Here is a 48,396-nt window from a genome sequence, read left to right as displayed (position 1 = left end):
CAGGATCCCCCAGGGTACCTCGCGGCTGACCCCAAAGGTATGCTCGTGCCCGACGTACAGGGAATGGATGCCCGCTCCCACCCCGACCAGGGTCAACAGGCCGCACAGACCGATCGCCGCTGCGTATTTCCCCGATACGTTCGCCTCTAAACCGCCTTCCTGGGGGAGTACCCCCGCCAACATTCTGTTCATTCTCTGTTACTCCTCGTGCTGTGGGCGTGCCGATATCAGGTTGCAACCACTACGGTATCTGATGCTGCGGGATGCTGCTGCAATGAAAGTCTGCATGAGGGGAAAGTTGTGTTTGCACATTGGCCTGAATATAGGTCCAAACACGACTTAAACACAACCAAAAAAGCCACTTATAAAGAGAAAAAACTCCGCCGGGATATCCATCTAAGAACTGATTTATACGACAAATGTCTACCTCCAGGGCCCAAAACAGACAGTATTTAATTAATTTCTTTAATTGAACCTTTTTACAATCTGCAAGGTTCACTGTCAAGCTGAATCAATAGGCTGGGTCGGAGCAGAAAAAATTTCAAATTTATAGGTGTCAATTCAGTATAATATAGCAGATAACCAACGCCTGGAGATTGGCCTTGGGCTTGAGTGCGATATTTGCCTGCCGATGCCGGATCGATTGCTCAATCAGACTTTTTCAATGGTAAATCTCGCTCTTGACGCTATGCTAGTGAGGCAGAAGTGATACCGAAACGCCATCATTTGCCGGCGCAATGCTGTAAGCTCATACAACTAAAATCTATCTCAACCAGAGCATCATGACCTTGCAACCTGCTATCTCCCGAGGCGATAAACTGGCCTTCCACGCCGTACAAGGCTATTTCGCCTGCAGTCACAGCATGCCGCTCTCCATGTGGCTCGGCCTCGGCAGGGGCCTGGGCACCTTGCTCTATCACCTCGCCGGAAAACACCGGCAAATCGCCCGGGCCAACCTCCGTTTCGCTTTCGGCACCTCAATGACAGAGGACCGGATCGACCGGACAATTCGCGATAACTTCAAACAGTTCGGGATGATCGGGCACGAATTCGTCCAATTCCTGGCTGACCCCCTTAAGACCGCTGCCACCCTCGACCGGCTGGTTCGGGTCGAAGGAGAAGAACATCTGCTTGCCGCCCGGGCTAAAAGCAGCGCGGTGATCCTCCTCGGCGCCCACTTCGGCAACTGGGAGATTGGACATCGTTACTATGCCCGACATTACAACAAATTGAACTTCATCGTCCGCCGCATCGACAACCCTCTGCTCGAACAGGCCCGATACCAGCGCAATACCGCCCTTGGCGTCAACATCCTCTACAAGGAAAACGGCCTGCGCGAGGCGATCCAGCGCCTCAGGAAGGGTGAAGACCTGGTGATTTTCACCGACCAGAATGCCAACCGCAAGGAGGGGATCATGGCTGAATTCTTCGGCCACCCCACCACCTCTCTCTATATCGCGCCCAGCCTGGCCCAGAAATACCAGGTGCCGCTGGTGCCGATGTTTACCGTCCGGGACAGGGATCCCCGTTGCCACCGTCTCGTCTTCCTGCCGGAAATTCCCATCGGATACGGTGAAGCGAAGGAGGATATCGAGGTACTGACACGACGGCAGAATGAGGGGCTGGAACAGATCATCACCAGATATCCCGACCACTGGCTATGGTTTCACCGCAAATGGAAGGCCGATTATCCCGAGATCTACCGCTGACGCCCGGGCCGGCGTGCCGCTGGCCCAGCCCCGGCATAGATCCACTATTCATTGGACACCCCGCAGGCCCTGTGTTAAACAGCCCCGTAAACGCCATCGATGACAGGTGGCGGACATCGGCTCCGGCCGGCAGCATCCTAAGAGTATCCACAGACCAACGGTAACCGTTCAAGTTCAAGGAAAAAGACAGATGAAGGTGATTGTAAGCGGCTCTCTGGCCTATGACAGAATCATGAATTTCCCTGAATACTTTTCAGACCATATACTGCCGGACAAGATCCACGTGCTCAACGTCTGCTTTCAGGTCGAGGGGGTCAAGGAAAATCTCGGCGGGACCGCCGGCAATATCGCCTATGCCCTGCGACTGCTGGGCGGGACGCCCTTTATTTCGGCAACAATCGGCAGCGACAACCACCGATATTTCGAATGGTTCGCCGCAAACGGCATCTCCATCGACGGCATCAAGGTGATCTACACGGAATTGACTGCCGGCGCCTACATCACCACCGACAAGGGCGACAACCAGATCACCGGCTTCAATCCCGGGGCGATGAAGTATTCATCGGAACTGGATTTCGCCGGCCTCGACCCGGTGGACACGCTGGTCCTCGTCTCACCCGGCAATCTCGATGACATGGTCGCTTATCCGCGGCGATGCCGGGAAGCCGGGATCCCCTACATCTTCGATCCCGGCCAGTCCCTGCCGGTGCTGCAGGCCGATGCCCTCCTGTCGGCCATAACCGGGGCGAAGATCCTGATCGTCAACGACTACGAATTCGATCTCATCCTCGACAAGACCGAAATAACGAAGGATCGGCTCCTCGACCTCGCCGAAAGCACGATCATCACCCTTGGCGAGGCTGGTTCAACGGTCCATCACCAGGGGCAAAGGATACAGATCCCCGCCTATCCGGCCAGACAGGTCGTCGATCCAACCGGTGCCGGCGATGCCTACCGGGGCGGCCTGATCAGCGGACTGACAAGAAGACTGAGCCTCGAGGAGAGCGCCCGGCTCGGCAGCGCCTGCGCGTCCTTTGCCGTCGAACACTACGGGACCCAGGTCTATCGCTTTACTGCCGAAGAGTTTGCAGCGCGGCTCGACTCAAGCCGATAAAGCAAAAGGGCTGTCCGACTGGAACAGCCCTTTGCCATCCATCCGCTGGTCAGCATTACCATACAAACAACAACCGGATCAGGACATGGTTTATGAACGATCGGTTATCCCATCGTTTTCAAGGCGATAGGATTCGGCGCCATCCGCACGTATCCCTTTGCCTGGGCAACGAGGTCGAGCGGCAGGCTCGCCATGTCGGCCAGATCCAGGGTCATCTCGTCGAGGATGGAACTCTCCACGATCTTGACATAGCTATGGCACGCATCGCAGGTCGCCAACCGAAATCCAGATTCATCCTCGGCCATGATGGTGTTGAGCTGCGAAACATCCGTCGACCCGCAGTTGGGACAGCCGATGAACTGGTAGGTGCCGGAAGTCCCGCAGAATGAACAGTGCAGGTGGCGCTGCGGTCCTTCGACTATGGTCGCCAGCGCCGGTCGCGCCGAGCACAGGGGACAACGGCCATCCTCCCACTGGCTTCCGTCCAGCGGAAAGGTCTGCCGCAGCGCCAGAAAATACGGCCTGCTCACCAGAAACAGGATTTTTGACAACTCATCTTCAGTGGCAGGAAGGGCGGAAACGACCGGCACTTCGCCGAGCGGCAGCCGCATGAAATCGATTTCGCCGCTCTCCAAGGCCTGGCCCAGCGGCGCGAGTTCCTCTCCCGGAAGATCAAAGATCGAGACGAACAGGCGAAAAATCGGGCCGGCACAGTCACGCGGGTAGGTCCTGGAATCCTCGGCCGACATCGCCGATCTCTCTTTCGGCAGCAATTCCCCCGCCTCCTGGTGAAAGCGCTGCCATCTGGCATACATTTCAAGTGGGTCCTTGAGGTGCGGACGTTTTGCAATCAAGGCCTGAATATCAATGGTCATGGTACTCCTTAAGGAATTTTTGGGTAGGTGAAGGCCTTCGGCGCTCCGGTCAACCCGTGTTCGAGGAAAACCTTGAGCTGTCGTTTCTCCTCGGCCGTGAGTTGCAGGGGCTTCAGCACGGTATTGCCTTTTCCGCCACCCATGTCAAAGAATTCGATCGTCTCATCGAGGGTAGCATAGATACCGTTGTGCATATAGGGAGCAGTGGCGGCGACCTCCCTCAGCGTCGGAGTTCTGAAGGCTTTCCAGTCTTTCTGTTCCTTGGTGATGAGGAAGCGTCCGGGATCCTCGGCCAGGGTCCGAAAGTCCTCGAAATGATAGACCTTGGCGACAAACCGGCGGGTCGCCGCGATCCGGGGGTCCTTGAGGTGTTCCGGATTCTCCGGGACATTGAGGGCGTGAAACCGGTCATCGGCCAGATTGACGCCAAAATGACACTCGGTGCATTTGCCTTTGCCGGTGAACACTTCATAGCCTTTCAACGCATCCGGCGACAGGGCATCCTTGTCACCGCGCAGAAACCTGTCGAGCGGGGCATCACCGGAAACAATGGTCCGCTCGAAGGCGGCGATGGCCATCGCCACGCGCTCCCGGGTAATATCATCATCACCGAAAACTTTTGTGAATTCGGAAACATATTCTGGAACCGAACGGATCTCCTCCTCCATGAAATCGAGATTCTGGTTCATCTCGTAGGCCGACATCATCGGAAACAATGCCTGGTCCTCAAGGCTCGCCGCCCGCCCGTCATGGAACAGAAACTTCTGGAAACCGACATTGATCAGCGTCGGTGAGTTGCGCCAGTTCCGGGTCGTCGGATAGTTGAGAGAAAGCTCGAGTCCGTCGCTGTATCCCTGCTCCGGATCGTGACAGGTCCCGCAGTTGGTGGTCCCGTCGCCGGACAGGCGCCGATCGAAGAACAGTTTCCTGCCGAGTTCCACTTTCTCCGGAGTCTGGGGGTTCGATTTCGGAATCGGTACCTCCTTGAACGGCTCGAGGGATCCCCCAAAACCGCAAGCCGGCAGGCAGATAACCGAGATTACGATCCATAACAGCCTTCTCATCCGCTCACCTCCCTGCCTGGTTCAATTCCTCGTCGATGATCTTCTTGAAATAGTCGAATGGGCGCTCTCCGACAACCTGCCGGCCGTTGATGTAAAACGTCGGTGTATTGTAGAGGTCAATCGATTCGGCCAGTTGCACATCGGCTTCGACGTCCTTGGCATGTCGGCCGCTGTCGATGGCCTCGGTGAATTTGGCGACGTCAAGCCCCAGTTCACCGGCATAGGCAATCAGGCTGGCCCGGTCCAGTTTGGGGGAGCGGGCAATCAGGATGTCGTGCATCTCCCAATATTTGCCCTGTTCGCGTGCCGCGAGGGAGGCCTCGGCCGAGATCTTCGAAAAATCACGGTATTTATAGGGATAGTTCTTCACCACCAGGCGGATCTTGTCGGGGTAGGTCTGCAGCAACTGTTTGACGGTCGGACCGGCCGCCACACAGTGGGGTCACTGAAAATCAATGAATTCGATGACCGTCACCGGCGCGTCGGCCGGGCCCAGGGATGGTGAGTCGCCGATGGGGACTTCGACCCTCTGCTGTTCCGCGTGTGCAATCCCGACCATAAGGAGCACAAAAATACAAATAATTATTTTTCTCATTATTTTCACCAAAAAGAGGGGATAGCATCTATCCCCTCTTTCCTTGAATTTGACTATTGATCAGACAATACTATTACATTTTCCCAATCGCTTTCATCCACTTGGGATATCTCTTTTTGGCGAGCTCAAGCGGCACCATGCCGGTTGTCATGATCTGCAGCGTTCCAGGGTTGGCCAGGGTGCTGAGATAAATGTGAACAGGGACCATGATGCAGAAGAAAACGAAAGAAACATTATGTACCAGGTGTGACAGGAGCATAATCGTCGCATTGTCCTTCATCAGCCAGATGCCGAGACCGGAAAGGGCAATGGCGATCCCGAAAATTACAATACCCAGATAATAAAGTTTCTGCCCGGGATTATGCTTGCCCATCGGCGGCACTTTGACCTTGTGGGACAGATACCCTCCCGCCACCTTGAACCATTGGGCGTCATCGGCGTCGTATTTCAGTGAGTCCCCTAAATACTGGAACATGGTGAACACCAGGGACACGCCAAAGACGACGCCGACCCAGTTGTGCACCGTCTTCATGGTCTCGTAACCGCCGAAGACGGCGCCGACGCCGTCCAGATGGAAAAGGAAGGCGAATCCGGTGACGATCAGCAGGATGCAGCTTATAGCCAGCATCCAGTGGTTTAAAATTGCACCACCACTTTCTTTTCTTACCATCTCAGCCATAATCACACCTCCTCTTCGTTATCCTTGTGGGGGCCAATGGCCAGATAGTGGATCGCCGCGGCGGCGACCACGCCGCCCAGACCAATGACGGAGAGCGGTTTCAGATACGTATGCCAGAAATTGACACTGCTCGGGATCGCAGGGTTTTCGACCATGCCGTAGAGTTTCGGCTCCTCCTTGAAGGCGTAGACCGAACCCAGGCCGCCCAGGTCCTGTTCGCCGTAGAGGGTGGCGAAACCATCCTTCCTGGCGGTGCTGATAAGCTCCTCCCGGTCGCCGTATTTCAACGCCCCGGTCGGACAGGTTTTGACGCAGGCCGGACTCATGCCGGCGCCGATACGGTCGAAGCAGAGATGGCATTTGGTGACCTTGCCATCGGCATCGTAGCGGGGGACGTCGAAGGGACAGGCGGTGACGCAGAGCTTGCAGCCGATGCACTTGTCGCGGTCGAAGGCCACGGCGCCTTCGTCGGTTTTGTACAATGCCCCGGACGGACAGATCTTCATGCAGCCTGCATCATCGCAGTGCATGCACCGCCGGCTGACGAAGAGCCAGCGAACAGGGTTGTCCTGCGACGGGACCTCATTGTAGCGGATGATGTTGTAGGCGGCGCTGGCCAGGTCCGGTGGATTCTGGTAACTGCCGTTGTTCTTGGTTTTGATTCCCGGCAGCTGGTTCCAGGACTTGCAGGCAACCTGGCATGCCCTGCAACCGATGCACAGCTCCGGGGTGACGAGGATCGCTTTACGGTTTTTCGAGTTTTCGTTGGCCATGATTCACCCCCTATGCCTTCCGGACGTTGACCATGAAGGCCTTCGACTCGGGTATCATTGTATTCGCGTCGCCCACGTTTGGCGTGAGCAGATTCGCGCTGTCATAGCCGCTGCCGTCCTCAGGGAACTGCCAGCCGAAATGCCAGGGAACACCGACCTGATGCACCGTCGAGTTCTCGATCTTGAAGGGTTTGAACCGCTCGGAAACCAGCACGACCGCCTTGACCTCGCCGCGGCCGGAGGCGACGACAACCGTCTCGCCGTTCGTCATTCCCAGTTCCTTGGCCAGTTCAACGCTCATTTCGACGAAGTTCTGCGGCTGCATCTCCAGCAGCCATGAGCAGTGCCGCGTCATACAGCCGGTCTGCCAGTGCTCCGAGACCCGGTAGGTGGAACAGACGAATGGGTACCGGGCATCGCAGGAGAAGGCGGCATCCATCTCGTCGCCGAAAATCTTGATCGTCGGATTGACCCGCTGTTTGGACATCGAGTTCTCTTCGAGCGGACACTCCAGGGCCTCGTAATGCTCAGGGAACGGACCTTCCGCGAGACCGGGACCGAAGATCGAAGCGATCCCGTCGGGCTTCATGATGAACGGCAATTTGCCGGTGGGCGATCCTGCCGGCCCGCCGCCGCCGTCGACGACATCACCCTCCCAGACACCGGGCGTGCCGGTGGGACTCAGCTTCGTCGCATTGAATTTGAGCAGCGGCCGTTTCGGATCCCACGGCTGACCGTTGAGATCGACCGAGGCCCGGTTGTAGATGACCCTCCGGTTGACCGGCCATGACCAGGTCCAACCCGAAAAGAGACCGAGGCCCGTCGGGTCGTCCTTGCCCCGCCGCGCCATCATGTTGACCTCTTTGCCGTCCTTCAGGATATAGGAGTTGCAGTAGAGCCAGTTGCCGCTCGAGGTGGAGCCGTCTGCCTGCAGCGACGGGAAACTGGTGACCAGATCCCCTTTTTTGCCGATGAGCTTGGGCGGATCGACCTTCGTGTCATAGACATCCTGAAGGAAGTAGCCGTTGATCTCCTTGGCGACGGCATGAATGTCGACGTGCTTGATCTTGCCGGCCGCATCGCGTTCCCCGTAGTCCCAGCTCAGATTGACGATCGGGTCGGGATAGGCGCCGCCTTCCTTCTTGTACAGCTCCTTGACCTTGAAATACAGCTCGTTCATGATCTCGGCATCGGGCAGGGACTGGCCGACCGGCTCAACGGCCTTGTAACGCCACTGCGCCCAACGTCCGGAGTTGGAGATACTCCCCTCTTTTTCCACCGACGAGGCGCACGGCAGCATGAAGACTTCGGTCTGAATGTCCTTGGGGTTCATGCCGGGGCCGCGCCAGAAGGACCCGGTCTCGTTGTCGTAGAGGTTGACATTGACCATCCATTTGAGCTTGGTCAGGGCCTGGCGGGTTTTGTTGGAGTTGGCGCCCGAACATGCCGGGTTCTGACCCCAGGCGAAGAAGCCGTCGAACTCTCCCTTCAGCATTTTATCGAAGATCATCAGCCATGAAGCATTCTGACCCACATCCAGTTTCGGCAACCAGGAGTAGCCGAAATCATTTTCCCTGGTCGCGGCGTCGCCATAGACGGCCTTGAGATAGCTGACGACGTACTTGGGCCGGTTGGACCACCAGTTGACGCTTTGCGGTTCCTTCGTCGTCGGGGTGTTCTTCTCGTTGTACGTGGCCAGGTCGACCAGGGACGCGTTCGGCGTGGGGTTGTAGCCGGGGAGGATGTGGAACAGCAGACCGTAGTCGGTGGAGCCCTGAACATTGGCTTCACCGCGCAGCGCGTTGATGCCGCCGCCGGCCATGCCCATATTGCCGAGCAACTGCTGGATGATGGTCATCGCCCTGATGTTCTGGGTGCCGACGGTATGCTGAGTCCAGCCCATGGCGTAGCACTCGGTCCCGACCCGGTCCGGTGTGCCGGTGGAGGCGTAGAGTTTGTAGACCTCGAGCAGTTTATCGAGGGGGGTGCCGGTGATACCGGAGACTTTCTCCGGGGTGTACCGGGCATAATGTTTCTTCAGGAGCTGAAAGACGCAGTTCGGATCCTGGAGGGTCGGATCCTTCAAGGCGATGCCGTTCTCATCCTTCTGGAACGACCAGGTCGTCTTGTCGTAGTTGCGTTTCTGCTCGTTGTAGCCGGAGAACAGGCCGTCCAGTTCCGCCGGGCCCTTGAATTCCGGATTCACCAGGAACGAGGCGTTGGTGTAGTTGACGACGTATTCCTTGAAGTAGAGCTCGTTGTCGAGGATGTAATTGATCATGCCGCCGAGGAAGGCGATATCCGTTCCTGAACGGAGGGGGGCATAGAGATCCGCTTTTGCGGCGGTCTGCGAAAAGCGGGGGTCAACACAGATCAGTTTCGCGCCCTTTTCGCGGGCCCGCATGATCCACTTCATGGAGATAGGATGATTGGAGGCTGGATTCCCGCCCATCGCCAGGATGACATCGGCGTTTTTCAGGTCGATCCAGTGATTGGTCATTGCACCGCGTCCGAACGACTCTGCCAGAGCCGCAACAGTTGCGCTGTGTCAGATACGCGCCTGGTGTTCTATGTACACCAGGCCCCAGGACCTCACCAGTTTCTGCAGCAGATAGCATTCCTCGTTGTCAAGGGCGGCGCTGCCGATATGGGCGATGGCGTCCGTCCGGTTGACCACGAACTCCTTCTCGACCTCGATCTCGGTGCCGTCGGGCTGTTTCTCCTTGACCTTGGCCTTGGAGACCGTCTTGAAGCTCTTGTCCCGAGCGTCTTTGACCAGGCGGGCGATACGGTCCAGGGCCCAGTCCCACTCGACTTCCTTCCACGCCGTTCCACCGGGCTCACGGTACATCGGTTTGGTGAGGCGGGTGTCGTTGTTCGCCATCTGCACCAGCGAAGAGCCCTTGGAACAGAGCGTCCCTTCATTGATCGGATGTTCAGGATCGCCCTCGACCTGAATGACCTTGCCGTTCTCGGCGTACACGAGTATGCCGCACCCTACCGAACAGTAGGGGCAGACCGTCGTTGTCACTTTGGCGTTCTTGATCCTCAGATCCTTGGCATAGGCCTTTGCAGGGTCGAGGTTGACGCCAAGCGATGCAACCAGAACGGTGCCGCCTGACAGCTTGAGAAAATCCCGTCTTGATACTCCCATTGAAGCCTCCTTCTGGTTTTGAGGATTAGGTTCCCGGGTTTTATTGTTGCTCCGGTTGTCGATCATGACTCTCCTTTCTTGTTCAGCACAAGTGAGCTAAGTAATGTGAAGCCCGGCACATCCTGCCCGGACCGGATCCCGTATACTGCCGCGCCCACCGGCCCCTCCCCCTCCCGACACGAGGCAACCGGATCAGGTGCATTCATCATGGATGCGAGACAACCTCGACATTCATAACGAGAAAGCCGGAGTACCCGTCGACGCAAAACAGCGGACGTAACTCTCCAACTATCAATGCTCACTATAGAAAGATGACGATGAGAAGAAAATCAGGCAATTGCCTTTTTTTATGTAAGGATATTGCCGAAGCAGGCGTAAGGAAGGACCCCAGGAAACGGTAGGGATTATCCTGAGTGGAGCGTAAGGATATTGCTGAAAATCATGTAGGGATATTACCTACATAACCCCCTGAAAGGCTTGAACAACCTCTTTCAGATCGAAAAATACGGGATTATTTCCGGCTGTCAACCCTGAAAACAAAAACAAACCAATTCTGACAAAAACGGCTAGAAAAGCAAGACCGAAAGAGAGTGTGCAGCATAGGTAATCATCGTCACGGCCGGAAGTGCGACCCGGATCAGGCCAGGCCGTTACCCTGCCGTCATGTTTTCCGATGACCTGCAGACCATAAGACCCGATATGCACAAAATCAACGAGGAAAACGATGAACCGATCACTACCCCCATTGCCGACGGCCCTGTCGCGCCGTCGTCTTGATATTTCGCCAGCCATACCTATCTGTATTCCTAAGTACGACCGGAATGGCCTGCATTCCAGACGGATATGCACCCCGGACGAGAGGAAGTCTTCTACCCAGAGGAGGATCCGCCATGAAGGAATTAGTATGTCATATACAAGCTGAATATGCCGGCAAACCAGTCACGACGATGACCTTGGAGATGCCGACGGAATTGCTCGAGCAGATCAACAGAACCGCAGCGCTCGAGGATACCGACGCCGCCTCGATCATCAACTGCTTCGTTCATCAAGGGTTGATGAACAATAAAGCGGCGGTGAAAAGGCTCGAATTTGCCGAACACGCCAGAAAGGTTATGAAAGGTCAGGGAATCAATCAGGATACTATCGACGAGATCTTCATCAAACTGGGATCTTGAGTCATAAGTTGCCGGTCATGGACGACACCGCAGTCGATTGTCCTCCGGAACGACGGCATAGCCCTGATATCGAGGTCGTTTCCCGGGCATTCCCAGTATTCCAGGGCCCCGTGCTCCTTCCGGATGGTGCCGGATGTCTGGTCTGAAGGATTTCGGCCGGAGTGAGACGATCGAAGGATTTCGCATGATCGGGGTCGGCACCGCGAAGTCGTTGCGAAAACGGTCGGTCGGTCCGACAGTGTCCGGAATTTGTATTCGCGAACCGGGTGCGACGACGCGGTTACCCCCGGCGGGCGTTGTAGACGGTCCGGCCACTGGCGCCGAACCAGCGGAAAAGGTCTATCGCCTCCCGGCGCAGGACCCCTTCCGTTACGACTATGCCCCGCCTCGCCAGCTCCGCCCGCCATTGCCGCGGCAGCGGCCCCTCGTCGAAGCCGGTCAGGTTCTCGAGCTGCGGCCCGCTACCGGCGATGGTCAGGCGCCGGACCCCGGACCACAGCACCGCCCCGAAACACATGGCGCAGGGCCGCCAATTGACCACCAGCTCGAACGTCGGCTGCCCTGGCCCTCCCAGGTCGTAGACCTGGAGGCGCTGCTGTGCCAGTGACAGGGCCATGACCTCGGCGTGGGCGCTGGAGCAATTGGCCGGCATGACCCGATTGACCCCGACGGCGACCAGCCGGCCGTTGCCATGTTCGAATACCGCGGCGGCAAAGGGGCCGCCGCTGTTCTCCAGGGCGTTGCGCCTGGCCAACGCGAGGACCAGGCGCATCCGCTGCTCTGCTGTTGCAACAAATTCCGGCAAGGCGGCGAATCCCGCCACCGCCCATTCGGGAAGCGACAGGGTAAAGGCGAAGGGAAGTTCAGTCATGGCGGACTCGTCACCGATGGTTGAAAAAAGTTTTTCGGCCACTGACCCTGCTCCGGCCGCGATGGAGCGGCACAGATCGACAACCGCCCAGGATCTTGACGGCCGCCCTCAATCGGCGCCCCGGACGATGGCGGCGGCCCAGTTGCCCACGGTGGGGGGAGCCAGCACGGTGGCGGCCCCCCCGTCGAGCGGCCGGCTCGGCCCCCACTCCCCGGAGGCGATATCGATCCAGTAGACGGTCCAAGGCCCACGGCCTGCGGACAGATCGAGCCGCACTTCGCCGCCGGCGGGAAAATACAGGGCATAGGCGAAGCCGGCGGCGGCAGCGAGATAGGCCTCGTTCGGTTCCCGGTCGGCGAGCAGGTCGGTGGCCGGGGTTAGCGACCACAGCCGGATCTTCGATTCGAGCTTACGGGCGGCGCGAATGGCCGCGACCGCCTTGTCGCCCAATCCCAGCCCGGCTTCGGGACGATGGAAGCGCAGCGAAGCGGCGCCGGCGAGGAGGTGGCGCCAGAAGCGCTCGATGCCGTCCTGTTCGGTGGAACCGGCCCTGGTGCCGGCTCCGTAGATCTTGGTGGTGTTCATCGGCCGCGGCCTCTCCGCCAGATAGCGGCGGACGTAAAGGAACCCATCCCAATGCTTCTGACCGCGGTTGTGGTTGTTCTGCGAGACATCGACAAAGCCGTACAACTCCGGGTGGTCGAACGTCCGCTTGTGCCGGGCGGCGCTCAGATTCCAGTCATCCCACATCTCGGTCACATAGATCGTCCGGCCCGCCTTCACCGCCCTGGCCTTGACGAACTGGGCCCAGTATCGCCCCCACTCCTCTTCGCCGCTGGTCTCGTTGTCGATGCAGTACAGCACATGATCGTAGCGCAGGCTATGGTCGAGCATCCGGTCGACGAAACGCTGCTGGAAACCCAGGATCGTCCGGTTATGACGCTGATTCGGCGTGGTGAAAAAAAACGGCTGCCGGTTGGCGGCGGGATGGTCGGGATAGCGCGGGGCGAATCCCGACTCCTCATAGCCGTAATTGACGTTGTTCTTCGGATTATAGGGGTGGATCTGCCAGCGGTTTTTGCCGCCCTGATCGGTGAAATCGAACCGGTCCCAGATCTCGATCTGGACGAAGATCCGCCGCCTGGAAGTCTCCCGGAGCAGGCGCTCGAACCGCGCCCAGTACTCCTCGTCCCATTCATTGAGGTCGTAGCGGCCGTCGGCGCGGCGTTTGAAGGGATAAACCTCGAAGCCCTTGTCCTTGCGGTCGCTCATCGTGTTGCGGATGACATTGCCGCCGGCGGCGTCCAGGCGCTCCAGTTGGGCGAGAAGATCCTTCTCCGGCCACTGGAAGAGGCTATCGTCATCGCTGCCTCCCAGCAGCAGCACCGGTTCACCGCGATAGCTCCAGTACCAGGGATTTTCGGACCAGGGTTGCAGTCCGGCCGCGGCAGCAACGGCAGCCGGTCCGGTGACAGCCAGAGCGACCAGCATGAAAAACAGAGCAACAAGATAACGCATATCCTCAATCCTTGATGTTGTGTGGTTCCGGCGCCAGGCCAAAGGCACCGCGTACTACGTGCGGTCCCGGCCGGGACTGGTTGCGGATCGACCGATTGCGGGGAGATGCGGCCTTGCCGGTCCGGGTATTTCCGAACCGATACCCTACGGGCTCACCCGTTTTCCCAGGATGGACAGGCTGAATTCCCGGCCGTCCATCTCCGCCACATCGGGCAGTCTGCCCCACTCGGCGAAACCGAACGATTTGAAGAGGCGGAGGCTGGGTTCATTGTGGGAAAAGATAAACCCCATCACCGTCTTGATGCCCAGTTGTCGAGCCAGGCCCAGGGCCTCGGCCAGCAGGGTCCGACCCAGGCCCTGCCCCCTGCAGGCGGGAGCGATGTAGATGCTGATTTCGGCGGTGTTCTCATAGGCAGGTCGGCCGTAAAACGACTGAAAACTGACCCAGGCGACGACCCTGTCGTCCTGCTCGTGGACCATCAGCGGCCGTCTGTCGGGAAGATGCTGCTCGAACCAGTCCCGCCTTGATTCGATCGTCACCGGGGCTGTGTCGGCGGTCGACAACCTGGTCGGAACGGTCGAATTGTATATGGAGACGATCGCCGCCAGATCGCCCTCGTTGGCAATACGCATCTTTTTCCCGATTGTCCTGTTGTTGCGCCCTGGGGACCTGAAGCAGCCACATTGCCGATGGCCGGCAACCGTCGCTGGCGACGCTGTGCCCCAAATCGGTAAGCCGGAATTGTCGCCGCGGTCGATCGTCATCGCTACGACCGGCACACGGGATTGTGGTGACGCATCCGGCGACGTTCCCGGAACCATACGGCTGGAAACCGGGTTCTCCATCGACGCCTCTCCAGATTCTATGCGTTCAGCAGCCAAATGCCAATTGATTTGTCGCATACCACTCCACACCGCTTCTTCCGCACACGGAGGCAACGCATCCCTCTCCATGTTGACATCGCCACCCACCACATCGCACTCGAATCACTGCCCACCGGCGCCAACCACCACGAACAACCAGGGCGAGTGATTCTCGGGGTCAGCGTTGCCCGGCCTTCAAGCCAGGGCCTTGTCACAGGCCAACGCCTCCGACGCATCTCACTATCGTCGCCAACCGCGATCCCCTCCACAACCCCAAATCCCGGATATGATATATTTGATATCCATTTCATCCCCCATATTCACCCATTGTCATTTTTCACGCAAAAGGTCATTGATACATTTCGATCGAACTCATCTGACGTCGTGTAAAATCCTTCAGGCAGGGAATCCTGAATCGGCTTCGCCAGTTTCACCGTCCTTGACGCGACGTCTTCACACCCCGGTACAGCAAGCGGGAGAACCATGGCACAATTCAACTCACCCCCCAAAAACCGGCAGGGCAGTTTCGGGCTCATGGAAGCGATTGCGTCCTTGAAAGACAAATCGTTGCTGGTGGTCGATGATGAACCGATCATCCGCAACAGTCTCGCCAGGGATCTGGCCATCGCCGGCCTCACAGCGACCACAGCTGCCGATGGCGAGGAGGCGGTTGCACTGATCGATGCCAATGCCTATGACATCGTGATCACCGACCTGGTGATGCCCCGGCTCAATGGCCTGCAGGTGCTGGAGGCTGCCAAACAGCGGCGTCCGATGGCCATTGTGATTATCCTCACAGGCAACGGGGTCATGGAGTCGGCAATCGATGCCCTGCGCCTGGGGGCGGACGATTTTCTGCAGAAGCCATGTGATACCGATGAACTGCTGTACCGGATGTCGACCTGTCTCGTGAAACAGGCTATGCAGCGAAAAATCGCGTTGTATGAGGAATTTCTGCCGATGTGCTGTTACTGCAAGAAAATTCGTGACGATCAGCAAGGTAAACAAGGAGAAGGCCGCTGGTACAGTCTGGAAGAATATTTCAACAGAACCAAAGGGGTGCGCATTTCCCACGGTTGCTGCCCCGATTGTTACGCTGAACAGATCAAAAACCTTCACTCCGACCGGGACGAACCATCCTCTTCGTGACATCACCGGAGGACCCCGCCGAAGTCGACGGCACAATCTTTTTCAGATTGCGTCGGCCTCTGGTTATCCCCGGCCGGAACCCGTCCGTCCTGCATCCGCTTTCGGGCAAACGCGACGATATCAACCCGGAGACGCCGCCGCACTCCTCTTCGGTGACAAACCGACCCGACATGCACCCGACATGCGCCCGACATACACCCGACATGAGGTCATTCCGGACCCTATGCCCCCTGATGTCCGCTTTCAATCTCCAGCAATCGGACGTAAAAGTTGAATCAGGGCACGGTATCCCTCAAGGCGGTCGCGACAATTCACCGGGACATGACAAGCGGCGCCACCTCCGATCCCAACCCTTTTTCAATTCAACATTTCGACGCGATACCCGATCGAAACAGCGCCGACACAACTATCAGGATGGATCGGAGGCATGGGGCCGCGACAGGGGATGCAGATCGAATTAGGGAATGTACCGTGGAATTTTTTGTACAATCTGGAACGGAGCGATGAAAATGAAAAAGAAAATTGCACTACTGGCGATGGTTTTGTGCGTTGCAGGCACGACGACGGCGTTTGCCCGGGGCGGCCACCATTATTACGACCGTGGGTACAGTCACAGCTACTATGGAGGGAGACATCACCACAATGGTGTCGGCATCGCCTTCGGCGTCATGGGAGGACTTCTCCTTGGTTCGGCACTGATTCATGCGGCAACACCACCGCCGACAGTTGGATACGGATATCCGACCGCGGCATATCCACCGGCTGTCGTCGTCCGCCAGCCCCAGATCTGCGTCGAAGACCGGGTTGTCAGCGGCGAGTGGCAGATCAGCCAGTATGACGGCCGTCGGGTCTGGGTTTCATACCCCTACCCTCTCACCCAGAGGATACAGATTCCCTGCTATTGACAGCGTCGGCAGGATCCTTTTCACACCCGTATGCCGACAAACACCGTTACCAGGCGGCCAGGAACGTTGCTGCAGGAGCTACGACGATCCGTCGTTGTCGAGCTCAGGCGACCCTGTAGCAGCAAAGGGCACCTTGAAAGGAGGAAACAATGAAAAAAATCATAATGGGACTTGTTCTCGTGCTGTCGCTGGTCTCCCTTGCAGGCTGTCATCATTGGGTCGGATATCACGGCGGCTACTACCGCGACGGCATCCAGTACCGGGATGGCGGCCGCCACCGGGACGGCGGTTACTACATGGGCGACAGGTACCACCGGAGCCGCGATTATTACCGCGGCGACCGATACAGGGACCGAGACAGGTATCGGCAGTAGGCCCTTGCCCTCATGACGACCGGCGGCGGCCACGACCGGTCGCCCCAGCGCCGTCGTCGGCATCGAGGGCGGGAAGGCGGCAAAAGAGCCTTCCCGCCGCCAGGTTCCCGTTACCCGGGGAAAAGGCTGCTACCAAAGACGGGTTGATCCCCCTAAAACGTCACCTTTTCCGCCCCCTCCACCAGTCGCGCGAATTCACTCATCCAGTCAGGTCCGCCGATGGCCTCGGCCAGGACCACCGTCATGTGCTGCGGGGTGATCCCCATCTCCCGGTTGCGCCCGAGGCCGGAAAGGCAGGACGGGCAATTGGTGGCGATGATCGTCGCCTCGCTGCCGGCCCCGGCCCTGGCCAGGGACTCGCGTTTGCGCTCGAGCATCGCATGGGAGATATCCGGTCTCGAGACGGCCAGGGTCCCCGCTTCGGAGCAGCAGTTGGGAACACTCCGCACATCCTTGTACAACTGCCCCAGAAGCCTCGGTCCGTCCCCATCGAAGGAGTCATGGCAGGGAGTGTGGTACAGCACCGTTGCCTGGCGGCGGGAGCCGAACTGACCATTGGAGTTTTCCATGACGAATTGCGAGATGTCGGTCATCGGGCAGTCGAATATCTCGCTGACCCCCATTTCGTGCAGGGACTCGCGGCAGGTGCCGCAGCTGACGAGAAAGGCGTCGAACACAAGATGGCCGAGCATGTCCCGGATCTGGGTCAGGATGATGGTGTCGCGCAGGCTGATGATCGATGCCATCTTCTTCCTGGCATTGGCCTTGGCCGGAAAACCGCAGCATTGCGACAGCGGCGGGATGATGACCCGGATATTGTTCTTGGCCAGCAGATAGATGGCGGCGGTGGCGATGTCGGCGTACAATCGTTCCGAACCGCAGCCGGGAAAATAAAACACGGTCTTCCCGACCGGTCCCTCCGGGTTGATCATCAGCGCTTCCCGCTCCGAATAGTGCGGCAGCCGGGCGCCGAGGCTGGTGGCCGAAGCCGGCATCATCGGCGACTTGAACATGTTGAGAAAGCGCCAGCGCTGGTCGGTGATCGCCGGCGGCGCCTTCCTGTAGGCCTGGGCCGCCCAGCGCTGCAGGTCGCCGCCCCATTGCAGCACCCCCTTGCGGAAGACCTTGTTGAAGCTGCGGTTCCTGTTCTTCAGGTAATACAGCGACATCAGGGTCGCCGGAGCGGTGTGCTTGTAGCCGAGATCGCTGAGGATCTCCCGCTCGAGCAGCGACACCTCGGCAGTGTCGATATCGACCGGGCAGGGGGCCAGGCACTTGCGGCACAGGGTGCAGTGGTCGGCGATCTCCTCGAGGTTTTTCAGCTGATTGAAGCGCGGCAGGTGGGTGCGCTGCATGTCGTAGAGCAGGGCCTCGATGAGCGAACCGATGACCATGTTCTTGTTGCGGGGATGGAAAAAGATATTGCTTCCCGGGTGGTAGACGCAGCACACCGGCATGCACTTGCCGCAGCGGATGCACTTGGAGATCATCGACGACAGCTTGGCCAACGACCCATACTGGAGGATCTTCGCCTCCAGTTCGAGCAGGTTGAACGACGGGGTGTAAACCTTGTCGATGATTTCCGGATCGTTGAGCATCCCTGGATTCATGATCCCCTGGGGATCGACGTCCTGCCGGTAGCGGCGCAGCTCCTCCAGCCGGGAATGTTCCAGAAATTTCATCTTGGTGATGCCGATCCCGTGCTCGCCGCTCACCACTCCGCCCAGTTCGACCGCTTTGGCCATGACATCTTCGGCGGTCTTCTCGGCCCGCTTCATCATCGCCCGGTCGTTGGAGAAGACCGGGATGTTGACATGGATATTGCCGTCGCCGGCGTGCATGTGGGTGGCGATGATGATCCGCCTCGACCGCACCTCGCTGTAGATGCTCTCGATACCACCGCTGACCTTGCTGTAGCCGCTCAGCAGCTCCAGCAGATCGGCCAGCAGTTTTCTGATATCGATCGCGTCCCGCATCGACTCCCGACTGCGGAGCTGCAGCTTCTCCAGGGTCTCCCGGCACAGGTCGTTGGCCTTGGGGATCTTCGCCTCGAGCCAGTCCGGGTCCTCGATGGGTTCGGCGGTCTGCAGGTACTCGACGATCCGCTCGATGAACTGGGTCTTGTTATGGATATCCTCGTCGATGTTGTAGGCGTCGACGAACCGGGCGAATTCGGCCAGTGCCGGCAGGGGGAGGACGATATCCTCGTTGAGTTTGAAGGCATTGGTGCGGGCGGCGATGGCCCCGAGCCGCTTGCGGTCGCGCCAGAAACGGGCGGCCTCGTCGGCATCCTGGGCGATGAACAGCTCGGTGTTGCTGTACGGCAGCAGGAGTTGTTTCAACCGCTCCTTGCCGCGCAGCACCTGGGCGGTGGTGTGGCCGACCATGTCGATCAGCAGCACCGCCTTCGGATGTTCGCTCCGGGCCGCCTTGAATTTGTACTTGATGGCGCGGATATACTCCTCGTCAAAGTGCTCGAGGGCCATCAGCGCCTCTTCGCCGTGGTTGACGAACTCCTCGGAGATCTCGACGATGACCCGGCTGGCCTCATCCATGTCGTCGCCGAAAAATTCCAGGCAGTAGGTCATCTTCTTCTCGTAGGCCTGGTGGAGCACGAACTCGCCGGAGGTGATGATCCCGTCAGTGCCCTCTTTCTGGAAGCCCGGCAGCCCTTTCAGGGCCTTGTTGGTGATATCCTTCCACAGCCCCTTCTTGCGGATATCGGTCCCGGTCAGATGGACGTCGCGGAGCAGCCGCCCGTTGTGATCGAGGACCTGGAAATGGACCGCATCGTCGGGCAGAATCTTGCGCATCGGATGGTTGACCCGGCGCACGGTGACCAGCCCGTTGCCGGGCATGGCGATGGTGTAGGCCAGGATGTTGTCGATCGCCGTGCCCCACAGCACCGCAGTCTTACCGCCGGCATTTTCGGCGATGTTGCCGCCAATGGTCGAAGCCCAGGCGCTGGTCGGGTCGGTGGCGAAGACCAGGTTGTCCCCTGCGGCGTGGGCCATGGCGTCGGAGGTGACGACTCCGGCCTCGACCTTCAGCGTCGGAATCCGTACATCCGGACCGAGATGAGGCATATCCCAGTAAACGATGTCATGAATTTTCGTCAGCTTCTCGGTGTTGATGATGACGCAGTCGCTGGTCACCGGGACGCTGCCGCCGGTCAGGCCGGTGCCGCCGCCGCGGGGGATGATTTTCAATCCCAGTTCGGCCACCGCCTGCATCAGCGGCGGCACCTGCTCCTCGACCGAGGGCCGCAGCACCGCCAGCGGCAGAAAGAGGCGCCAGTCGGTGGCGTCGGTGGCGTGGCTGATGAGGGTGAAGGGATCGAAGCGGACGTTTTCAACGCCGATGATCGCTCCCAGCTTTTTCTGCATCTGCACGCGCAGCGCCGGGGCGTCGTGAATTTCCTGCTTGATCTCGGCGAAGCGCCGGCGACAGGTCGCCACCAACCTGAACACCTTGGAACTGCGCTCCGAACCGACCCGCCCGATACGCGCCGCCTCCTCGATGATCGCCAGATCCTCTTCGGCGGTGTCGAAAAACCGTTGCCGCCGGTCAGGCGAATCGATCAGCTCCTGAAACAGGAACGGGTTGCGCCGCAGGATGAACAGGTCGCCCATGAAACGCATTACCAGCCGCGACGAGCGCCCGGTGATCCTCTGGCTGCGCAGTTCTTCCAGATCCTCCCACACCTCCGCCCCAAAGAGAAGATTGATGATCAGTTTGTCGTCGGCTGAGGTGAAGTTATAGGGTATTTCGCGATAGTTTTTCTTGGTCATGTTCAAGGTCCTGAATGGCGAAAAAAAAGCCCCTCACGCTGTTATTCGCAGCCAGAAGGCTGTTGGCGCCGGCAGTGGCGTTGAGCGACCGGGGGGGTGGTTGAGTTTTGACAGCAGCACATCGACCGGTGCAGGAAATCCTGCCCGGCGAACGTCGGGTTGCAGCGAACGGTCGCCCAAGAGGCGAATTCGTCTATTCCTGGGAAGACGACGAAGGGTAGAATGATATACAGAAGGATAGTTTCAGACACAACATTAAACCGGACTCTTCGGATGGTTGATGTATTTTCATACACAATTCTCCGAAGATCGGCAAGAGCCGGAAGACGGTTTCCGGAAAGCCGTCGTCAAACAATAACTGTTACGCAGAAATACCTTTCCGGCATAAGGGGCCGTAACGAAATGGTGAAAAATGTAACGGTTATTTCGTAACGGCCCCTAAGCGCCGGTCACCTCTCCGTCCCGGGAAGGCCCGGCCGCAAGTGACGGCGCCGGCATTTCAGACAATCCGGCGAAAGGACGAGGCCTTGATCGCGGCGACGACCTCGCCCCCCGCCGCGAGTCCCATCTCGCACACCGATTCCTGAACAATCTGGGCCACCAGGCGGTTGCCGCGGCAATCGAGTTCGACCCCGACCCGGTTGTTGACCCCGAAGAGGCCGACCACCCGGCAGGTCAGAAGATTGCGGGCACTGATGGCGGCAAGCCGGCCCTTGAGCAGAATGATGTCCCTGGCCTCGAGCTCGAAAAATTTGTCGCCGGCGCCGCCGCCTTCGGTCAGGACCAGTTCGGTCTCTCCCCAGGGATAACACCACAGATCGCCGACCTGGCGCGGGGGGCCGAGATGCAGCATGTTGACATAGCCACCGCCGGCCGTGGCCATGTCGCTGCGGGCCAGGCTCTCGGTCGACACCTGCGCCTGCAGGGCGCCATCATGAAAGACCAGGACCTCGTCGGTCATCAACCGCATCTCGCGCAGCGAATGGCTGATGAAGAGCAGCGGGATGGCGAATTGATCGAGGACTCTCTGCAGATAGGGGATGATCTGGTATTTCAGTTCCTCGTCGAGGCCGGTCAGCGGCTCGTCCATCAGGATCAGCCGGGGACAGGCCAGCACGGTGCGGCCGAGGGCCACCCGCTGCCGCTCGCCGCCGGACAGCCGGGTGACGCCGCGATGAAGGAGGTGACCGAGATTGAGGACCTTTATCAAGGCCTCCGGTTCGATCCGGCGATCGCCGGGATCGGTCCGTCGCCAGCCGTACAGCAGGTTCCGCCGCACGTTCATGTGGGGGAACAGGCGGGCATGCTGAAACACCACCCCGATCCGCCGCTGTTCCGGCGGGAGGTTGATCCCTGCCTCGGCATCATACAGCGTGTGCCCGGCGAGGCGGATCCTGCCCCGATCCGGAACGACCAGCCCGGCCAGCAGGTTCATCAAGGTCGATTTGCCGCTGCCGGAAGGCCCGAACACCCCGCAGCGCAGCGAATGCACGGTGAAGGCGGCGGCGCAGCAAAACGCCCCGAGCCGTTTTTCGATATCGACCTCGAGTTCCATCCCCTCACCTCCTCTTCAGACTGCGGCCGAGCGCCTCGCTCAGCAGCAGGATGGCAAACGACAGGGCGATCGACACCAGGCAGAGGTTGAGGGCGGCCCGATCGCCGCCGGGGGTGTTGGTGTACTCGTAGATCGCCAGAGGAATGGTCTGGGTCACGCCGGGGATGTTGCCGGCGAGGATGATCGTCGCCCCGAATTCGCCGAGGCTGCGGGCGAACATCAGGGTCATGCCGGCCAGGACCGCCCGCCCCGACAGGGGCAGGGTGATGGTGACCAGGGCATCCCACCGACCGGCCCCCAGGGTCCGCGCCGCCATCAGGCAATTGTCGTCGATCGCCTCCATGCCGATGCGGATCGCCCGGACCATCAGGGGAAAGCCGACCACCGCCGAGGCGAGGATCGCCCCGCTCAGGGTGAAGATGATGCGGATATCGACCGACCGCAGCAGCGGCCCGAGTAATCCAGCCTGGCCGCAGACCAGGAGCAGCAGATAACCGACGACGACCGGCGGCAGCACGAGCGGCAGGTTGATCAGTCCCTCGATCAGCGACTTTGCCGGCATCTTGGAAAAGACCAGAAAATGGGCGGTGGCGAAACCCAGAGGGGTGGCGATCAGGGTGGCGCCGCAGGCCACCTTGATGGACAGCCAGACGGCAGCGGTATCCTGGGCCGTAAGGGTCAGAAATGTATCCATGTATCGCAAGATAAATAACCCGGCTTGAGCTGGGAAAAAACGCCGGTGATAAGGCTGCACTGCCGGTGACGGCGTCATCCCTGACGGTTGGAGGCGACGCCGTACGGCCGGTTACGGCGCGGAGGACCTATTGAACTGTCACAAACCCGAATTTTTTCAATATTTCAAGGGCTTCCGGACCGGCAAGATAGCTGTAGAACGCCCTGACCTCGGCCTTGGCTGCACCGGCGGTGGTCATGACCATCGGATAGGCCACACGATCGTAGAGATCATCCGGGACCTCGAACAGGATCGTCGCCTCTTTGGCCAGCAGGGCATCGGTCCGGTAGACGAATGCCCCATCGACCTCGCCACGATCGGCATAGAGCAGCGCCTGGCGGACATCCTGGGCCATCACCAGTTTATGTGCCCTGTGCAGATCTTCGTAGACTCCGGCCGTGCGCATCGCCTGTTCGGCATACTGGCCGGCCGGAACACTGGCCGGGGTGCCGAGGGCGATCCGCTGCAGGCCATTGAGGTCGGTCAGTGATGTGACCGCAACACCTTTTCTGCCGACAAAGACCAGCCTGTTCGAAGCCAACACGCCCCTGCTCTTGCCCTCCGCCTTGCCTTCCTTGACCACATGGTCCAACCATTTGGCGTTGGCGGAGAGAAAGATATCCGTCGGCGCCCCCTGCACCGTCTGTTTGGCCAGGGCTCCGGAGGCCCCGAAATTGGTCCGGATCCTGGCGTCCGGCTGCACCCTTCCGAACCCCCTGATGATCTCCATCATCGCATCCTTGGTGCTGGCCGCAGCCGACAGATTGATCTCACCGGCACGGGCGAGACCGGTTGCCAGAAAACAGACGGCCACGATTACAGCAAACAGCATGGTTCTTCTCTTCATTGTCCTATCCCTTTCACGTAGTGATTGCGAGCCGCACGTTTTCCCGACTCCGTCAGACGACCGCCAGCAGGACGCTCGAGGCCTTGAAGATCGCCGCGACCTCCACTCCCGGCTGCAATCCGAGCCGGCGGACGCTCTCGCAGGTATTGATCGCGGTCACCGTGTTACCGCCGGGCAGATCGATGATCACCTCATCATTGACGACTCCCGGGACAATCCGTGCCACCTTGCCCGGCAGAACGTTGCGGGCCGAGAGCTGTTCCCGCCGGACATCACGGCCGAGCAGGACCGAGGGAGCCTTGACCATCGCCAGCACCTCCATCCCCGGTGCCAGACCGAGACGATGGACGCTGTTGTCGGTGATGACCGCCACCACCGTATCGCCTCCCTTCAAGGCCACGGTGATGACGCTGTTGACCGCACCCTGCTCGATCGCGGCCACCGTTCCGGCCCAGACATTTCTCGCGCTGACCTTCATTTCGAACCTCCGCAACATTTTCAGGGCGTTCAGGGCCTCGTCCGGCCGCTCGCCCAGAAAACCGACGAAGGCGGCGAATTCCCGCCGCAGGATCGCCACCTTGCGCAACAGTCCCCGGCCCTCTTCGGTCAGCACCGTTCCCCCGCCACCACTGCCGCCCACCTGCCGGATGACCAGCGGTGTAGTGGAGAGATTGTTCAAGGTCTCGATTTTTTCCCAGGCCGCCTTGTAACTGAGACCGACATGCCTTGCCGCCCGGTTGATCGAACCGCAGGCGTCGATGCTCTCCAGCAGGCGAATCGAGGTGTCATTTTCTCCCACCCACCCGAGCATATGCCGTAATGTTGTTGAAATCGGCACGTTAATCCCACCTTCGTTAATTGGAGGACCTGACCGCCCCATCCGTTATTCGATTTATGAATAACGGATGGGGCGGTCAGGTGCAATCATTTTTTGGCCTTGCCCCGATTGAGATTGGTCTGCTGCCAGCGGACCAAACGAAGACAACCGCTATTGGGCCGGTGTCCATGATGGACCAACCAGACCGATCAAGCCCGTTTTTCGTGTCATTCCCGGTTAATGATGGTCATTTCCAGATCATGTGATGAAAATATTCGCTTTCAAGGCTAGGCTTTGCTGATCAACAGATCCGTGTCGGCCGAAAAGTACCGATTCCACTCACTTGAACAACCGCAACAGGGAGAAGATCGATGACCAGTCCTGCGACAATCGTGATTAACGGCAAGGAAGTCCAATTTACCGGAGGCCAGACCATCCTCGAGGTCTGTCGAGGGGCGGGGGTACCGATTCCGACCCTGTGCCATGACAATCGGCTGAAGCCCTACGGCGGCTGCCGGCTGTGCATCGTCGAGATCAAGGGAGTGCCGCGGCCCCTGGCCTCCTGCACCACCCCGGCCGAGGCCGGGATGGAGGTCACGACCGAAAGCCCGCGGCTGACCCGCCTGCGCAAGACCGTCCTTGAACTCCTGCTGTCCAATCACCCCAATGACTGCATGTGCTGCGAGGCCGCCGGCAACTGCGGCCTCCAGACCCTGGCCTATCGCTTCGGCGCCAGGCTCGACCGGTTCCCGGGCGAACAGTGGCAGTTGCCGATCCGCCAGGACAACCCGTTCATCACCTACGAGCCGAACAAGTGCATCGTCTGCGGCCGCTGCACCCGGATCTGCAACGAGGTCGTGATGGCCGGGACGATCTCGCTCGTCAATCGCGGCTTCGAGGTCATGCCGGATACCGCCTTCGCCAAGCCGCGCAGCCTCGACAACTGCGAATTCTGCGGCCAGTGCGTCTCCGCCTGCCCCACCGGCGCCCTCACCGACACCAAGGGTCGCGGTCTCGGCCGCGCCGGCGATGTCACCAAGGTCAAGACCACCTGCACCTACTGCGGCACCGGCTGCAACTTCTTCCTCAACGTCAGAAACGACCGGGTGATCCGGGTCACCTCCGATCTCAACGCCCCGGTCAACCACGGCAACCTCTGCATCAAGGGCCGCTACGGCTACGATTTCATCCATCACCCGGACCGCATCCGCACCCCGCTGATCAAGGAGGGCGACGGTTTCCGCGAGGCCAGCTGGGATGAGGCTTTGACCCTGGTCGCCTCCCGCTTCAAGGCCCTGATCGACGAATTCGGACCGGAAAAGGTCGGCGGCTTTTCCTCCTCCCGCTGCACCAACGAGGAAAACTATCTGATGTCGAAATGGGTGCGAACGGCGGTCGGCTCCAACAATGTCGATAACTGTGCCCGGGTCTGACACGCCCCCACCGTGGCCGGTCTGGCCACCAGTCTGGGCGCAGGAGCAGCAACGAACTCCCTGGCGCAGATGCCCGACATCGACACCCTGTTCCTCTTCGGCTCCAACCCGAACGAGGGCCACCCCATCATCTCCCTGTACCTCAAGGAGGCCATCGCCAACGGCGCCAGGCTGATCGTCGGCGACCCCCGCAAGACCTGGATGGCCAAACGGGCCGATGTCTGGCTCAACCTCAAGCCGGGCAGCAACATCGCCATGCTCAACGGCATCATCAACGTCATCCTGGAAAACGGCTGGGAAAACAAGGCGTTCATCGCCTCGCGAACCGAAGGCTTCGACGAACTCAGGGCCAAGGTCAAGGAGTACGATCTCGACCGGGTCGAACGATTGACCGGCGTCGGCCGCGACCGGATCATCGAGGCCGCCCGCCTCTATTCCCAGGCCGACAAGGCGATGATCGTCTACGGCCTCGGCGTCACCGAGCACCGGACCGGCACCGAGAACGCGATGGCGATTGCCAATCTGGCCCTGGTCTGCGGCCAGATCGGCCGACCGGCCACCGGCATCATGGCCCTGCGCGGCCAGAACAACGTCCAGGGGGCATCCGATCTCGGCCCGCTGCCGGCGACTTTGCCCGGCTACCAGTCGGTCGCCGACGCCGCCCTGCGCGGCAAGTTCGAGAAGGCCTGGGGGGTGAAGATCCAGGACAAACCCGGACTCAAGTCGGTCGAGATGCTCGACGAGTGCCGGCGCGGCAACTTCAAGGGGATCTTCATCCTCGGCGAGGACCCGGCCCACACCGACGCCGATGCCAAGCACGTGCAGGAGGCCCTGGCCGCCGTTGATTTTCTCGTCGTCCAGGATCTGTTCCACACCGAGACCACCCGCTTTGCCGACGTCATCCTGCCCGGCGCCAGTTTCGCTGAAAAAGACGGGACCTTCACCAACGGCGAACGCCGGATCCAGCGGGTGCGGCGGGCGGTGACGCCGGTGCCCGGCATGGCCGAGTGGGAGGTCATCTGCCGGATTTCGACCCTGATGGGCTACCCGATGGCCTACAACCATCCCTCCGAGATCATGGACGAAATCGCCGGTCTGGTGCCGATCTACGGCGGCATCAGTTACGACCGCCTGGAGGAGAAGGGGATCCAGTGGCCCTGCCCGACCAAGGATCATCCCGGCACCACGACCCTGTACACCGACCTCTTTTCCCGTCCGGGAGGTCTGGCGACCTTTATGCCGCTCGATCACCAGGGTTCGGGCGAGGTCCCGGACGAGCAGTACCCCTATGTCCTGATCACCGGCAGGATCCGCGAGCATTACAACAACGGTTCGATGACCAGGAGATCGGCCGGGATCGCCGAGGTCGTGCCGGAGGAACTGGCCGAGATCAATCCCGCCGATGCCGCGGCGCTGCAGATCAACGACGGCGACTGGATGCGAGTGTCTTCACGCCGGGGCGAGCTCAAGGTGCGGGCCAAGGTCAGCGACCGCTCCCAGGCCGGCAATGTCTTCATGACCTTTCACCACCAGGACACCCTGACCAATATCCTGACCTCAGGGTTCCGCGATCCGATAACCGGCACCCCGGAATACAAGTCCTGCGCGGTCAGGATCGAAGCCCTGGGCTAGATCGCCGGTGGCTGAAACAGGGCGGAGGCGGTGATCTTCACCGCCTCCGCCTGACAGGAAGGGGCGACTGCCGCGTTCATCACTACCGGATGACGGCATCGCCCCTTTTCTTCACTGCATCATCTTTTGCTATCCGGCGGCACAGCGTCCCTTCTCACCGACTCGTAGCACCCCAGCGCCTCCCGGCTCAATCGGCGGTGGCGAAGGTATTCCACTCGCACTCGGCCATCGGCTGGAACCCCTTGTCCTGGACCAGCATATCGAAGTGGGCAAGACTGAGGGCGATCAGATCGGCATTGGTCCGGCGGAGATTCCCCGACTGGTCGGTCGTCACCAGATAGCGTTCACATCGCTCGCAGGTGAAGGCCATCTCCTCCTTTTTGCCCTCGACGAACAGATAGCTCGTGCCCGCCGGTTCCTCATGTTCACAGTATGGACAGGTCATGCGGGGAAAGGACCACTCATGGCTGCACTGTGGACACTGCAGCCAGCGCTGCCCCTTGTCCCGGATGATGGCCAGATGCGGGAAACTGCCGCAGATAGGACAATAGCCTTTTGTCCATGTGAGCGAGGCCAGCTCCGTGGCTATTTCCTGCGCTTTGATACTCAGCATCAACCGTCCGAGGCAGCGGAGGAAGACGGCCAGCGACAGCTCCTGAATGCCGGTCTCCCTGGCCTTCCGCCCCAATTCCTCCGGTTTGAGCTCAATCGCCGAGCGGTAGAGGGTGCAACAATCCAGCCCTCCCCGGATTCTGTTCGTCAGGTAATCCATGTCCCCGGCAAGCTCACAAAAACCGTAACCGATCGCCCCGGCGACGGCCAGTCCCGCATCGTGCCAGCGGTCATCATAAAGCAGATCCGGGCATTGCTGCATCACCGTCATCCCGCTGGAATACCGAAGCGGATCGACGGTAATGGTCGTTTCTCCCTCCCGTTTGTTCTGCCCCCAGCGTTGCCGCAACAGCAACATCGGACCGAAGGAGGTGAACAGGTTGTCAAGATACGGTCTCTCCTGCTTCAGCCGGGCGATCTCCGCGGCCAGTTCTTCTTCCCTGCTTGTGGTATGACTCATGATTCAGCTGCCCTCGTATTTCATTCCCGCCCCCGTTGCAAGGGGCGGGGATACAGAAGAAGGAGCGGAGCCTCATGAGGCCCCGGTCCTCACGAAAAGATCACATGCACACCGGCGAAAAGATCATCGACCGGCCTATTACCTTCACTCTTCCAAAATCGATGCAGCAGCCCTGGACGGCGGCAATCGTTTCCTTCAACCCGCGAGGAGATCCGCGGCCTGTTGCCGTCAGGATACCAACTCTCGACCGCTAGCAGGGCCGAACGTCGATAACGGGACGGTAGCGCCGACACAGATCCTCGATCCTGCTGATCGTCCCCTCGGCCCCCTGCGCGAGTTCCAGCCATATCTCGGCAACCAGCTGGTTCTTGACCACTGCCTGTTCCAGTGCGAGGAAATTGATCCGAATTCCCACCTGACTGTGGATCGCCGCCAGCGCCTTCTTATCAACCCGCAACTGCCCGCCGTGCGCAGCCCGCATGCTGACAACCCCATCCTCGATTTCAGGCATCAGGATGCCGCTGCCGGCGGCGGCCACGGCGATCCTCAGTCCCGCGTCATCATTGCCGGCAAGGCCGTCATCGAAACTCAAGACGCAGACGTGCCCGGTGCCGGCGTTGATAATGCACCCCCCGCCTTTGACGTCGACGCAGTTCGAAATCGGAATGTGGTCACAGTCGTGAACGGGACTGGCTCCCGTCACGTTCTGTACCCGAATGATGTCTATCACCGCCCAACCTCCGCCTGTCGAAGAGCGCCCGATCCGGCGTCAACATGAGAGATTGTTGGCCGGTGACACCCCGTGATGATCGAAGGTTATAGAGTCATTTCCGTTATCGGCAACGAAATTTCTTAAACCGACAAACAACAACTAAAAACGATAAATATTTTGTAGTACTCAGATTTTTGTAAGCAGATACCTTACAGGAGCCCAAAGGAATTCCCTACCGGAACGGCTGCGAAAGGTCTGATCACAACCAGAAAAAGTCATTTCCGGTCAAATTGACGGATAAATCGGCGCGGCAGAGATACGATGTGATAAAAATAAAAAAAAGACGACGCCACATTTCCGGCGCCTCGGAACCGACCGATTCAAATCGGTATGCGGGGCGGAGTGGGGAGGGCAAGGCGGGAGAATACCCGCCCGCCTCGCCGATTATATACTCGATCTCACAACGGTATGGCGGCGTGCTGATGCTGTCCCAATGTACAGGTTGGTACCTGGGACGGACGCTCGCAACCGGTTCTAAAGATTCTTTTTTTCACAAAATATGAACAGACCTACGCTCGCAATAATAAAAACGGGAATAACCACCCAGTGATTGACGTGCAGCACGCCCGGCAACGTGATCTTGCCGAGATTGCCCCAACTCAGCAGAGTCTGCTGCATCAAGGGATAGGCCTCGGCGTACAAAGCCCCGCCGGCCAGCATTCCGAGCACGCCCCAAACACCGTCCCAACGCCCCTCTCCGATTGCACCGATGGCGGTCCCCGGACAGTACCCCAACAAGCCCCAACCGATACCGAAAAGCAGCCCCCCGCCAATTGTGGCCCCCAGAATAGTGGACTTCACCGAAAGCTTTGCGAGGCCCAGATCATGAAGAAGATAGATGCCAACTGTGCCAACCAGAATAGCGGAGAGCATGAATTTCACAATCGTCATGTCCAAAAGGCGTAATGCACCGATTTGTTTGTCATATCGCAAAACTTGCCCCCGCTGCAAAAAAAATCCGAAGAGAATGCCGGTGACAATTCCATACACAAGCTGGCTCATCGTTTTTTACCTCCCAGATACAAAAGATTGGCACTGATCATCCCGCCGATAAAAAAACAGAACAGCGCGACGAAACCACTGACCGCCAGCTGAGCCAGACCGCTCAGACCGTGGCCGGAAGGTCAGCCATCGGCGAGACGGGCGCCGAACATTGCCACCGTACCGCCGAGAAAGGCGATGGTACCTCTGAAGACGACATTCGAGCCGAATTTGTCCCGCCACATGTCCGGAACGGCCTGCGTCTTGTATGTCCCCGACGTTTTCGCCGCCACGAAAGAACCAAGCAGAACACCGGCAACGAACATCCACTGCCAATCGATTTTGGGCGTGGTCTTGACGAAATAATCTATCTGAGCAACGCGTTCGGCACTGAAAATCTGCTCAATCAATCCAACAGATCGTACAAATGACGTGGATGCCCCGAAGTAATTACCGGAAATCAGGACCGACAACACCAGCACAAGGCCGGCGCATGCTCCTGCGAAGTAGGGACTCCAATAGTTTCTGTCTCTCAGTTCTCCCATAATCGATCCTCCTTGATCAGTTGGTGTAATTCCGTTGCCTGTCTTTCATTGCTGCACGGATCAGTGCATTCCTTACATTTGTGCCATTACAACGATTACACCTGTTTGCATTTGAGACGGCCAGGTTCATCGATCAACCTGAACGTCGCTTCACCGAAGTATCCTGACCTCCTCTGCCGAAAAACCTTTCTCCAGAGTGGTTGTGATTGACTGAGGAGACATCATTTCCCTGCGATCCTGGCACTGTCGACTGAAAATGTCCGACAAAGGTGTCTTCCAGGAAAAGGTTACACTCTTCAGGGATATGCTGTCCATAGCCAGCGACGGCAAGAGATATCGTGGCGAGCAACAGCGAGGATCCATTCCTTGCCGATGGGAATGACTGACAAAGGCATTGAACGGTTAACGTTGACGTGCAACGAACGCCTTCATTTTCCCTTTTATTTTGGCCGCTCAGCCGGATTTGCACATCGTTGTTGAACAGGATGGTGTCTGCTCGCCGATGAACACCGCATTGCAGTGGCAATGTACCACAGGACTGGACTTTCAGGAATGGTTGTTGCCAGATCGAAGGAAATGCAGATACCGATCTCGAAGCTGTGACTTGAGATATTTTATTGAATTTATATGATTTTTAAGGCAACGGCCGCGCTGTCAGCCGTTGCCTTTATACTGTCTCCTGCTGAACACATCTGAACGGCACGGGAGAGAGCTTCGGATTTTACTTCCCCTTTTTCACCACTGACACTTCAAAACCGTATTTTTGCAGAATCGTTTGTCCCTCAGGTGACAGAATATACATGGCCAGCCGCCATGCCTCCGGAGAGGCTCCGTTCCTCACGACAAGCCCGTAATCCGCCCCCACGGCAAGATTCTCCGGGATACTGACGATCTTGAGCGATTGCACTTCTTTTTGAGCCGATACGGCATTGGTACAATAGGTGAGGAAAACGTCGGCTTTTTTCTCATCCATGACCCAACCGTATTGGTTGCGCTTTTCAGGGGCCTTGTCGCTGTCCGGTCCGCCGGTGAGTTGAAGTGCCTTGCCGGAGAGCGTGGCATAGCTTCCCTTCTGTATCGCCTCCGCTTTGCTGAAGAGTTCCCAGGCATAGTCACCGCTCGGATCGGCTTTCGGGGTCGAAGTTCCCAGGCGGACAGTGTTGTCCAGCAGAGTAGACAGAAGATTATCTGAGGTTGCCGAGACATCTTTCTGCGCCAGGGCGCAAAGCTGATTGCGGGCGAACAGCACGACAGGGCCGCCCCATCCGCTTGCCGCCAGTTTTGCCGGGTGTGCCATATTCGCCGAAGCAAACACATCGGGATTCTCTCCACCTTCAATGGCCGTAGTCAGAAGACCGCTGGGACCGAATCTGGTGGCGACTTTCGCTGCATACGTATTTTCATAGGCAAGGGCGACCTCGCTGAGGGCCGCCTTCAAGCTTCCTGCCGCGTACAGTTGCAAGGGTTCGGCCGCAGATGCGGATAAGGGAGATAAAAAGAAGAAAAGAGCGGCGGCGACCACATAGTTGCAAAAAATTCTCATAACACCTCCTTCTTGATTGTAAGTTCCGAAATTTCAGCTCCAGTGGAGCCATAGAAACTGTCGACTGGATGCATCGTTACCAAGGTTCCGGCAGTAGCTGGTCAAAAATTACAACAATCAGCCTTGCCCTGCGCTGTGCGGCATTCAAAACCGCTTCATCGCTTTCTTCGTCAATGTCGTCCAACAAGCGCCAGATTGTCGGGCGGTGGCCTTTACCACCGGAATGACCCTCGTATTTCCCAGCAACACCGTTTTCACCGTGTTCTCGGCGAAGAGAACCATTTCATCGGCATCCAAGGTCTGCCCGTCATCTGCCCTCACCGCATCAACACAGTCATGGCGGCACAGCTCCGCCACCGTCGTCGCTTCGCCGGCATTGCCGAATTGGTGCCATCCCCGGTAACGGCCGTCATTGCCGCACATCCTCAGTCCGGTTGCCGCCAGGGCGCCGATGACCCCACCCCCGGTCCCGCCATGTTCCGAGAGGGACACGCCGAGGGTATCGGCCAAAGCATATGCCGTCTGCTTGTCGAGAATCTTCTGCTTGGCATTTTGGCCAAAGGATATCAGGGAATCTTTATCCAGGCCCAAGTCATCAATGACGACACACAGACCCGGATCGGAGCCTTCCGCCGACGATTTTTCCAGAAATGACCGACCAAAGGAGATGACGTCTGCCACTCTGCCGGCCTCACATGTGGCAGGGATGCACATCGCGCTGTTATGGGAGGTAAAGGGAATGTCGTCGTGAACCAGAAGCTGATGACGGGTGATGCCGTCACATTGAGCCAGGCCGTTGCGCTGCAGCGCCGTCGCCAGATTCTCAGCCGCCGTCCCCGAACCGGGACTGTCGAGATTATCGGTGTCATCGATACCGATCAAAATTCTCATCATACCGAGGCTTCGTGTCATAATTTGTCACCCTTGGTCCACGACAGAAACGAAAACCGAATTCTTAAAAACAAACGACAAAAGAGACGTAAAATATCATCAGATAACATCTGGATTCATATTGTGTTTGTGCCGCATATTGCTGATATTTCCATCACCAATCTTATTGAGATTCAACACGGGTTGTATTGAAAAAAGAGAGTTGACTCAGCTTGATTACACACGCTTTCATCTCTGCCCTTTTGAAATAAAAAACCCACCGATTTATCTAGCATACCAAGAAGATACACACACAGAAAAAACCGTATATTACCTACAATAACCATAGATTACAGCAGAATGGGCCTTGCCATCCCGGGCACGGTGCTCTATATTTTAAAGATGCGGTTTTTTAAACAATATCATCAGGGAGGAAGACCATGGCTGGACAAATTTTTTACCGGGAACGGCAGAAATCCAAAGATGGGGCGAAGACCCCTCGCTACCGTATCATCGCGGTCACCGGGGTTGACCTGAAGGTGTACGGCAACCACCTGCGCAAGGTTGAACTGGACCAGATCGCCAAAGCCACGCAATCCGATCTCGTCGCCCTGAAGCGCGGCCCGAAACATCAGTAACAGAAACAATCAAAAAACCACGGAACAAGGGGAGAGAAGATGGCTTTAGTGCGGGAAAAGGACGGCAAGCGGCTGCATGTAAAAAGCGTTTTGATGGGCGAGAGCCTGGTGAGCAAGGATTTCATCGGCCAGTTGGAAATTGCCCCACAGGAGCGCCTGTATCCGGATATCGCGATCATGAAGATCGGCGGCCAATCGGTCTGCGATCGCGGTGTCAAGGCCCTGCCGGCGATCCTCAAGGAAATCGTCAGGAACCGCCAGGATCACAAGATGTTGATCACCACCGGCGGGGGTACCAGAAGCCGTCATATCTATACCATTGGCCTGGAAATGGGGATGCCGACCGGCGTGATCGCCAAATTCGGCAGCACGATCTCCGAACAGAATGCCCTGATGATCGCCACCCTGCTGTCGCCGTGGGGAGGAATCAAGATATCTCATTCGGATATCGTCAAACTGCCGACCTACTTTGCCGAAAACATCATTCCAGTCATGCAGGGCATGCCTCCGTACGATTATTTCGCCTTCAAGCCGAAAGTCGGCCGCATACCGATCCACCGTACCGATGTCGGCCTGGTGATCCTCGCCGATCTGATCGGATCCCGGACCATTCTCTTCATCAAGGATGAAAATGGCCTGTACACCGATGACCCGAAAAAGAACCCGGACGCGACCTTCATACCCGAGATCGGGGCCCAGGATCTGCTTGATCGGGACATGGACGACCTGGTGATCGAACGCCCCTGCCTCGAAATCATACAGAACAGCGAGGTCATAGAAAAAGTGCAGATCATCAACGGATTGGTCGAGGGCAATATCACCCGGGCCCTGAACGGCGAACACGTCGGGACCATCATCTACAAACAGTAGCGGGCATGAGGAGAGAAAGGAGTGATCCTTTATCGGCGGTGTCTCTGCACCATATGCGGGGACGCCGGGAGAAGGCGGCCATGAGTCGTCGGGTTGCTTACCGCTGAATCAGCCCATGCTTACCGTACTCATCATTTTTGTCGTCATCCTTTTCTTTCTGGAAGAAAATTTTCGGCTCCAGTCGCGAGGTATACAATGGCGAAATCGGCTATCCGGCCGATTTTCAAAAGGGGCATAAACTTTCCGTCAAGGAGTTCTACTTTCGGCTCCTGCCTTTTGCCGCCCTGTGTACCGCAGGGCTGTATCTTTTGCTGAAAGTTTATTCGGTCCTGATTGATAAGGTGTGAGTGTCCAGAAAACTCATACCGGGCGAACGTCACCACTGTTCGGAATGCAGTGCACCGCCTCGTCGGGGATGACGACAGCCACAATCTCCCCGACCCGGAGAGACCGATCCGCGTAAATTTCAGGCGAAAGCGTGAGATCGAGGACGATCCCGGCATGGAGTTTCACCGCTACGCCCCCGTTTTCTTCCCTGATCTGGGCCACCCGTCCTTCCACCAGGCTGCCTTCCGTTTGCCGGTCGCCGGTGATTGCCGCCAGCCGAATCTTGTCCTGATCGATTCTCAGGTTGAACAACGGTTCCGCCGGGATGCTCCGGGTCGGCACAGAGATGATCACCCGCTCCGCCAACCGACAGGATGAGCGTCGTTGCCCTCGCTCGATCAGTTCGGCGTGATAGACATTGTCGGCCTGATGCTCGCTGAGATGCCCATGCTGGAGGTGCAGGCAGAAATGGGCCAACTGCTGTTCCAGTGATTGGTAATGGGTAGAGAAGATGATAGAGGTTTTGTCCTGGCGGTTGATAGCGGCAAGGATATCGAGAATGATCTTCTGATGTTCACTGTCGACATTCGCCGTCGGTTCATCGCACAGCAGGACCTTCGGTCTGATCGCCAGGGCCCGGGCGAGGGCCACCCGTTTGGTCTCACCCCCCGAAAGCCGATGGGCCTCAGTCCGGTCGAATCGTTCCATCCCCACCTGCTGAAGGGCTTCGATCGCCCTTTTTCTCCTTTCGGCGGCAGGGATCTTCCTCATCTTCAGACCGAATTCGACATTGTCGATAACGGTGCCGGTAAACAGCAGCGGCGACTGATCGACCATCACCACCTGCCGCCGCAGCTCGAGCAGATCGCCTTCAACCTGCAGAACCGATTTTGTAAAGAACCGTATCTCCCCGGCAGTCGGCCGATCGATAAAGGCCAGAATTTTCAACAGCGTCGTTTTGCCGGCGCCATTCGGCCCGGTAAGAGAGTAAATGCGCCCGGATCGTATCGAAAATCTGTCAATATCGAAAATCTTGCGCCCACCAAGAATTTTTTCCAGACCGATCAATTCATAGAGCATCCGTTCTGGTCCTTCCCTGGAAAAAATGGAACAGCATATTGACACCGAAGGCGATGCTCATCAAAACGACGCCCAGGGCGACGGCGAGGACATACTCCCCCTTGTCGTATTCAAGGGCCATGGCGGTCGTCATCGTCCGGGTGAAGCCCTTGGCGTTGCCGCCGAGCATCATCCCGATCCCGACCTCGGCGATCACCCGCCCGAAGGCGGCAACGACGGCAGCGACGATGCCGAACCGGGCCTCCTGGAAGATCACCAGGGCCGCCTGATAGCGATCGGCCCCAAGGGTCATCGCCGACATGCGGTAGCGCTCATCGAGCTTGCTGACGGCGGCGATGGTCAGGCTCGTCACCAGGGGAACGATGAGAATGATCTGGCCGATGATGATCGCCTCCTGGGTATAGAGCAGGCCGAAGGAACCGAATGTCCCCCGCCGGGAGATGAAGGCGTAGACGACCAGACCGATGACGACGGTGGGCAGGGCCAGCAGGGTGTTGAGGCAGGTGAGGACGAAGCGCTTGCCGGGAAAGACGGCCTGGGCCAGCACCAGGCCGGCGGGGATGCCGAGGGCGGCAGCGGCCAGGGTCGAGAGACCGCTAACCTTGATTGACACCCAGATGATGAACAGCAATTCCGGGTCGAGCTGCATCAGCAGCAGAAAAGCTGAGATCACACTGTCACGTAACAGTTCCATGCCGCGATCCAATCAGAAATGGGAACTGAAAAGCCGGCAGCGCAGGCGTGAACCTTGACCGGCTTTCCAGCAATTCCCCAGATAAAAAAGGGAGAAACAGAGACTTCGTTTCTCCCCTCGACACAACGGTTCGGTTTAAAAGGTCTTACTTGATCGCATCCGGAAAAAACAACTGTTTCCCCTCAAGCTTGAAATCGGCAATGACGTTCTGCCCCCGGGCCGAGATCAGCCAGTCGGCGAACTGCTGGGCCAGATCGTACTTGACGTGGGGGAATTTTTTCGGATTGACCGGGATCACACCGTAGGGATTGGCCAGTGTCTCATCGCCTTCAAAGAGGATGTCGAGATCGACCGCCGGGGTCTTGCCCCACTTGTAGGCGATATAGGTGCCGCGGTCGGCGATGGCATAGGCGTTTTTCTCATCGGCAAAGGTGAGGGTCTTGCCCATGCCCTGGCCGATCGAGTAGTACCATGCATCCGAGTTTTCGGGTTTCTTCGCTACGACCTGGGCCTCTTTGCCGGAGATGACCAGCTTCTGGCTCGTTTCCACCAGTTTCAGCGAGGATTTGCCCCAGATCTCCTGCTCCTTGGTGTGGGTGCCGCTGTCGTCACCGCGGGAGATGAACGGCGCCTTGGCGGCGGCGATCTTCTGAAGGGCCTCGATCGAATCCTTCGACCCCTTGATCTCGGCCGGGTCCGCCGGCGGGCCGACGATGATGAAATCATTGTGCATGACGGCATAGCGCTGGGTGCCGAAACCCTTGTCGACGAAATCCGCCTCTTTCTGCTTGGCATGGACGAACACCACGTCGACATTGCCGTCCATCCCATCCTTCAGCGCCGCCCCGGTGCCCTTGGCCAGGACCTTGACATCGATGCCGGTGTCCTTCTTGAATTCCGGCAGCAGGACGTCAAGCAGTCCGGAAGACTCGGTGCTGGTGGTGGTCGACATCGTCAGTACCTTGGCTTCCGCCATGGCGCTGCCGATGGTGGCGCTGACAAGCAGGTAAACTCCAATCACTACCCATTTCAATCTTTTCATCTGCTACTCCTTCAATTTTAAATTGTCTGGAAAAATCATCTTGCCGCAGAGGGAGATATCATATCCGGTAAACGTCTCGGCAAGCGATCTGAACTCCTTCTCGTGCAACAGCCCGATAAAATCCTGAATTCCCTTCTCAAAAAAACGTTCCCTGGCAATCAGCAGATCGTAGCGCTCCCAGCGCAGCGACAGGAAATCGAGATCGAGCAGCCCGGCCACCGCCCTGATCGCCGGAGCTGCGTCGGCCCGACCGGACAGGACCTCGAGCCCGGCGTCCATATGGCGGGAGACCTCCACCTCATACCCTTCAATCTGGCTGGCGGAAATCTCCGACCTGGAGATCTCGTAATCGAGCAGCAGTCGGGTGCCGGTCCCCAGCTGCCGGTTGACGATACGCACCCCCTTCTTCGCCAGGTCGACGATGGAATGAATGCCCTTGGGATTGCCCTTCTGCAGCAGAATCCCCTGTTCACGCTTGCTGAAATTGACGAAGACCGGGGCCCGGTCCAGTTCCTCCCGGGCAAAATCGAAATTGTACTCGGCATTGTCATCCTGGAGCAGATGACAGGTGCCGATATGGCACAACCCCAGCCGCAGGCTCTTCAGTCCGCCCATGCTGCCGAGATTGGCGAAGAACACCGTCCCCAGCCCTTTCTTGTAGAACTGGGAAAGGACCTTCTGCAGCAGCAGGTCGTCGCTCCCGGCCATCAACAGGATCCCGTCATTGGAAGAGCGATCGATTCCCGTCCGCTGCACGTTGAGGACATGGGTCTCCAGCCATTCCTCGACCAGACGCCGGGGGAACAGCCATTTCCCGGTGATCTTGGTTGCCGGCAGCCCTTTATCGTTAACGAGATAATAGACCATCTTCTCGTTGATATTGAGAAAGGCGGCAACCTCCCGCGTCGTCAGATACGTACTGTCCTTCCCCTCAGCCATCGACATCCCTCTCTTTCGATACGGTTTCTGCATCGCAGCACTGCTAACGTACTGGGACATGTTACCCAACGTGTCAAAAAAGGCGGTCTTTTCTTCAATAGTTACCAACAACAACAAATTCTAACACCTATCACAGGTTTGATTCAATTCTCCATGAAATCAGTTGCCGGGAAGCATGGCAGTTCCAGATCCACTCCGCAATTGGTTACCGACAGACAGAAATAATGGCTGCTACAGCATCGCCTATATTTTTTCTGGTCGGACGATGAAGCACGCCCGGGTATTTCAGCTTCCTGCGGCATCGACGTCCGGCACCTGAAACAACGGCGGTCGAATCTGATCTCGTCATTAGAAAGAATGGCGAGCAGGCAGAGGACTGTGATACAATCCCTTCTTATTATTGACACCCGGCTGAACAGCAAACCGATCACACCAGACGAGAGCAACGATGACACTTTTACCGGCCATTGAGAAAGAAACGAGCCCCAGTCCCGACAGCACGGTCATCTGGCTGCACGGCCTGGGGGCGGATGGCAACGACTTCGCGCCGATCATCCCTGAACTGCAATTACCCGTTACAGCGGCAATACGATTCATCTTTCCCCATGCGCCGGCGATACCGGTGACGATCAACGGCGGCTATGTCATGCCGGCCTGGTACGACATCATGGAAATGCAGATCAACCGCAAGATAGACAGCGAGGGCCTCATGGCATCGGCCCGATCGATCAACGCTTTTATCGACCGGGAACTCGACCGGGGCATCGACAGCCGGCGGATCATTGTTGCCGGTTTTTCCCAGGGCGGGGCGGTGGCTTACCAGGTCGTTCTCAGTCACGACAAGCCGCTCGGCGGCCTGCTGGCCATGTCCACCTATCTGGCCACTGCCGATACCCTTGAATATACAGCCGTCAACAAGGAGATCCCGATCAGTGTCCAGCACGGCTTGCACGACCCGGTCGTTCCCGAGCAGCTTGGCCGGACGGCTGTGGCCCGCCTGATCCAGGAGGGCTACCGGGTGAGCTATCAGAACTATCCGATGGAACATTCGGTCTGCCCGGCCCAGATCGACGACATTTCCCAATGGCTGCAGAGCCTTCTATCGACGACCTGTCGATCCTTGCGATGAAGACTATCACCCCCGGCAAAAACGAAAACCACCTCGAAGAAGCGGTGACGAAATTCAGACAGGCCCGGTCCGCCGCCGCACTCACCGGCGCAGGTATCTCCGTTGCCAGCGGTATCGCCGACTTCCGCAGCCCGGGTGGAGTCTGGACCGTCTTCTCGCCGGATGAATACGCCACCCTCGACGTCTTTCTCCACAATCCGCACAAAGCCTGGAAGCTGTACCGCGAAATGGGCAGAGGACTGATCGGCAAAAAGCCAAGCACAGGACACAGGGTACTTGCCGAACTCGAGAAAAATGGTTTCCTCAAGGGACTGATCACCCAGAACGTCGACAATCTGCATCAGGCGGCCGGGAGCAGGAATGTTTTCGAGATTCACGGCGATCATCAGCACCTGCACTGTCTACAGTGCGGCCATACCGTTCAGGTAACCGAGGTCCACTACCGGATGGCTGAAGTGCCTGCGTGCGAACGATGCAGGTATCCCTATAAACCCAACGTTGTCCTGTTCGGCGAACAGGTGAGAAGCCTCGGGCAGATCGAAGAGCTGCTCGCCGGTTGCGACCTGCTGCTGGTCATTGGCACCTCCGCCGGCGTTTATCCAGCCGCCGGTTTCCCGGCACTCGTCAAGGACCGGGGCGGACTGGTGTACGAATTCAACCGCGAGACCGCCCTCTCCGCTGCCAGTTATCGCCGCCGTGATCCCCTTGCCGACTATTTTTTCGAGGGTGACCTGGCAGTAACCCTGCCGCTGTTTGGCCGCGCCGTTTTACCGGACTGACTGATTCCCATTGGACTTGCGCGTCTGCGTCATCCTTCCCCTTTTTTATGGACTCTAAAAACACGGAATGAGCTAAGCGGCCGGCCCATGCGGCTGGCGGTTCAGGTCAATTTGGCCAGCAGCGCCCTGGCCGCCGGCTCGGAGGAGGCAGGGTTCTGCCCGGTGATCAGCAGGCCGTCGGTCACCACATGGGGCTGCCAGTCCGCCGCTTTCGAATAGCTGCCCCCGTTGCCTCTGAGCATGTCCTCAACCAGAAAGGGCACGACCTCGGTCAGCCCGACCGCCTGCTCTTCGGAGTTGGCGAAGCCGGTTACCGTCCTGCCCCGGACCACGGGAGAGCCGTCGACTGTTTTCGGGTGCTGCAGCACGCCCGGGGCGTGGCAGACGGCGGCCACCGGTTTGCCGGCCGCCAGCATCGTCTCGATCAGGGCGATGGAAAAGGCGTCTTCGGCCAGATCCCACAGCGGCCCGTGGCCGCCGGGGTAAAACACCGCGTCGAAAGCGCCGGCGGAAACCTCCGCCAACCTGCGCGTACCGGCGAGATCGGCCTGGGCCGCGGCATCCGCCTTGAAGCGGCGGGTGGCATCGGTCTGGGAGGCCGGATCGTCGCTCTTGGGATCAAGCGGCGGCTGGCCGCCACGCGGCGAGGCCAGGGTGATCTCCGCGCCTGCATCCTTGAAAACGTAGTAGGGGGCCGCGAATTCTTCCAGCCAGAAACCGGTCTTTTCACCGCTATTGCCGAGTGTGTCGTGCGAAGTCAGAACCATCAGTATTTTCATCGCATATCTCCTGTTTGCAACAGTTTCAGTCACCCGCGACGCGAATGACCAGTTTGCCGAAGTTCCTGCCTTCGAGTAGGCCGATGAAGGCCTCGGGGGCGTTCTCGAGTCCGTCGACGATGTCTTCGCGGAACTTGATCCGGCCCTCCTTGAGCCAGGTATTCATCTGGCTCTGGAACTCGCCGTAGCGCGAACCGTAATCGTCGAAGATAATGAAGCCCTGCATCTTGATGCGCTTGACCAGCATGTGGCGGGTCAGCAGCCCCAGGCGATCCGGACCTTCCGGCAGGCTGGTCTCGTTGTAGAGGGAGATCAGGCCGCACAACGGCACGCGGGCCTTGACATTGAGCAGGGGCAGGACGGCGGCGAAGACCCGGCCGCCGACGCTCTCGAAATAGACGTCGATGCCTTTCGGGCAGGCGGCGGCCAGCTCCTGCCGTAAATCGCTGCTGCGGTGATCGACGCAGGCATCGAAACCCAGTTCATCGACGACAAAACGGCACTTCTCGGCGCCGCCGGCGATACCGACCGCCCGGCAGCCTTTGATTTTGGCGATCTGGCCAACCACGGAACCGACCGCCCCGCTGGCGGCGGCGACCACCACCGTTTCCCCGGCCTGCGGCTGACCGATGTCGAGCAGGCCCATGTACGCCGTAAAACCCGGCATGCCGAGAACGCCGAGTGCGGTCGAGGGCCGGGACATCCGGGCATCGAGCCTGACGAGGTCGGTGCCGTCGGAAAGGGCATATTCCTGCCAGCCGCCGGAGCCCTGGACCAGATCGCCCGGCTGGTAGTCAGGGTGCCGGGAGACCGCCACCTGCGACACGGTGCCGCCGACCATGACCTCACCGATCGCCACCGCCGCGGCGTAGGACCGTGCATCGCTCATCCGGCCGCGCATATACGGGTCAAGCGACAGGTACAGGGTCCGCAGCAGGACCTGCCCGGGACCGGGTTCCGGTACGGGTCCTTCCTCGAGACGGAAATTGTCGGCAATCGGTGCGCCGACGGGACGTGAGTTCAGGACGATCCTGCGGTTGATGGTACTGTTTTCGGCCATGATGGTTCCCTTTTCTGTAGTGGATACTCCGGGTGGTTTATTGGTGGTCGTCGAATTTGCCTGTCTCAATGAGAAGCAATCATGATACAGGCCGATAACAGGCCGGATCTGATCCCGGGAAATACTTCCGATCCTTTCTTCATCTGGCGGGGCCGTACATCTCAACGATTCTTGCGATGGCTGCAGGTCTGTCCAGATCCGTCACTTCATAAATCGAATAGTCGCCGTAGAGATCATGGGCAGCATCGATCAATTCTTCAAACTCTTCCTTCAGATCTTCCCACTTGGATGGAATCGAGAAGGATACCAGCGATTCTGACGGATCGATTACAGGAAGGTGCCTGGCGGGAAGCCGACCGGCGAAGAACGGAACGAAAAAGGGGTTACGTCTCATCGACATAACCCCTTGTTTTTACTGGTGCACCAGGAGAGATTCGAACTCCCGACCTACGGATTCGTAGTCCGTTTTTTCACCTTTCATTTATCACAACAAAGCGTCCTTTCTTGTCTCTTTATTATAGACAATACAGCATCTTGTGATGTACAGTTCTTCATATTACATACTTGATCTTCAGCTCATTTAATCAACTAAAGGCGGGACAGGAGCGGGACAGAATTGACCTAGGGATCAACCATGGGACTTGTCATGGTTCAGTCCCGCCTCCCTATGCATCGCCATACAAGAGGTCAGCCATGTCAGAATGGATAAAATGCAAGACGACCGGAATCAGGTATCGACTGCACACCACCAGGAAACACGGTGTCGGCTTCGACCGCTATTACACGATCAGGTACAAAATTGCAGGCAAAGAGCGGTCTGAAGGCTTGGGGTGGGCGTCTGAGGGGTGGACGGAGAAAAAGGCATCTGCGGTCCTTGCAGAACTGAAGAAGAATATTACCACCGGCTCCGGTCCTGCTACTCTCGAAGAGAAGCGTCAGATCGAACGCAACCGCCGGGCCGAGGAAGTTAAGCAGGAGGCCGCTGAACGGGTGGCGAACATCACCTTCGCAGAAATCTTCACTGAACATTATCTCCCTGTCTCGAAATCCAACAAACGGAACCAGCAGTCATGGCAGAGGGAGGAACAATTCTTCAGGCTCTGGATCAACCCCGTTATTGGGGAAAAACCTATGAGAGAAATAGCACCCATACACCTTGAAAAGATCAAGCGGGCAATGACATTGAAGGAGAAAAGCCCTCGAACGGTTCAATACTGCCTCGCCACCATCCGTCAGGTATTCAACCACGCCCTCATCCACAGCCTTTACTTTGGATCGAACCCCGCCGCAGGAAAGATCGTCAAGAGGCCGGTTATAGACAACCGGCGCACTCGGTTTCTGACTAGGGACGAGGCAACCGCCCTTCTATCAGAACTGGCCAGACGATCCACGGACGTGCACGATATGGCCCTCTTTTCCCTTCAGACGGGTGCAAGGGCGGGCGAGATCTTTTCGCTCACCTGGAGCGATATAGACCTATTCCAGGGCACTGCCTTATTGCGTGACACGAAATCCAACAAGAACCGCCCTCTCTTCCTCACTGATGAAGTAAAGACCATGCTGACCAGACGGCGGACATCAGAGACGAAAAGTACTGACCTAGTATTCCCGGACAAGAACGGCAACAAGATCGTTCAGATCAGCGATTCATTCAACCGGGCCATTGATAAACTAAAACTGAACGAGGGTCTCACCGACCGACGTGACAAACTGACATTTCACTCCTTGCGGCATACCTACGCGAGCATGCTGGTCCAAGCTGGAGTCGATATCTACCACGTGAAGGAATTGCTCGGTCACTCCAGCATTGCCCTGACAGAGAGATACTCTCACCTATCGGATAGCAGTCTGAAGCAGGCAGCACTGACGATCCAGAACAGTTAACATGGAATAGTTACGACTTGATCTGATCCAATCTAATCTCCAGCCTTGGCCTACTGACAGTTCTCCATCAGCAGTGCTGATCAAGATCAGTCGTAGATAATCTAGGTTTAGGCAATAAGTCAAAGCTGAGATGAGAGCTATTGTCTTTCAAAATTGAAGATTTACAGTCTATATACGTAATAGATCCTGTTTTTTCTTTTTAGATTAGTCCATTAGCTACACTTTATTTTCGTTCATCTTTGCCTTTGATGTCAAGTTCCATTCTCCCATTCTCCCATTCTCCCATCTCCGAGGTGAGTTCCATCAAGACTGATTCTGAGAATCGCACCTCAAATAGTCCTCGCTTGCCGTGGACGCAATCAGTGACTATTTTTTCTCTACTCATCCGGAGGATAGGGCAACGCTGAGGAGCGACCCGAGCGCCGAGATGAGCACCGTAAGGCTGGAGGCCGGGTCACGGATACTCGGCCTCTTTTTTATTCCTCCATCCTTATGGTCATAAAGCGTTAAACCTCGGGGGTTAGGGGGCAGAGCCCCCTGAGTGCTTGTGATCCTTGGTCTTCCTCCGGTTTTGACTTCTGACGTCATTCCAACTGCTTGATCTCGGTGTTTTTCATCACCAGTTCCATTGCTTGAAAATAATCCCTCTGCGCTTTCAGATTCGATAATTTGCTGTAGCGCTGGGTCGTCTTGATCATGGTGTGCCCCAGTATTTCCTGGATACTAACCAGGTCGGCATTGGCATTGAGGAGTTGGGTTGCCATGGTATGACGAAGTCTGTGGCAGGTAACGGGAATTCCACATATCTTTGCATACATCTCTATCCGTTTCTGAATAGCCCGAATGGAGATAGGTTTGTCTCTGCAACGTCCTTTTTCTGCCAAAAAGATACGTCTCTCTGTGGTCACCGGTCGTTCCCGCAGATAGTTAGCCAAGGCAGCTCCCGCATCGTTGCTGATGAAGACCATGCGATCCTTTGCACCTTTCCCTGCCCTGATAACAATCTGACTGCGCCTGTAGTCAATAACATCAAGGGTGAGATTGGCTACCTCCTGAACCCGTAGACCTGACCGGAGCATCAACATGAAGATCGCCAGATCCCTTGTACTGGCAACGCATTTCAGAAACGCCTCCACATCACTGTCTGGCACATACCTGGGAAGCGGATGTGGTTCTCGTAACAGTAGCCCGGTGACCACGGGATTCTCGATACAGATATTCTCCTCGTCTTTCAGATATTCGTAAAATCTTCTGATACTTGAGAGGTGGCAGTTGACGGTTCTCGGCGCCATCCTTTGCTCCAGCATGGAGTCGATATACATCTTCACCTCCTTTACCGTCGTCCCTTCGACAGTCGTTGCCACCCAACAGAAGAATCGTTTCAGCCGGTGGAGGTAGTTCTTTATCGTCAGATCAGAGAAGTTTTTTCTCTTCAAAAACCGCCTGTAGTTCAGGATTGACTCTGTTAGGTGCATCACTGACCCCCTTTTCGATTATCGCCATTGCCCTGAAATAGGCATCCTCCCGGGTTACGTCTGCTATTCTTGCATACCGAAGAGTTATGTCGATGGTGAGATGTCCCAGGAGTTGCTGCAGCACTTCAAGCCGCAACCCGGCGTTGAGCATATTCGTGGCGAACGTGTGGCGAAGGGAATGCAGGCTGTAGCCTTTCCCTTCAAGCCCCGCTTTCTGTAGGGCATCCTTCATAATCATCCAGGCCGTCACATAGCAGAGTTGCTTGCCGCCATAACCATAAAAAAGGTACTCGCTGGTTGTATCCCTTGTCGCCAGCCATTTATTCAACGCCAGGTCAGCAGTGGTGCTGTAGAAAACTGTTCTGCCGTGTAAATTCTTCTCGCCCAGATACAGAAGGATTTTTCGTTCTGACAAGACGATGTCTGCTATCTTCACCTTCAGCAGTTCTCCAATTCGCATGCCGGTATGGAGGAGGAGAAGAATCAGGGCACGGTCTCTCACCCCTGTTATAACTTTCAGGATTTGTTTTAGATCTTCAGCTGGTATCGCTTTTGGCAGCACTTCAGGCAGCTTGATGCGAATTTTCTTCTGCAGAATATCAGCGGGCAACACATCATTTTCTACCAGGTATCGGAGATAGGCGTACACTGTGTGGAGGTGATTTCTCACCGAGTTAACCTTCAGCCCTTTTTCCTGCTCATGTTCTACATAACCAGCTATGTCCTGCCGCTGGATACCCTTTATATCGCTTCTCCCCAGGTCCTTGAAAATAGACAGAAAAGCGTGTAGCGTTCGTCCTGTTTGGCTGATGGAAGTGACTGAGTGATTGCGACGATACTTGTCATGGATGTAGGAAATGACATATTCAAATCCCGGTAAAGAGCTGGCCTCGAGCCTATCTATTGCTTTGTTGAGGGCTCGACGCCGTTTGCTCGGCTGATACACATAAAATGCGCCGGCAGCAGGTGCAAACAACGTCCGGATAGATTCCGCATCTGGATTTGCGTGGTCATCCAGTGGGAACAGGAAAGATAGATTTGAGAAATAAACGGATTGGCCCCAATCTGTGGGGTAGTAACTGGGATATATACTTTGCGAAATGGCCATCTTATCCTCCTTTTTCTTATGAAAAAACAGGATGTTGATGACCTATTATACCACAATCTCAGGTCACAATTTAATTACGTATATACAGTAGTAGTCTCAAATTGAAGCGTTAATACAATATGAAGACCTCCGAAGTGGCAATATTAACGTTTAGTTCACCGGCGAGCTTCAGCGAGTCCGAGTGAAGCGTAGCGGCACGGTGTGAAATGGCTAGTTATATTTATTTTTTTGACTCGCTGTTTTTCTTCTCAGATAAAAGTTTGTTGAGTTTGTCGAAAGCTTTGTAGCGTGTTGTTGTTCTTTTGTCGTTATCAGAATTGTGAGTTGGCAGCCATTCGGCATCCAGGTCACGGGAGTGCTCATTATCATGACAATACAGACATAATAACTCCCAGTTGCTACCATCTGGAGAGTTGTTTTTATAATTATGATCTTTGTGATGGACTGTCAATTCTCTGATTTTTTTGCCAGAAAATTCACGGCCGCAACTTGCACAGACCCACGGTAGGATTTTCAAAGCTTGATTTCGATAGTCAATTTTTTTCATACATTTTTTTTGTAACAAAATATAACGGCTGGCCGGTGAGCGGGTTCACCGCTCCACTGGCCTGTTGGACTTTTCTTTCTATCTAAGCCAATGTCGGAACACTGTGTTCCTGCTTTTGGTTTAGGCTAGCCATCTTACAGGACCTACTACTCGTGATTCCCAACTGTTTCAGTGACGTTGCCATATAGTTGGGATATACGACAGAACCGAATTCCATCCTTCGAGTTTATACACCTGTTTCCAGCGTTAATTGATGCACGTATTGCCATGTTGTAAATGGTTCGGGAAATCCACTTATTTTGGGCTGTACACGGTGAAATCAGAATTTCATCTACAAAATCAAACCAATTGCCTATAGTTATGGTTATATTGCTAAAAGTGGGCTGTGCGTGATCTGGCACTAGTATAAATCTGTATTCTGACTCATGTCTAAAGGGAGTTCGTTTCATAAGCAACAACGAAACAAGATCTTTAGTTTTCATTGTTTTAGACCAGCTAGTAGCTGGCTCATAAAAAACTTTCCCTCTGAACACTTTGCAATTTCTGATTACCATCGAACTTCAGCCAGCTTGAGCAGGCGCTGCGGGACCGGCTGAGTTTGTAAGGCTATATAGGTTAACCGATCAACCATTGTA

At 57.3% G+C, this 48,396-nt stretch carries 46 protein-coding genes and 1 pseudogene; 14 read left to right on the top strand and 33 right to left on the bottom strand.

Annotated features, from left to right (window positions below):
- Positions 1 to 192, bottom strand: a pseudogene (locus HNQ81_RS15085) (NrfD/PsrC family molybdoenzyme membrane anchor subunit); the annotation flags it as partial.
- A gap of 590 nt (positions 193 to 782) precedes the next feature.
- Here HNQ81_RS15085 and HNQ81_RS15080 point away from each other — a divergent pair.
- The gene (locus HNQ81_RS15080; RefSeq protein ID WP_183352141.1) at positions 783 to 1,709 is read left to right on the top strand and encodes a lysophospholipid acyltransferase family protein; all 927 of its coding nucleotides are present in this window, start codon (positions 783 to 785) and stop codon (positions 1,707 to 1,709) included.
- Positions 1,710 to 1,899: 190 nt separating this feature from the next.
- Complete coding sequence (locus tag HNQ81_RS15075; protein WP_183352140.1) at positions 1,900 to 2,823, top strand: carbohydrate kinase family protein; 924 nt, start codon at positions 1,900 to 1,902, stop codon at positions 2,821 to 2,823.
- 104 nt (positions 2,824 to 2,927) lie between these two features.
- Here HNQ81_RS15075 and HNQ81_RS15070 read toward each other — a convergent pair whose 3' ends face one another.
- The 8 genes from HNQ81_RS15070 to HNQ81_RS15035 all read right to left on the bottom strand — a co-directional run bounded on the left by HNQ81_RS15070 (position 2,928) and on the right by HNQ81_RS15035 (position 10,755).
- A complete protein-coding gene (locus HNQ81_RS15070; protein ID WP_183352139.1) occupies positions 2,928 to 3,698 on the bottom strand; it encodes a formate dehydrogenase accessory protein FdhE in 771 nt (256 codons plus the stop codon).
- Between the two features lie 8 nt (positions 3,699 to 3,706).
- Positions 3,707 to 4,762: a cytochrome-c peroxidase gene (locus HNQ81_RS15065; protein ID WP_183352138.1), complete on the bottom strand. Its 1,056-nt coding sequence runs from the start codon at positions 4,760 to 4,762 to the stop codon at positions 3,707 to 3,709.
- A 4-nt stretch (positions 4,763 to 4,766) separates the two neighbouring features.
- Positions 4,767 to 5,195 carry a thioredoxin domain-containing protein gene (locus tag HNQ81_RS15060; RefSeq protein WP_183352137.1) on the bottom strand — a complete coding sequence of 143 codons (429 nt, stop codon included), beginning with the start codon at positions 5,193 to 5,195 and terminating at the stop codon, positions 4,767 to 4,769.
- Between the two features lie 9 nt (positions 5,196 to 5,204).
- Positions 5,205 to 5,357, bottom strand: a complete 153-nt coding sequence (locus HNQ81_RS15055) for a hypothetical protein (RefSeq protein WP_183352136.1) — start codon at positions 5,355 to 5,357, stop codon at positions 5,205 to 5,207.
- 73 nt (positions 5,358 to 5,430) lie between these two features.
- Entirely contained in the window at positions 5,431 to 6,036 is a 606-nt protein-coding gene (locus HNQ81_RS15050) for a formate dehydrogenase subunit gamma (protein ID WP_183352135.1), read from the bottom strand.
- A gap of 2 nt (positions 6,037 to 6,038) precedes the next feature.
- Complete coding sequence (locus HNQ81_RS15045; protein ID WP_183352134.1) at positions 6,039 to 6,809, bottom strand: 4Fe-4S dicluster domain-containing protein; 771 nt, start codon at positions 6,807 to 6,809, stop codon at positions 6,039 to 6,041.
- 10 nt (positions 6,810 to 6,819) lie between these two features.
- Positions 6,820 to 9,963: a formate dehydrogenase-N subunit alpha gene (fdnG, locus tag HNQ81_RS15040; RefSeq protein ID WP_183352133.1), complete on the bottom strand. Its 3,144-nt coding sequence runs from the start codon at positions 9,961 to 9,963 to the stop codon at positions 6,820 to 6,822.
- Between the two features lie 456 nt (positions 9,964 to 10,419).
- On the bottom strand, positions 10,420 to 10,755 hold the full coding sequence (locus HNQ81_RS15035; protein ID WP_183352132.1) for a hypothetical protein: 336 nt from the start codon (positions 10,753 to 10,755) through the stop codon (positions 10,420 to 10,422).
- A 98-nt stretch (positions 10,756 to 10,853) separates the two neighbouring features.
- On the opposite strand from HNQ81_RS15035, the gene HNQ81_RS15030 reads away from it, so the two are divergent.
- The gene (locus HNQ81_RS15030; protein ID WP_183352131.1) at positions 10,854 to 11,138 is read left to right on the top strand and encodes a hypothetical protein; all 285 of its coding nucleotides are present in this window, start codon (positions 10,854 to 10,856) and stop codon (positions 11,136 to 11,138) included.
- A gap of 280 nt (positions 11,139 to 11,418) precedes the next feature.
- Here HNQ81_RS15030 and HNQ81_RS15025 read toward each other — a convergent pair whose 3' ends face one another.
- The 3 genes from HNQ81_RS15025 to HNQ81_RS15015 form a co-directional block, all read right to left on the bottom strand.
- Positions 11,419 to 12,051, bottom strand: a complete 633-nt coding sequence (locus tag HNQ81_RS15025; protein ID WP_337833464.1) for a nucleoside deaminase — start codon at positions 12,049 to 12,051, stop codon at positions 11,419 to 11,421.
- Between the two features lie 66 nt (positions 12,052 to 12,117).
- Positions 12,118 to 13,527 carry a hypothetical protein gene (locus HNQ81_RS15020; protein ID WP_183352130.1) on the bottom strand — a complete coding sequence of 470 codons (1,410 nt, stop codon included), beginning with the start codon at positions 13,525 to 13,527 and terminating at the stop codon, positions 12,118 to 12,120.
- A 144-nt stretch (positions 13,528 to 13,671) separates the two neighbouring features.
- On the bottom strand, positions 13,672 to 14,160 hold the full coding sequence (locus HNQ81_RS15015; protein WP_183352129.1) for a GNAT family N-acetyltransferase: 489 nt from the start codon (positions 14,158 to 14,160) through the stop codon (positions 13,672 to 13,674).
- Between the two features lie 714 nt (positions 14,161 to 14,874).
- Here HNQ81_RS15015 and HNQ81_RS15010 point away from each other — a divergent pair.
- From HNQ81_RS15010 to HNQ81_RS15000, 3 genes are all read left to right on the top strand, one after another.
- A complete protein-coding gene (locus HNQ81_RS15010; protein WP_240191598.1) occupies positions 14,875 to 15,540 on the top strand; it encodes a response regulator in 666 nt (221 codons plus the stop codon).
- A gap of 509 nt (positions 15,541 to 16,049) precedes the next feature.
- Positions 16,050 to 16,445 carry a hypothetical protein gene (locus tag HNQ81_RS15005; RefSeq protein ID WP_183352128.1) on the top strand — a complete coding sequence of 132 codons (396 nt, stop codon included), beginning with the start codon at positions 16,050 to 16,052 and terminating at the stop codon, positions 16,443 to 16,445.
- A gap of 149 nt (positions 16,446 to 16,594) precedes the next feature.
- Positions 16,595 to 16,819: a hypothetical protein gene (locus HNQ81_RS15000; RefSeq protein WP_183352127.1), complete on the top strand. Its 225-nt coding sequence runs from the start codon at positions 16,595 to 16,597 to the stop codon at positions 16,817 to 16,819.
- A gap of 152 nt (positions 16,820 to 16,971) precedes the next feature.
- Here HNQ81_RS15000 and HNQ81_RS14995 read toward each other — a convergent pair whose 3' ends face one another.
- The 5 genes from HNQ81_RS14995 to HNQ81_RS14975 form a co-directional block, all read right to left on the bottom strand.
- The gene (locus HNQ81_RS14995) at positions 16,972 to 20,610 is read right to left on the bottom strand and encodes a DUF3683 domain-containing protein (protein ID WP_183352126.1); all 3,639 of its coding nucleotides are present in this window, start codon (positions 20,608 to 20,610) and stop codon (positions 16,972 to 16,974) included.
- Between the two features lie 499 nt (positions 20,611 to 21,109).
- Positions 21,110 to 22,165 carry a molybdenum ABC transporter ATP-binding protein gene (gene modC, locus HNQ81_RS14990; protein ID WP_183352125.1) on the bottom strand — a complete coding sequence of 352 codons (1,056 nt, stop codon included), beginning with the start codon at positions 22,163 to 22,165 and terminating at the stop codon, positions 21,110 to 21,112.
- 4 nt (positions 22,166 to 22,169) lie between these two features.
- Complete coding sequence (modB, locus tag HNQ81_RS14985; RefSeq protein ID WP_183352124.1) at positions 22,170 to 22,859, bottom strand: molybdate ABC transporter permease subunit; 690 nt, start codon at positions 22,857 to 22,859, stop codon at positions 22,170 to 22,172.
- A 127-nt stretch (positions 22,860 to 22,986) separates the two neighbouring features.
- On the bottom strand, positions 22,987 to 23,745 hold the full coding sequence (gene modA, locus HNQ81_RS14980) for a molybdate ABC transporter substrate-binding protein (protein ID WP_183352123.1): 759 nt from the start codon (positions 23,743 to 23,745) through the stop codon (positions 22,987 to 22,989).
- A gap of 52 nt (positions 23,746 to 23,797) precedes the next feature.
- Positions 23,798 to 24,583 carry a TOBE domain-containing protein gene (locus HNQ81_RS14975; RefSeq protein WP_337833463.1) on the bottom strand — a complete coding sequence of 262 codons (786 nt, stop codon included), beginning with the start codon at positions 24,581 to 24,583 and terminating at the stop codon, positions 23,798 to 23,800.
- Positions 24,584 to 24,933: 350 nt separating this feature from the next.
- Here HNQ81_RS14975 and fdhF point away from each other — a divergent pair, with 350 nt between their 5' ends.
- Positions 24,934 to 27,627 carry a formate dehydrogenase subunit alpha gene (gene fdhF / locus HNQ81_RS17690; protein WP_183352121.1) on the top strand — a complete coding sequence of 898 codons (2,694 nt, stop codon included), beginning with the start codon at positions 24,934 to 24,936 and terminating at the stop codon, positions 27,625 to 27,627.
- 187 nt (positions 27,628 to 27,814) lie between these two features.
- On the opposite strand, the gene HNQ81_RS14965 is transcribed toward fdhF, so the two are convergent.
- Positions 27,815 to 28,699 (bottom strand): formate dehydrogenase accessory protein FdhE, encoded by an 885-nt coding sequence (locus HNQ81_RS14965; RefSeq protein ID WP_183352120.1) that lies wholly within the window; start codon positions 28,697 to 28,699, stop codon positions 27,815 to 27,817.
- 104 nt (positions 28,700 to 28,803) lie between these two features.
- Between HNQ81_RS14965 and HNQ81_RS14960 the strand changes: the two genes are divergently transcribed.
- Complete coding sequence (locus HNQ81_RS14960; RefSeq protein ID WP_183352119.1) at positions 28,804 to 28,953, top strand: hypothetical protein; 150 nt, start codon at positions 28,804 to 28,806, stop codon at positions 28,951 to 28,953.
- Here the strand turns inward: HNQ81_RS14960 and HNQ81_RS14955 are convergent.
- The 5 genes from HNQ81_RS14955 to HNQ81_RS14935 form a co-directional block, all read right to left on the bottom strand.
- Positions 28,950 to 29,429, bottom strand: coding sequence for a molybdopterin-binding domain-containing protein (locus tag HNQ81_RS14955; protein ID WP_183352118.1), 480 nt, complete (start codon positions 29,427 to 29,429; stop codon positions 28,950 to 28,952). The two genes, HNQ81_RS14960 and HNQ81_RS14955, sit on opposite strands and share 4 nt — an antisense overlap.
- Positions 29,430 to 29,945: 516 nt before the next feature.
- Positions 29,946 to 30,473, bottom strand: coding sequence for a DUF6691 family protein (locus tag HNQ81_RS14950; RefSeq protein WP_183352117.1), 528 nt, complete (start codon positions 30,471 to 30,473; stop codon positions 29,946 to 29,948).
- A complete protein-coding gene (locus tag HNQ81_RS14945; RefSeq protein ID WP_183352116.1) occupies positions 30,470 to 30,997 on the bottom strand; it encodes a YeeE/YedE thiosulfate transporter family protein in 528 nt (175 codons plus the stop codon). Before HNQ81_RS14945 ends, HNQ81_RS14950 begins: the two co-directional genes overlap by 4 nt.
- A gap of 721 nt (positions 30,998 to 31,718) precedes the next feature.
- A complete protein-coding gene (locus HNQ81_RS14940; RefSeq protein ID WP_183352115.1) occupies positions 31,719 to 32,540 on the bottom strand; it encodes a molybdate ABC transporter substrate-binding protein in 822 nt (273 codons plus the stop codon).
- A gap of 144 nt (positions 32,541 to 32,684) precedes the next feature.
- Positions 32,685 to 33,221, bottom strand: coding sequence for a hypothetical protein (locus HNQ81_RS14935; protein ID WP_183352114.1), 537 nt, complete (start codon positions 33,219 to 33,221; stop codon positions 32,685 to 32,687).
- A gap of 66 nt (positions 33,222 to 33,287) precedes the next feature.
- On the opposite strand from HNQ81_RS14935, the gene HNQ81_RS14930 reads away from it, so the two are divergent.
- The 3 genes from HNQ81_RS14930 to HNQ81_RS14920 all read left to right on the top strand — a co-directional run bounded on the left by HNQ81_RS14930 (position 33,288) and on the right by HNQ81_RS14920 (position 34,918).
- A complete protein-coding gene (locus HNQ81_RS14930) occupies positions 33,288 to 33,623 on the top strand; it encodes a hypothetical protein (RefSeq protein WP_183352113.1) in 336 nt (111 codons plus the stop codon).
- Between the two features lie 227 nt (positions 33,624 to 33,850).
- Positions 33,851 to 34,048: a hypothetical protein gene (locus HNQ81_RS14925; RefSeq protein WP_183352112.1), complete on the top strand. Its 198-nt coding sequence runs from the start codon at positions 33,851 to 33,853 to the stop codon at positions 34,046 to 34,048.
- A gap of 39 nt (positions 34,049 to 34,087) precedes the next feature.
- Positions 34,088 to 34,918 (top strand): amino acid kinase family protein, encoded by an 831-nt coding sequence (locus tag HNQ81_RS14920; protein ID WP_183352111.1) that lies wholly within the window; start codon positions 34,088 to 34,090, stop codon positions 34,916 to 34,918.
- Between the two features lie 360 nt (positions 34,919 to 35,278).
- On the opposite strand, the gene HNQ81_RS14915 is transcribed toward HNQ81_RS14920, so the two are convergent.
- From HNQ81_RS14915 to HNQ81_RS14900, 4 genes are all read right to left on the bottom strand, one after another.
- Positions 35,279 to 36,325 (bottom strand): energy-coupling factor ABC transporter ATP-binding protein, encoded by a 1,047-nt coding sequence (locus tag HNQ81_RS14915; protein ID WP_183352110.1) that lies wholly within the window; start codon positions 36,323 to 36,325, stop codon positions 35,279 to 35,281.
- Positions 36,315 to 37,019, bottom strand: coding sequence for an ABC transporter permease (locus HNQ81_RS14910; protein WP_183352109.1), 705 nt, complete (start codon positions 37,017 to 37,019; stop codon positions 36,315 to 36,317). The genes HNQ81_RS14915 and HNQ81_RS14910 overlap by 11 nt, the downstream gene beginning before the upstream one ends.
- Before the next feature lie 145 nt (positions 37,020 to 37,164).
- Positions 37,165 to 38,061, bottom strand: a complete 897-nt coding sequence (locus HNQ81_RS14905; RefSeq protein WP_183352108.1) for an ABC transporter substrate-binding protein — start codon at positions 38,059 to 38,061, stop codon at positions 37,165 to 37,167.
- A gap of 3 nt (positions 38,062 to 38,064) precedes the next feature.
- Positions 38,065 to 39,000: a substrate-binding domain-containing protein gene (locus tag HNQ81_RS14900; RefSeq protein ID WP_183352107.1), complete on the bottom strand. Its 936-nt coding sequence runs from the start codon at positions 38,998 to 39,000 to the stop codon at positions 38,065 to 38,067.
- A gap of 448 nt (positions 39,001 to 39,448) precedes the next feature.
- Between HNQ81_RS14900 and HNQ81_RS14895 the strand changes: the two genes are divergently transcribed.
- On the top strand, positions 39,449 to 40,129 hold the full coding sequence (locus HNQ81_RS14895) for an alpha/beta hydrolase (protein WP_183352106.1): 681 nt from the start codon (positions 39,449 to 39,451) through the stop codon (positions 40,127 to 40,129).
- Positions 40,084 to 40,908, top strand: a complete 825-nt coding sequence (locus HNQ81_RS14890) for an SIR2 family NAD-dependent protein deacylase (protein WP_183352105.1) — start codon at positions 40,084 to 40,086, stop codon at positions 40,906 to 40,908. The genes HNQ81_RS14895 and HNQ81_RS14890 overlap by 46 nt, the downstream gene beginning before the upstream one ends.
- Positions 40,909 to 41,009: 101 nt before the next feature.
- Here HNQ81_RS14890 and HNQ81_RS14885 read toward each other — a convergent pair whose 3' ends face one another.
- From HNQ81_RS14885 to HNQ81_RS14875, 3 genes are all read right to left on the bottom strand, one after another.
- Complete coding sequence (locus tag HNQ81_RS14885; RefSeq protein WP_183352104.1) at positions 41,010 to 41,687, bottom strand: type 1 glutamine amidotransferase domain-containing protein; 678 nt, start codon at positions 41,685 to 41,687, stop codon at positions 41,010 to 41,012.
- A 25-nt stretch (positions 41,688 to 41,712) separates the two neighbouring features.
- On the bottom strand, positions 41,713 to 42,747 hold the full coding sequence (gene curA / locus HNQ81_RS14880) for an NADPH-dependent curcumin/dihydrocurcumin reductase (protein WP_183352103.1): 1,035 nt from the start codon (positions 42,745 to 42,747) through the stop codon (positions 41,713 to 41,715).
- Between the two features lie 139 nt (positions 42,748 to 42,886).
- Complete coding sequence (locus HNQ81_RS14875; RefSeq protein WP_183352102.1) at positions 42,887 to 43,141, bottom strand: hypothetical protein; 255 nt, start codon at positions 43,139 to 43,141, stop codon at positions 42,887 to 42,889.
- Between the two features lie 299 nt (positions 43,142 to 43,440).
- Between HNQ81_RS14875 and HNQ81_RS14870 the strand changes: the two genes are divergently transcribed.
- On the top strand, positions 43,441 to 44,631 hold the full coding sequence (locus tag HNQ81_RS14870; RefSeq protein ID WP_183352101.1) for a tyrosine-type recombinase/integrase: 1,191 nt from the start codon (positions 43,441 to 43,443) through the stop codon (positions 44,629 to 44,631).
- A 584-nt stretch (positions 44,632 to 45,215) separates the two neighbouring features.
- On the opposite strand, the gene HNQ81_RS14865 is transcribed toward HNQ81_RS14870, so the two are convergent.
- The 3 genes from HNQ81_RS14865 to HNQ81_RS14855 form a co-directional block, all read right to left on the bottom strand.
- Complete coding sequence (locus tag HNQ81_RS14865) at positions 45,216 to 46,106, bottom strand: tyrosine-type recombinase/integrase (RefSeq protein ID WP_240191596.1); 891 nt, start codon at positions 46,104 to 46,106, stop codon at positions 45,216 to 45,218.
- The gene (locus HNQ81_RS14860; RefSeq protein ID WP_183352099.1) at positions 46,045 to 47,214 is read right to left on the bottom strand and encodes a tyrosine-type recombinase/integrase; all 1,170 of its coding nucleotides are present in this window, start codon (positions 47,212 to 47,214) and stop codon (positions 46,045 to 46,047) included. Before HNQ81_RS14860 ends, HNQ81_RS14865 begins: the two co-directional genes overlap by 62 nt.
- Before the next feature lie 220 nt (positions 47,215 to 47,434).
- Positions 47,435 to 47,761 (bottom strand): YajD family HNH nuclease, encoded by a 327-nt coding sequence (locus HNQ81_RS14855; protein WP_183352098.1) that lies wholly within the window; start codon positions 47,759 to 47,761, stop codon positions 47,435 to 47,437.
- Between the last annotated feature and the right edge of the window lie 635 nt (positions 47,762 to 48,396).

It is taken from the genome of Desulfoprunum benzoelyticum (assembly GCF_014201505.1).
GTDB lineage: Bacteria > Desulfobacterota > Desulfobulbia > Desulfobulbales > Desulfocapsaceae > Desulfoprunum > Desulfoprunum benzoelyticum.
This window is presented reverse-complemented; position numbering and strand designations above follow the sequence as displayed.

What these genes read in the sequence shown, in the direction of transcription:
- HNQ81_RS15080 (WP_183352141.1), top strand. Translation starts at nt 783, where the DNA reads ATGACCTTGCAACCTGCTATCTCCCGAGGCGATAAACTGGCCTTCCAC.
- HNQ81_RS15075 (WP_183352140.1), top strand. Translation starts at nt 1,900, where the DNA reads ATGAAGGTGATTGTAAGCGGCTCTCTGGCCTATGACAGAATCATGAAT.
- HNQ81_RS15070 (WP_183352139.1), bottom strand. Translation starts at nt 3,698, where the DNA reads ATGACCATTGATATTCAGGCCTTGATTGCAAAACGTCCGCACCTCAAG.
- HNQ81_RS15065 (WP_183352138.1), bottom strand. Translation starts at nt 4,762, where the DNA reads ATGAGAAGGCTGTTATGGATCGTAATCTCGGTTATCTGCCTGCCGGCT.
- HNQ81_RS15055 (WP_183352136.1), bottom strand. Translation starts at nt 5,357, where the DNA reads ATGAGAAAAATAATTATTTGTATTTTTGTGCTCCTTATGGTCGGGATT.
- HNQ81_RS15050 (WP_183352135.1), bottom strand. Translation starts at nt 6,036, where the DNA reads ATGGCTGAGATGGTAAGAAAAGAAAGTGGTGGTGCAATTTTAAACCAC.
- HNQ81_RS15045 (WP_183352134.1), bottom strand. Translation starts at nt 6,809, where the DNA reads ATGGCCAACGAAAACTCGAAAAACCGTAAAGCGATCCTCGTCACCCCG.
- HNQ81_RS15035 (WP_183352132.1), bottom strand. Translation starts at nt 10,755, where the DNA reads ATGGCTGGCGAAATATCAAGACGACGGCGCGACAGGGCCGTCGGCAAT.
- HNQ81_RS15030 (WP_183352131.1), top strand. Translation starts at nt 10,854, where the DNA reads ATGAAGGAATTAGTATGTCATATACAAGCTGAATATGCCGGCAAACCA.
- HNQ81_RS15020 (WP_183352130.1), bottom strand. Translation starts at nt 13,527, where the DNA reads ATGCGTTATCTTGTTGCTCTGTTTTTCATGCTGGTCGCTCTGGCTGTC.
- HNQ81_RS15015 (WP_183352129.1), bottom strand. Translation starts at nt 14,160, where the DNA reads ATGCGTATTGCCAACGAGGGCGATCTGGCGGCGATCGTCTCCATATAC.
- HNQ81_RS15010 (WP_240191598.1), top strand. Translation starts at nt 14,875, where the DNA reads ATGGCACAATTCAACTCACCCCCCAAAAACCGGCAGGGCAGTTTCGGG.
- HNQ81_RS15005 (WP_183352128.1), top strand. Translation starts at nt 16,050, where the DNA reads ATGAAAAAGAAAATTGCACTACTGGCGATGGTTTTGTGCGTTGCAGGC.
- HNQ81_RS15000 (WP_183352127.1), top strand. Translation starts at nt 16,595, where the DNA reads ATGAAAAAAATCATAATGGGACTTGTTCTCGTGCTGTCGCTGGTCTCC.
- HNQ81_RS14995 (WP_183352126.1), bottom strand. Translation starts at nt 20,610, where the DNA reads ATGACCAAGAAAAACTATCGCGAAATACCCTATAACTTCACCTCAGCC.
- modC (WP_183352125.1), bottom strand. Translation starts at nt 22,165, where the DNA reads ATGGAACTCGAGGTCGATATCGAAAAACGGCTCGGGGCGTTTTGCTGC.
- modB (WP_183352124.1), bottom strand. Translation starts at nt 22,859, where the DNA reads ATGGATACATTTCTGACCCTTACGGCCCAGGATACCGCTGCCGTCTGG.
- modA (WP_183352123.1), bottom strand. Translation starts at nt 23,745, where the DNA reads ATGAAGAGAAGAACCATGCTGTTTGCTGTAATCGTGGCCGTCTGTTTT.
- HNQ81_RS14965 (WP_183352120.1), bottom strand. Translation starts at nt 28,699, where the DNA reads ATGAGTCATACCACAAGCAGGGAAGAAGAACTGGCCGCGGAGATCGCC.
- HNQ81_RS14960 (WP_183352119.1), top strand. Translation starts at nt 28,804, where the DNA reads ATGCACACCGGCGAAAAGATCATCGACCGGCCTATTACCTTCACTCTT.
- HNQ81_RS14950 (WP_183352117.1), bottom strand. Translation starts at nt 30,473, where the DNA reads ATGAGCCAGCTTGTGTATGGAATTGTCACCGGCATTCTCTTCGGATTT.
- HNQ81_RS14940 (WP_183352115.1), bottom strand. Translation starts at nt 32,540, where the DNA reads ATGAGAATTTTTTGCAACTATGTGGTCGCCGCCGCTCTTTTCTTCTTT.
- HNQ81_RS14925 (WP_183352112.1), top strand. Translation starts at nt 33,851, where the DNA reads ATGGCTGGACAAATTTTTTACCGGGAACGGCAGAAATCCAAAGATGGG.
- HNQ81_RS14920 (WP_183352111.1), top strand. Translation starts at nt 34,088, where the DNA reads ATGGCTTTAGTGCGGGAAAAGGACGGCAAGCGGCTGCATGTAAAAAGC.
- HNQ81_RS14915 (WP_183352110.1), bottom strand. Translation starts at nt 36,325, where the DNA reads ATGCTCTATGAATTGATCGGTCTGGAAAAAATTCTTGGTGGGCGCAAG.
- HNQ81_RS14910 (WP_183352109.1), bottom strand. Translation starts at nt 37,019, where the DNA reads ATGGAACTGTTACGTGACAGTGTGATCTCAGCTTTTCTGCTGCTGATG.
- HNQ81_RS14905 (WP_183352108.1), bottom strand. Translation starts at nt 38,061, where the DNA reads ATGAAAAGATTGAAATGGGTAGTGATTGGAGTTTACCTGCTTGTCAGC.
- HNQ81_RS14900 (WP_183352107.1), bottom strand. Translation starts at nt 39,000, where the DNA reads ATGGCTGAGGGGAAGGACAGTACGTATCTGACGACGCGGGAGGTTGCC.
- HNQ81_RS14895 (WP_183352106.1), top strand. Translation starts at nt 39,449, where the DNA reads ATGACACTTTTACCGGCCATTGAGAAAGAAACGAGCCCCAGTCCCGAC.
- HNQ81_RS14890 (WP_183352105.1), top strand. Translation starts at nt 40,084, where the DNA reads ATGGCTGCAGAGCCTTCTATCGACGACCTGTCGATCCTTGCGATGAAG.
- HNQ81_RS14885 (WP_183352104.1), bottom strand. Translation starts at nt 41,687, where the DNA reads ATGAAAATACTGATGGTTCTGACTTCGCACGACACACTCGGCAATAGC.
- curA (WP_183352103.1), bottom strand. Translation starts at nt 42,747, where the DNA reads ATGGCCGAAAACAGTACCATCAACCGCAGGATCGTCCTGAACTCACGT.
- HNQ81_RS14875 (WP_183352102.1), bottom strand. Translation starts at nt 43,141, where the DNA reads ATGAGACGTAACCCCTTTTTCGTTCCGTTCTTCGCCGGTCGGCTTCCC.
- HNQ81_RS14870 (WP_183352101.1), top strand. Translation starts at nt 43,441, where the DNA reads ATGTCAGAATGGATAAAATGCAAGACGACCGGAATCAGGTATCGACTG.
- HNQ81_RS14865 (WP_240191596.1), bottom strand. Translation starts at nt 46,106, where the DNA reads ATGCACCTAACAGAGTCAATCCTGAACTACAGGCGGTTTTTGAAGAGA.
- HNQ81_RS14860 (WP_183352099.1), bottom strand. Translation starts at nt 47,214, where the DNA reads ATGGCCATTTCGCAAAGTATATATCCCAGTTACTACCCCACAGATTGG.
- HNQ81_RS14855 (WP_183352098.1), bottom strand. Translation starts at nt 47,761, where the DNA reads ATGAAAAAAATTGACTATCGAAATCAAGCTTTGAAAATCCTACCGTGG.